Origin of the sequence: Acidipropionibacterium jensenii DSM 20535 (assembly GCF_000425285.1) — a bacterium.
In the GTDB taxonomy this organism is placed as follows: Bacteria; Actinomycetota; Actinomycetes; order Propionibacteriales; family Propionibacteriaceae; genus Acidipropionibacterium; species Acidipropionibacterium jensenii.
This window is the reverse complement of record NZ_AUDD01000004.1, coordinates 113,309-170,979: the sequence shown is the minus strand read 5'-3', so window position 1 is coordinate 170,979 and position 57,671 is coordinate 113,309. Positions and strand designations below refer to the sequence as shown.

Below are 57,671 nucleotides of genomic sequence, written 5' to 3'. Positions count from 1 at the left end.
CTGCCGGTTGCCTACGCTGTGCGCCATGACCAGCACCGCACGCAGGACCGGCGACCCGCAACGGGTCCCGTCGCGGCGCGGCCCCCGCGCACAGTCGGGCCAGGCCCGTGCGGCGATCCTGGCGGCCGCCCGCACCCTCTTCGTGGACAACGAGTTCAGCGCCGTCAGCCTGCGCGCCATCGCCCGGAAGGCCGGCGTCGACACTTCCCTGGTGAGCTACTACTTCGGCACCAAGCAGGACCTCTACAACGAGGCGATGGCGCTGCCCAGCGGCCCCCACCTCATCATCGCCAGGGTCTGCGCCGGGTGCGCTCCCGAGGATCTCGGGGAGGCGCTGATCCGCGCCTTCGTGCAGGCCTGGGACGGCCACGTGGGGGAGTTCACCGAGCGGGGCTCGGCCACCCTGCAGGGAGTCGTCCAGGCGATGGTCACCCAGCCCTACGCCTTCGAACTGGTCAACGACCTGTACCAGCACTCCCTCATCGACCCGATCGTCGCCCTGCTGGGGGACCGGTTCGACCCCGAGGAGGCCCAGCTGCGGGCCACCATCGGACTGGCCCGGCTGCTGGGACTGTTCACCACCCGCTACATCGTCGGCCTGGACGCGTTGGCCCAGATCCCCGGCGAGGAGCTGGTGGCCCGCGAGGGTGCCAGCCTCCAGCAGGTGCTCACCGGTCCCTCGCCGACCCGGGACTGAGGACGCCGGACCGCAACCCGGACATCCCCGCCATGGGGACAACCCCGGTGATCGGGACCCACTGGACCGGTTCTGTGGCTAGAGTGATCCCCAGGCGCAAGGACGCGTTCTGATCACAGCTCCACGGCTCACCGGTCGACACGGTGCGCAAGGCGGATGTGAGCTCCCGGACACGTGCACCGGCAACGGCCGGGGCACGGGGAGCAGCCAGTGCGCGGTCGCCAGCAGGGACACCAGATTCGCTGACAGCAGGGAGTTGGCCATGACGATTGCGATCAAGATCGGTTTCCTCGACGACGATCCGGTGGTCGACGAGAATGGCGGGTTCGCGGGCCGCGGTGCCGGCGGCGCGATCGCCGGACGACTCTTCACGATCTTCCCCGAGGCCGTCCTGGTGGGGCCACAGGACCGTCAGGTCGGTGCCATCACGATGCGCACCCTCCAGCACCTCGATCCCCGTCGCGACCTCATCATCAATCTCGACGTGCTCGACTCGATCGGGCTGTTCCAGAGGCTTCACCGCGGCGGGGCCGAGCCGAGGATCCTCAACATCCAGTGGCTGCCGCCCTCCCATTTCCACCACAAGGTGAACTTCGCTGCGATGGGGCTGTCCTTCGCGCTCTTCCCGACGCTGTGCTCCGGGGAGCGGACCGCCGGTGAGGTGAGCGAGATCGTGCGCCGCTGGACCATTCCGCCGCTGGCCCACCAGGCCAGGATCGGCTGGTTCCACCCCGGCATCCGCGACGACCTGCTGCGGCCCCACACCGACCCCGACGTCCCCGTGGTGCTGTACCCGGCGATCCACCTGGTGGACTCGAAGAAGCCCAAGATCTTCCTCAAGGTGGTGCGCGACGTCGCCAGCAGGATGCCGCTGAAGATGGAGGCCCGACTGGCCCAGCGCGACCTCGCCAGCGTGATGGCGATGAAGATGTCGAACCCCCGATGGGCGAAGGTCTCGCCACTGTTCGGTGAGAAGGAGGAGTACTGGGAGTCCCTCTCCCACGCCACCGCCTTCCTGGCCACCGCCCACGAGGAGGCCTACGGGATGGAGTATCTGGAGGCGCTGCTGGCCGGTGCGGTCGGCATCTTCCCCCACCAGCCGTGGGCCGCCCATCTGGTGCCGGCCTTCTACCCCTACCTGTACGCCACCGAGGACCAGGCGGCCGACATGCTCCAGGAGGTGCTCTCCGACCCGGCCGCCGCCCGCAAGGCGGTCGACGACTCGGCCGGCGGGTCCCTCAAGGACTGGATCCTGGCCAACCACACCCGCGCCGAGGGCAACGAGGCGCTGCGCGCCCAGATCGCCGACTGGTTCCCCGAGGTCGGCTGAGAACCGGGTTCATCGCACAGAGGTCGACCGCAGGGAGCCGTCCGAGCACCCTCCGGTCGACCGCTGTGCGCAGAGGGCGTTCTGGATCCGTCGGGGCCCGGAGCGATAGGCTCACGGGGAAGGCCCGCACCGTCTATGCGAGGCCCCGACAATGGAAGGATCACGTTCGTGCTGCGAACCCACGAGGCAGGCACCCTACGAGCCAGCGACATCGGCAAGGAGGTGACCCTGGCCGGCTGGGTAGGCCACCGACGCGACCACGGCGGTGTGGCCTTCATCGATCTGAGAGACGCCTCCGGACTGGCCCAGGTCGTCATCCGTGACGAGATCCTGGCATCCTCGGGAGCCCACGACTTGCGCAACGAGTTCTGCATCCGGGTCACCGGCGTCGTCGAGGCCCGCCCCGACGGCAACGCCAACCCGAATCTGCCCTCCGGGGAGATCGAGGTGGCCATCTCCGAGCTCGAGGTGCTCAACCGCTCGGCCGCGCTGCCCTTCCAGATCGACGAGCACGTCAGCGTCAACGAGGATGCCCGACTGCGGTTCCGCTACCTGGACCTGCGCCGTCCCCGCCAGCACCAGGCCCTGGTGCTGCGCTCCAAGGTGACCCACATTATCCGCGAGGCCCTCGACCGCCACGACTTCTACGACATCGAGACGCCGACCCTCACCCGCTCCACCCCCGAGGGCGCCCGCGACTTCCTGGTGCCGGCCCGGTTGGCGCCGGGCTCCTGGTACGCCCTCCCGCAGAGCCCCCAGCTGTTCAAGCAGCTGCTGATGGTGGCCGGGATGGAGCGCTACTACCAGATCGCGCGGTGCTACCGCGATGAGGACTTCCGCGCCGACCGCCAGCCCGAGTTCACCCAGCTCGACATCGAGATGAGCTTCGTCGACCAGAACGACGTCATCGCCCTGGGCGAGGAGGTGATGGCCGAGTGCTGGAAGCTGATCGGCGTCGACCTGCCCCGGCCGATGCCGCGCATCAGCTGGCACGACGCGATGAACCGCTACGGCTCCGACAAGCCGGACCTGCGGTTCGGCAATGAGATCACCGAGGTCACCGACTTCTTCGCCGGAACTCCCTTCCGGGTCTTCCAGGCGCCCTATGTGGGTGCTGTGGTGATGCCCGGCGGGGCCTCCCTGCCGCGGCGCCAGTTCGACGCCTGGCAGGAGTGGGCGCGGACCCGCGGCGCCAAGGGGCTGGCCTACATCACCGTCCAGGACGACGGCGCGCTGGCCGGCCCGGTGGCCAAGAACATCTCCGCCGACGAGAAGGCCGGGATCGCCGAGAAGGTCGGCGCCAAGCCCGGCGACGCGATCTTCTTCGCGGCCGGCTCCCGCACCGCGTCCCAGGAGCTGCTGGGTGCCGCCCGACTCGAGATCGGCCTGCGCTGCAAGCTCTACGATCCGGCCGACTGGGCGTTCTGCTGGGTGGTCGACGCCCCGATGTTCAAGCCCACCAAGGAGGCCGAGGCGGAGGGCGATGTCGCGGTCGGCGGTGGCGAGTGGACCGCTGTTCACCACGCCTTCACCAGCCCCAAGCCCGAGTGCATGGACACCTTCGACACCGATCCGGGGTCCGCGCTCAGCTACGGCTACGACTTCGTGTGCAACGGCAACGAGGTGGGTGGCGGATCGATCCGTGTCCATCGTCGCGACGTCCAGGAGCGGGTCTTCCAGGTGATGGGACTCAGCGCCGAGGAGGCCCAGCAGAAGTTCGGCTTCCTGCTCGACGCCTTCAAGTTCGGCGCCCCGCCGCACGGCGGCATCGCCTTCGGCCTGGACCGCCTGGTGATGCTGCTGGGCGGTTTCGAGTCGATCCGCGATGTCATCGCCTTCCCGAAGACCGGCAACGGGTACGACCCGCTGACCCAGGCTCCGGCGCCGATCACCCCGGCCCAGCGCCGCGAGGCGGGAGTGGACGCCAAGCCGGTCAAGAAGGGCGAGAAGAAGGACGCCGCCGAGAAGGCCGAGGAGGCCGACACCAAGGCGTGAGCCTGACGGGTCCAGCTGCCCGGACGACCTCGGTCGCCCGGGCAGTCCCGTACCCGGGGCCGGAGCGGGAGGAGGAGCGGGGATGGAGATGTCCCAGGAGGACTTCGAGGCGTGCATCGATGACGCCCTGGACCTGATACCGCGCGCTCTGTCGGAGGCCATCGACAATGTCGCCATCCAGGTCGCCGACGAGCCTTCCGAGGACCAGCCGCCGACCCTGCTGGGGTTGTACGAGGGAGTGCCGCTGACCAGTCGCGACTCCCACTGGGGGTTCGTGCCTCCAGATGTCATCACGATCTTCTCCGGACCGTTGACCCGGATGTGTGCCAGTCGAGCGCAGCTGGTCGAGCAGATCACGATCACCGTTATCCACGAGGTGGCACACCATTTCGGAATCAGTGACGAGCGTCTTCACGCACTGGGCTGGGGATGAGCCGTGAGTGGGTCAGGTAGCCGACTACTCCCTCAAGGACCAGCTACGGGGACGAAGGTTTACTGCAGGGAGGGCGAACACCATCGCGAGATCAAGGGCGCACGGGAGCGCGCTGAGTCGAGGGGCCGACGGGATCACCCGACGGGTGGAAAGGGACTCATGAGGCCGAACGCGAGTGTGCACGAAAGGGTCTGGATGGTGTCCCACTGGCCAGACGAGGATGATGCCAGAGTCAGGACTCTTGGCATATTCTCCTCGCTCGACACAGCCCATGCCGCTGTGAAATGCGTCCTGGGACAGCCTGGGTTCACAGGCTCGCCCAGATCGGACTTCTCCCTCGAGGAGCACGCGGTTGACGAACTCGGGTACTGCGGAGTGTTCTCCTCGCTGGATGGCGCGTGGACAGCGCGTGCAAGACTCGGCCGTGAACCTGGCTATGCGACGACCCATCTGGAGTTCGGCATCTCGGAGTATCTCCTGAACCGACTCCACTGGGCATCGGGATTCCGCACTGTCAGCGTGTCGAACACTGCGATTCCGACCACTGCATACAGGGCGATGTTGCTCCACAACAACTTCGGACCCGACACCAGGTTCATCTCGAACGACCACTACCTGGTGCCGCGCTACCACCAGATTCCCGGACACAATCGTTCGAGTACATACTGCGTCACCCGACCGACGACGACCGAGAATGCGCAGAAGGAGTTGCGATGAGGGCGCCAGGAGCTCCTTGCGCTGCCACGTTCTCAGTGACGGCGCTGCGGAAGGCAAGCACCTCTCTGAGGAGACCTCCAGTTGCACGCCTTACCCACCTGTGTCCGGCACGGTCTCGGGCCAGCTCATCCAGCTAACTAGGGTGGGGGCATGACCATCACCACCGCGATCACCTGGATCGACGTCGAGGGCGTCAACAACATGCGCGACCTGGTGGGCACCCCGGCCAAGGACGGCCGCAAGATCGCCGCCAACCGGCTGCTGCGGTCCGACAATCTGGACCGCCTGACCCCGGCCAGCATCGAGACCCTGGTGCACCAGCACGACCTCACCGATGTCATCGATCTGCGCACCCGCTACGAGCTGTCCCGGATCGGGGCCGGTCCGCTGCGCGATGACCCGCGGGTCCAGGTGACCACCGGATCGCTGTACCCCGAGGACGACCCGCGGGCCGTCATCCCGCCGTGGCGGGAGACGATGAGCGCCATCACCCCGACCACCCGCAATGAGGCGATGGCCGCGCACTACCTGGAGTACCTGGAGGCCCGGCCCGACACCGTGCTGGCCGGTCTGAGGGTGCTCGGCTCGGCGCGCGGGGCCACCGACATCCACTGCGCCGCCGGCAAGGACCGCACCGGCACCTTGATGGCGGTGGTCCTGACCGCCCTGGGCGTTCCCAGGGAGGCGATCGTCACCGACTACGAGGCGACCAACCAGCGTCTGGACCGGATCATGGCGAGCCTGGGGGAGGCTGCCGCCGCCGGATCGGCCACCCAGGGGGCCTACTCGGGACCGGAGCAGACCACCCCCGCCGAGATCATGACCAATCTGCTCGATCTGGTCGAGCAGCGTCACGGCGGGGTCGCCAACTACCTGGACCGGATCGGCTGGCAGGGTGAGGACCAGGCCCGCCTGGAGTCCCATCTGCTGACCGCCTGACGATGAGCGAGGACCTGTTCGGAAACCCGGTCGGCGGCGGTCCCGCCTCGCCGGCAACGGTGGGCGGCTCCCTGTCGGAGGCCGTCAACCCGTCGGCCCCGCTGGCGGTGCGGATGCGTCCGCGCAGCATCGACGAAATCGTCGGCCAGCAGCACCTGCTGGGGCCCGGCTCGCCGCTGCGACGGCTGGCCGAGGGCAGCGCCGCGATGAGCGTCTTCCTGTGGGGTCCCCCCGGGGTCGGCAAGACGACCATCGCCAGCGTCATCTCCCATGCCTCGGCCCGCCGGTTCGTGGAACTGTCGGCGGTCACCGCCGGGGTCAGGGATGTCCGCCGCGAGCTGGACACCGCCCGGCGCGAACTGGCCGCCGGACGGCCCACCGTGCTGTTCGTCGACGAGGTGCACCGGTTCAACAAGGCCCAGCAGGACGTCCTGCTGCCCGCCGTGGAGAACCGGATCGTCACCCTGGTCGCCGCGACCACCGAGAACCCGTCCTTCTCGGTGATCTCCCCGCTGCTGTCACGATCCCTGCTGCTCACCCTCCGACCGCTGAGCCCCGAGGACATCGCCACCCTCGTCGATCGTGCGCTCACCGATCCGAGGGGGCTTCGGACCCCCGAGGACGGCCACTACCGGCTCACCGATCAGGGTCGGGCCGATCTCCTGCAGATGGCGGGCGGTGACGCCCGACGGGTCCTCACCTACCTCGAGGAGGCGGCCGCCGGAGCCACCGCCTCGGGCACCGACGAGATCACCCCAGAGGTGGTCGCCACCGCGGTGGACCGTGCGGCGGTGCGCTACGACAAGGGCGGGGACCAGCACTACGACGTCATCAGCGCCTTCATCAAGTCGGTCCGGGGATCCGACGTCGACGCCGCCCTGCACTGGCTCGCCCGGATGATCGAGGCGGGGGAGGACGCCCGGTTCATCGCCCGGCGGCTCATCGTGCTGGCCTCCGAGGACATCGGGATGGCCGCCCCCAGCGTCCTGCAGACCTGTGTCGCGGCGGCCCAGGCGGTCCAGCTCATCGGGATGCCCGAGGCCCGGATCAACCTGGCCCAGGCGACCATCGCCGCGGCCACCGCCCCGAAGTCCAATGCCGTCATCACCGCCATCGACGCCGCTCTGGCCGATGTGCGGGCCGGCAGGGGAGGGGAGGTGCCGGCCCATCTGCGCGACGCCCACTACTCGGGCGCCGCCGGCCTGGGGCACGGCGCCGGCTACCGGTACGCCCACGACTTCCCGCACGGGGTGGCCGCCCAGCAGTACCTTCCCGACGATCTGGCCCGCACCCGCTACTACCGGCCCACCGACCACGGCAACGAGGAGACGATCGGCCACCGGTGGGAGCAGATCCGCACCCTGCTCGGTCGCGATCCCGACTAGAGTGTGGCGGTGTCGTCCACCCCCATCCTGGAGATCACCCCATGACAGTTGGCCAGATCGCGGGGCTCATCGCAGCCCTGGCCGTCGTCGCCTTGGTGGCGCTGCTCGCCGTCCCGCTGCTGAAACTGGGCGGCGTCCTCGACCAGCTTCGCACCGCGGTCCGCGATCTCGACGACTCCACGGTGCCGATCCTCGAGGAGCTCAAGGGGACGGTGACCGTCACCAACGATGAGATCGCCAAGATCGGCGACGTGACGACCGACGTGCACACCGTCTCCGAGCACGTCACCGAGATCTCGTCGCGGACCAATGAGCTGTCGAAGGTGTTCACCGAGACCGTCGGCACCCCGATGGTCAAGGTCGCCGGGCTGGCCCACGGGATCCGCCAGGCCGGTGCCGCACAGCGCGCCGGACGGCTGGGACGACGGGCCAGGAGGAACTCATGAGCGCCAGGGCGTGGATCCTTGCGGCGGCAGGGGCCGCCCTGGCCGTCTCGGCCGGGACCGTGGCGGTCCGCGCGAGCCGCCTCAAGGAGCTCCCGCCGTCGCGACTGCCCGCCGTCCGGGAGTCGCCGGACATCCGCCTGAGGTACCAGCGACTGACCGAGCAGATCGGCGATCTCGCCTCCCAGGCCGCGGACTTCGTCCGGGTGGTGCGCACCGAGTCAGCGTCCAAGGAGTCCGAGCTGCGCACCCGGCTGGGTTTGGACGAGCAGCACTGAGACCGGCCGCACACAGGCCGCGGGGCGGAACTGTCCGCCGACCGCGGTAGGCTTGCGCTCCGGTTCCGCTGTGTCGGCGGACAACCGGACCATCGACAAGGACGGGTATGAGAACTGCGGAGATCGGACAGCGATTCCTCGACTTCTTCGAGAGCAAGGGGCACGCCGTCGTGCCGAGCGCCTCGTTGCTGTACAACGACCCGACTCTGCTGTTCGTCAATGCCGGCATGGTGCCCTTCAAGCACTACCTGATGGGGGTGGAGCCCGCCCCCTGGAAGCGCGCCACCAGCATTCAGAAGTGCGTGCGGACCCTCGACATCGACGAGGTCGGCAAGACCACCCGGCACGGCACCTTCTTCCAGATGCTCGGCAACTTCTCCTTCGGCGACTACTTCAAGAAGGAGGCCATCGCCTTCGCCTGGGAGCTGGTCACCTCCCCGCAGTCCGAGGGCGGATTCGGCTTCGACCCGGCCTCCATCTGGGTGACGGTGCTCGGACCCGGGTTCCACCCCGACTACCCCCAGGGCGACACCGAGGCCCGCCAGACCTGGCTCAAGGTCGGCGTGCCCGCCGACCACATCCAGGGCCGCAGCCTCAACGACAACTACTGGCACATGGGCATCCCCGGCCCCGGCGGCCCCTGCTCGGAGATCTACATCGACCGCGGTCCCGAGTACGGCCGCGACGGCGGCCCCGAGGCCGACGAGGACCGCTACCTGGAGATCTGGAACCTGGTCTTCGAGACCGAGGACCTGTCCAAGGTCCGCGCCAAGGACGACTTCGACATCGCCGGCCCGCTCAAGAGCCTCAACATCGACACCGGCGCCGGCCTGGAGCGGATCGCCCTGCTCCTCCAGGGCGTCGACAACATGTACGAGATCGACCAGGTCTTCCCGGTCATCACCCGGGCCGCGGAACTGTCCGGCCGGCGCTACGGGGCCGACCACGAGGACGACGTGCGGATGCGGGTGGTCGCCGACCACGTCCGCTCGGCGCTGATGCTCATGACGGACGGCGTCACCCCCGGCAACGAGGCGCGCGGCTACGTGCTGCGCCGGCTGCTGCGCCGTGTCGTGCGCGCGATGAAGCTGCTGGGCGTCGACGAGCCGGTGCTGCCCACCCTGCTGCCGGTCTCCCGGGACCTGATGTGCCACACCTTCCCCGACATCCTGGTCCAGTGGGACCGGGTCATCGAGGCCGCCACCGCCGAGGAGGAGACCTTCCGGCGCACCCTGTCGGCCGGCACCACGATGCTCGACACCGCGGTCGCCCAGACCCGCGCCGCCGGCTCGACGACCCTGTCGGGTCAGAAGGCCTTCCAGCTCCACGACACCTACGGCTTCCCGATCGACCTCACCCTGGAGATGGCCGCCGAGCAGGGCCTGAGCGTCGACCGCGAGACCTTCACCACCCTGATGGCCGAGCAGCGCCAGCGCGCCAAGGCCGACGCCCGCGCGAAGAAGGGCCTCACCACCGACACCGAGGCCTACACCCAGCTGCGCAGCCAGGGCGAGACCCCATTCCTCGGGTACACCGAGCTGTCGGTGCCCACCACCGTCACCGGGATCGTCTCGGACGGCCGGTCGGTGACCAGCGCACCCAGCGGCTCGGTCGTCGAGGTGGTACTGGCCGAGACCCCGTTCTACGCCGAGATGGGCGGCCAGGACTCCGACACCGGGCTCATCCACGCCTCCGGCTTCGACCTGGAGGTGCTCGACGTCCAGCGTCCGGTTCCCGGCCTGGTGGTCCACAAGGTCCGTCTGGACGGCGACCTGGCGGTCGGAGACGCGGTGGACGCCGAGGTCGACGCCGCCAACCGGTTCGGGGCCTGCCAGGCCCACACCGCCACCCACGTGATCCACGCCGCGCTGCGCGAACTGGTCGGGCCCACCGCCACCCAGGCGGGCTCCTACAACAAGCCCGGCTACCTGCGCTTCGACTTCTCGTCGCGCGAGGCGATGTCGGCCGAGCTGCGCAAGGAGATCGAGGAGCGCTGCAACCAGGCGATCCACGACGACTTCGCCGTCACCGACACCCAGATGCCGCTCGACCAGGCCAAGGCGATGGGTGCGATGGCGATGTTCGGCGAGAAGTACCCGCCGATCGTGCGGATGGTCGAGCTCAACGGCCCGTGGTCGCGTGAGCTGTGCGGCGGCACCCATGTCGCCTCCACCGGACGGATCGGGCTGCTCAACCTGCTGGGGGAGCAGTCGATCGGTTCGGGGACCCGACGGGTCGAGGCCCTGGTGTCCACCGACGCCTTCCACCAGATGGCCGCCGAGCGGACCCTGGTCAACGAGCTCACCGGCATCCTCAAGGTCCAGCCCGATCAGCTCACCGACCGGGTCGCCAAGCTCGTCTCCGAACTCAAGGACGCCGACCGCAAACTGGCCGCCGCCCGGGCGCGCGAGGCGATGGGCAAGGCCGAGTCCCTGCTCGCCCAGGTCGCACCGGCCGGGTCCTTCGACCTGGTCGCCGGCCAGCTGCCCGGGATCGGTGGCGCCGACCTGCGCAACGTCGCCTCCGAGCTGCGCTCGCGGCTGGGCGACCGGCCCGGTGTGGTCGCCCTCATCGGCGGTCAGCCCGGCCACCCGGCGATCATCGTCGCCACCACGTCGACGGCCCGCGCCCAGGGGGCGAAGGCCGGAGCGCTGCTGCGCGCCGCGGTCGCCCCGATCTCGGGTCGTGGCGGTGGCAAGGACGACATGGCCCAGGGAGCCGGCACCGACTCGACCGGGGCCGACGCCGCGCTGGGTCTGGTGGCCTCCGAGCTGTCGTCCCTGGGCTGAACGGAGACCCACCGATGAGCCTGTTCGGCACCCGCGTCGCGATCGACTGGGGGAAGGCGCGGATCGGGGTCGCCGCCTGCGACCCGCGCGGCATCCTCGCCTACCCGGTGGAGACCGTGGCGACCAAGGACCGGCCGATCGCCCGACTCGCCCAGATCATCGCCGAGTACGAACCGGTCGAGGTCATCATGGGGCTGCCAGTGGCCCTGGACGGCACCGAGAAGATCGCTGCTCGCGACGTCCGGGCGGCCGCCGCCCGACTCGCCAGGGCGATCGCCCCGGTCCCGATCCGGATGGTCGATGAGAGAATGACCACCAGGACCGCGGCCAGGGCCCTTCACGACGCCGGCCGGGACGCCCGCCACCAGCGCTCGGTGATCGACCAGGCGGCCGCGGTGGCCATTCTCGAGCAGGTGTTGGAGCACGCCCGGACCGCGGGCGGGGAAGGAGACGGTTCGTGAGTGGACCGTTCAGAGACGATCCGGAGCAGGATCCCCGCAAGGAGTTCTGGTACCGGTTCCGGTCGGCCTTCGCCGTCGTGCTGTCGCTGGTGGTGCTGGTCGGTGGCGGACTGTTCGTCGCCGACCAGGTGCACGGCGCCTACCTCTCCTACAAGTCCACCGACGACTACCTCGGCGACGGCGACAAGCCCGTCCTGGTACGCATTCCCGAGGACGCATCGGTGACCGCGGCCGGCGACATCCTGCTCGATGCCGATGTCATCAAGTCCATGAAGGCCTTCCGGGCGGCGGTCCGCGATGCCAGCACCGACCCGACCATCCAGGCCGGCCAGTACAAGCTGTGGACCCACATGAGCGCCGAGAAGGCTCTGGCGATCCTGTCGGACCCGGCCAACATCCAGCACACCCGGGTCACCGTCACCGAGGGGCTGACGATCTCCGAACAGGCGGCCGTGCTGGCCAAGGGATCCAGTCTGCCGGTCTCCCAGTTCACCAAGGCGATCGCCAACACCGGCAAGCTCGGCCTGCCGGCCTGGGCCAAGGGCAACCCGGAGGGGTTCATGTTTCCCGACACCTACGAGGTGGCCGACAAGCCGACCGCCTTGGGGATCCTCCAGCAGCAGACCCGCCAGTTCACCAAGGTGACGAACACCCTCAACTTCACCGGCCAGGCCGGCACCATCAAGCGCACCCCCTACGAGGCCCTCACGGTCGCCTCCATCCTCGAGAAGGAGGGCAAGACCGCCAAGGACAAGAAGATCATCGCCGGCATCATCTACAACCGGCTGGCCAAGGGGATGCCGCTGCAGTCCGACGCCACGGTGCTGTTCGCCAACAACGCGACCTCCAAGCTCACCACCACCGACGCCCAGCGCAAGAAGCAGTCGCCGTACAACACCTATCTGGTCAAGGGGCTGCCCCCCACCCCGATCAACAATCCGGGTGCCGACTCGATGTCGGCGGCAGTGGCCCCCGCCAAGACCAACGATCTGTACTGGGTGGTGATCGATCCCGAGAAGGGCACCACCGCCTTCGCCGCCACGATCACCGACCACAACAAGAATGTCGCGAAGTTCCAGGCCTGGTGCCAGGCCCACAAGGGGAAGTGCTGACCCGGTGAGCACCCGCTGCGCGGTCGTCGGCCATCCGGTCGCCCACTCGCTGTCCCCGGCGATCCACCGCGCCGCCTACCGGGCGCTGGGTCTGGACTGGAGCTACCACGCCATCGACATCGCCCCCGGGGGGCTGCCGGAGTTCGTCGCGGGGCTGGACACCAGCTGGCGCGGCCTGTCGGTGACGATGCCCCACAAGGCCGACCTGGTGGGGCTGGGAACCCCCGACGAGACGGTCCGACGGCTCGGCGTGGCCAACACCTGGGTGCGCACCCCGGACGGCCCGCTGGTGGCCAACACCGATGTCGAGGGTCTGGAGCTGGCCTGCCGCAAGCATCGGGTGGACGCCGTCGACAGGGTGGCGGTGATCGGCGCCGGGGCCACCGCCCGCTCCGCCCTGGCCGGTGCGGCACGACTGGGGGCCGGCCGGGCGACCATCGTCTCGCGCAGCCTGGAACGCTCCGGCCAGACCCTGTCACTGGCCGTCGACCTGGGCATGGAGGTCCAGTGGACGCCGCTGGACGCCACCCTCGCCGACCAGCCGACAGCGGCCGATCTGCTCGTCTCCACCGTCCCGGCCGCTGCCCTGGAGACCCTCGCCGAACCCCTGGTGGCCGGTGTGCGGACCGTCTTCGACGTCGTCTACGACCCCTGGCCCACCCCCTTGGCGCAGGCCGGCCGGGCCCGCGGCTGCGAGGTCATCGACGGACTGGACCTGCTGGCCGGACAGGCCGTCGGGCAGGTCGCCCTGATGACAGGACGGCAGGTGCCGATGGAGGTGCTGTGGGCGGCGGCCCACCAGGAGAACCTGTCGCGCCACCGGTCCTGAGGTGCCCGCCGGCACCGTGACGGGCCGGCCCCGATTCTGAGAAGGTAGACACATGCTGCGTTACATCACCGCCGGGGAGTCCCACGGCGAGGCCCTGATCGCCACCATGGAGGGCATCCCCGCCCATGTGGAGGTCGGTGCCGCCGAGATCTCCGAGGAGCTGCGACGCCGCCGGCTGGGGGTGGGTCGCGGTGCTCGGATGGCCTTCGAGGCCGATGAACTGGCCCTGCTGGCCGGGTTCCGACACGGCGAGACCCTCGGCTCCCCGATCGCCGTGCGGATCGGCAACACCGAGTGGCCCAAGTGGCGCGAGGTGATGAACCCCGGGAAGGTCGATCCCCAGGTGCTCGCCGGCCAGGCCCGCGGCGAGGCTCTGACCCGTCCGCGTCCCGGCCATGCCGATCTGGCCGGGATGCAGAAGTACGACTTCGCCGAGGCCCGTCCGGTCCTGGAGCGCGCCTCGGCCCGGGAGACCGCCGCCAGGGTGACCCTCGGGACGATCGCCAAGGCCTTCCTGCGCCAGGCTCTGGGGGTCGAGATCCTCTCCCACGTCGTGCGGCTCGGGCCGGTCGTCGCACCGGCCGGGCTGCGACCGGGACCCGACGAGCTCGCGCGGATCGATGCCGATCCGGTGCGCTGCGCCGATCCGGAAACCTCCGCGCGGATGATCGAGGCGGTCGAGGAGTGCCGCAGGGACGGCGACACGATGGGCGGGATCGTCGAGGTGCTGGCCTGGGGACTGCCGGCCGGACTGGGATCCCACACCCAGGGGGACCGGCGGCTGGACTCCCGGCTCGCCGGGGCGCTGATGGGCATCCAGGCGATCAAGGGGGTCGAGCTGGGCGACGGGTTCGCCCTGGCCGGGGTACGCGGTTCGGCCGCCCACGACGAGATGGAGCCCACCTCTGCCGGGGTCCATCGACTCACCGACCACTCCGGTGGTACCGAGGGCGGGATCAGCACCGGCGAGCTGCTGAGGGTGCGCGCCGCCATGAAGCCGATCGCCACCGTGCCGCGGGCGCTGCGCACCCTCGACACCGCCACCGGGGAGCCGGCCCGCGCCAACCACCAGCGTTCCGACATCACCGCGGTGCCGGCCGCCGGGGTGGTCGCAGAGGCGATGGTCGCCCTGGTGCTGGCCGAGTGCGCCCTGGAGAAGTTCGGCGGCGACTCGGTCGCCGAGACCCGCCGCAACGCGCAGGCCTACCTGGCCCGTCTCGATGAGCGCCATCTGGAGATCGCACCCCATGAGTGAGCCGGGCGGACACCGCCTCGACCAGACCGGTTCCGGGCCGGCTCCGGTGATCGCGATCATCGGAGCTCCCGGATCGGGCAAGTCGACCGTCGGACCGCTGCTGGCCGCGCGTCTGGGCCTCGACTTCGTCGACGTCGACGAGGTGATCAGCCGGGTCGAGGGACGTCCCATCAGCGACATCTTCGCCACCGACGGGGAGCCCTACTTCCGCCGGGTCGAGGCCCGCGAGACCCTCGCGGCGTTGGCCGCCGGGGGAGTGGTCTCGCTCGGTGGGGGCGCCCCCCTCACCCCCAGCATCGGGCAGGCTCTGGACCGGGTCCGCACCGTCTGGCTGGAGGTCAGCGCCCGCACCGCCTCCGGACGGGTCGGGCTCAATGACGCCACCCGTCCCCTGCTGCTGGGCAACGTGCACTCCCGGATGGTGCGCCTGCTGGCCGAACGGCGTCCGGTCTACGCGGCCCCGGCCGACATCCATGTGGTCACCGACTCGCTGCACCCGGGACAGATCGTCGAACAGATCCTGGTGGAGCTGCAGGGTCTGCCCGAGGACACCGGGGTCATCGAGACATCAGCCAACGAGACGCGGGAGCAGTCATGAGTGTCGTGGAGGTCAACGGTCCGGAGCCCTACGAGGTGCGCATCGGACCCGGGGTGATCCAGGGACTGGAACAGCTGACGGTCGGATCGCGGGTGGCACTGGTCCATCCCGCCTCCGTGGAGTTCCTGGCCGCACCGCTGAGGGAGCGGCTCGGTCAGGTCATCGACATCGAGGTGCCCGACGCCGAGGCCGCCAAGACCGCCACCGTGCTGGCCGGCTGCTGGGACCGTCTGGCCGCCGCCGGGATGACCCGCGGCGACATCGTGGTGGGACTGGGAGGGGGAGCCACGACCGACCTGGCCGGCTTCGTGGCCGCCACCTGGATGCGCGGGGTCACCCTCATTCAGGTGCCCACCACCGTGCTCGGAATGGCTGACGCCGCCGTCGGGGGCAAGACCGGCATCAACATCACAGCCGGCAAGAACTTGGTCGGCGCCTTCCACGAACCCGCCGCCGTGCTGTGCGACACCGATGCCCTGACCCATCTGCCGATCCGCGAGATGCGCTCGGGAATGGCCGAGATCGTCAAGTGCGGATTCATCAACGACCCCCGGATCCTCAGCATCGTCGAGAGGGATCCGGCGGCGGTGCTGGATCCCGCCTCCGACGCCTTCCACGAGGTCCTCACCCGGGCGGTTCAGGTCAAGGCCTCGGTGGTCGCCGCGGACCTCACCGAGTCCACCTCGCGCGGCACCGATGTGGGCCGCGAAAGGCTGAACTACGGACACACCCTGGCCCACGCCATCGAGGCCCACCAGCACTTCACCTGGCGCCACGGCGAGGCTGATGCGGTCGGCATGATCTTCGCCGCCGAGCTGTCCGCCCGGGAACTCGGACTGGACCGCCAGGTCGTCGATCGGACCCGCGAGATCATGGCCGGGTTGGGGCTGCCCACCACCTTCGAGGGAACCGAGTGGGCGAAGCTGCGGGCCACCATGAACCTGGACAAGAAGACCCGCGGCACGATGCTGCGGTTCGTGGGGCTCAGCGCCCCGGGTCGTGTCGCGATGATCGAGGGTCCCTCCGAGGAGGTGCTCCAGGAGTGCTTCGCCACGCTGGCGCCGATTCCCGAGTGAGCTGAGGCGCTACCGGTCGGGCAGCTCCAGGAAGATCCCGGCGGCACCGGCCAGCAGAGCCCCCAGGATCTCGAGGTGGAGCGGATCGATCGCGGCCCCGCGCAGCTGGTCGGCGCCGGACAGCCCCTCGATCGAGCCCCCCGAGATCACCAGTCCGGGTCCCTGGCGCCGGTTCCCGGTGGTGCGCCTGCCCTGGATGCGCACCTGGTCGAAGACCGCCGAGTCCAGCACACAGTCATCAAGGACGACCTCCTCCAGGCGGGAGTCCGAGAAGTCCGCCCCGGTCAACCGGCAGCCGGTGAAGCGGACCCGCCGCAGGGTCGCGAACCGGAACCGGGCCATCTCCAGCACGCATCCCGAGAAGTCCACGTCCTCCAGGACACAGCTCGACAACTCGACGCCGGTCAGTCTGCAGTCGGTCAGACGGACCCGCCGCCAGCCCCCCTCCGGCCAGCTGCTGCCGGCCAGGTCGCAGGAGGCCAGCTCCAGATCGGCGCACTGAGAGCGCCGCCACACCGATCTGGGCGCCCGGACCGAGCGACCGGACACCGACATCAGGTCGGCCCCCTCCAGCTGCGCATCGGTCCAGTCCGCACCGCTGAGGTCGGCGTCCTCGACCAGAGCGTCGGGCTCGGGCACCTGGCCGAGGGCCGCGAGCGCACCGCTCAGCCGAGGAGGAGCAGGCGGGCGGGGACCCGGGCTGCGCTTCGTCGATCCGGGCTGCGTCGTCGATCCGGGCGGCGTCGATCTGGTCATGGATCCGACCCTACGGCGCAGGTCTGACAGCCCTGATGGCAGCCAGCAGCCGGCGCAGACCGCTCTGGTGGAGCCCCGGGGTTGCGCTGAGGTAGGATCGGGCAGTCTGGGCCGTTCCTCGGCCCGCGGGTTGACATATGAGTGTTGACATCAGAATCTCGAAAGGCAGCGACCTGTGGTCATCTCCACCAATGACATCAAGAACGGCACCGTGCTGGACCTCGACGGCCAGCTCTGGAACGTCATCTGGTTCCAGCACCACAAGCCGGGCAAGGGCAACACCGTGGTGCGCACCAAGCTGAAGCACGTCCTGTCGGGCAAGGTCGTCGACAAGACCTTCAACTCCGACACCAAGGTGGAGTCGGCCGAGGTGGACCGCCGCGACATGCAGTACCTGTACCAGGACGGCGACAACTACATCTTCATGGACGAGGGCACCTTCGAGCAGCTCCCGATCCCCGCCGAGACCGTCGGGGACGCCAAGGACTTCATGCTGGAGAACCAGACCGCCACCATCGCCCTTCACGAGGGCAACGCCCTCTACATCGATCTTCCGGCCTCGGTCGAGCTGAAGGTCACCTACACCGAGCCCGGCCTGCAGGGCGACCGTTCCACCGGCGGGACGAAGCCGGCCACCCTGGAGACCGGTCGCGAGATCCAGGTGCCGTTGTTCATCAGCGAGGGCGAGACCGTCAAGGTCGACACCCGCAATGGTGACTACCTCGGCCGCATCTCCGACAAGTGAGCCAACAGTCCGGCGCCGAGACGCCGCAGCAGGCCTCGTCGCACAAGACCGAGTGGATCGGTGAGCTGGAGGTCGAGAAGGTCTCCGGAGACGTCCAGAAGCACGCCGACCTGTCCACCCGGTCGAAGGCGCGCAAGCAGGCCCTCGACATCCTCTTCGAGGCCGACCTGATGTCGACCGACCCGATCGACGTGCTGGCGCTGCGTCCGACCGTCATCGATAACCCGGTGCGCGACTTCGCGGCCGACCTGGTGCGCGGGGTGAGCCAGAACCTGGCGACCCTCAACGCCGCCGTCTCGGCGCGCCTGGCCAGTGGATGGACGCTGGACCGGATGCCCCGGGTCGATCGGATCCTCGCCCAGATCGGGGCCTACGAGATCATCTTCACCGACGTCCCCGATCCCAGCGCGATCGCCGAGGCGGTCGAGCTGGGTGGGGAGTTCTCCACCGATGGCTCGGCCTCCTTCCTCAACGGACTGCTCACCGGCATCGCCGAGGGCAACCGGGCGGGCACCCTGGCCGGAGCGCCGACCGACTCCCAGGACGCGGCGGAGGAGGCACCCGGGGAGGCAGAGCTCGATACCGAACCGACCGCCACCGAACCCCCGGAAGGACAGGCAGCGCCGACCGACTGACATCAGTCCCTGCAATTGCCTCTGACCAGCAGCGGGACCGCTGCTGAGGGTCTACTGTGCAAACACGGGCCCGGGCCCGGGGCCAGTGCAGGTTCATCGATGTCAGATTGGAGCAGACGTGTCCATCCCCACCCTCTCTCCGGAACAACTCAGCGCCGCGCGCGAGGCGGCCACCCAGGCACGACGTGCCAGGGCCGAACTCAAGGCGCGGGTGCGCAACGGAAGTCTCAGTCTCGGAGAGGCCCTTGACGCGGCCGCACAGGACGACGTGCTGGCCCATGTCAAGGTGGTGGATCTGCTGAAGGCACTGCCCAGGGTGGGCGACAAGCGCGCCGCCGAGATCATGGCGCGACTCGACATCGCCGCGAACCGGCGGATCAGGGGACTGGGACGCCACCAGGCCGCCGGCCTGCGCGCCGAGTTCCCCGGCTGAGAGCCCTCCTGCGGCCCACGCTCGCCATGCTCTAGGGTGTCGGCCATGGAGATCGATCCCGACCCGGCACCCGAGATACCTCATGCCAGAGGGCACAGGCGACCGGAGTCGGTGAATGTGGCGGTCGTCTCCGGGCCCACGGCGGTCGGCAAGGGAACCGTGGTGGCCGCACTGCGCCGGGCCCATCCCGAGATCGTCGTCTCACGTTCGGCCACCACCCGACCACCGCGCCCCGGCGAGCGCGACGGAGTCGAGTACGACTTCGTCACCGACTCCCAGTTCGACCGGCTCATCGCCGACGGCGGACTGCTGGAGTGGGCCGTGGTCCACAACAGCCACCGCTACGGCACTCCCCGCCGTCTGGTCGACGAGGCGGTCGCGGCGGGACGCACCGTGGTGCTGGAGATCGACATGCAGGGGGCCCGCCAGGTGCGCGAGTCCTATCCTCGGGCCGAGCACATCTTCCTCACCCCGCCCTCCTGGGAGGAGCTCAAGCGCCGCCTCATCGGGCGCGGCACCGAGACTCCCGAGCAGCAGGCCAGGCGGCTGCGCACCGCCCGCAAGGAACTGGCGGCCGTCGACGAGTTCGACGCCGTGGTCGTCAACGACACCGTTGACCACGCTGTCGAGTCATTGGTAGACTTACTAGGTCTATGACGTGGTGTGTGTTGTCTCGCACACCGTCAGTACGCACTCCTTCAACACGTGAGGACATTCCTTGAGCGAGACCATCCCCGAGGGCATCGTCAACCCCCCGATCGATCAGCTTCTTGAGCACGTCGACTCCAAGTACCGGCTGGTGCTGTTCGCCGCCAAGCGCGCCCGTCAGATCAACGCCTACTACTCGCAGCTGGCCGAGGGCCTGCTGGAGAACGTCGGTCCCCTCGTCGAGGTCGCCAACCAGGAGAAGCCGCTGTCCATCGCGCTGCGCGAGATTCAGGCCGGGGTCATCGAGGCTCATCAGATGAACCCCGAGGAGGTCGCGGCCGAGGCCGCCGCCGCACAGCAGGCGCCCGCCGTCGAGCTCGACGACCCGTTCGCCGACCTCACCCCTCCGGCCTGATCCGTCGGTGTCCACGGTTGTCCTGGGGGTGGGCGGCGGCATCGCCGCCTACAAGGCCTGCTACCTAGTGCGGCGGCTGGCCGAGGCCGGTCACCGGGTGCACGTCATTCCCACCGAGGCGGCCCTTCAGTTCGTCGGGCGTCCGACCTGGGAGGCCCTGTCGGGCCATCCGGTCCACACCACCGTCTTCGACGACGTCCCCGGCGTCGAGCACGTCCGGCTGGGGGAGCAGGCCGATCTGGTGATCGTGGCCCCGGCCACCGCCGACCTGGTGTCCAGGATCGCCGCCGGAGCGGCCGATGACCTGCTCACCGCCACCGTTCTCGCCACCCGGGCCCCGGTCCTGGTGGCCCCGGCGATGCACACCGCGATGTGGCAGAACCCGGCCACCCGCGACAACGTGGCCACCCTGCGACGCCGCGGAGTCGTCGTCAAGGACCCCGCCGACGGTCGTCTCACCGGGCCCGACTCCGGACCCGGGCGCCTTCCCGAACCCGATGAACTGGCCGAGCTGGCCGCTCTGCTGCTGGCCGATCCCGGGGTCGTCGGCTCCCTGGCCGCCCAGGACCTGACCGGACGCCGGGTCGTCATCTCGGCCGGTGGGACCCGCGAGGCCCTGGACCCGGTGCGATACCTCGGCAACTCCTCCTCGGGGAGGATGGGCACCGCCCTGGCGATGCTGGCCGTCACCCGTGGGGCCGAGGTGACCCTGGTCAGCGCGCACCTGGAGGTGCCGGTGCCCTCCTGCCTCCATCAGATCCCGGTCTCCAGCACCGAGGACCTGTCCGAGGTGATGGGGACGCTGGCCCCGAGTGCCGATGTCATCGTGATGGCGGTCGCCGCCGCCGACTTCGCCCCGGTATCCAGCGCGCAGGTCAAGATCAAGAAGCACGAGGGATCGGACGCCGTCGGTGCCGGGACCAGGATCGACCTGGTCCAGACCCCCGATGTGCTGGCCGCCCTGGCCGCCTCGAGACGACCCGGCCAGGTCATCGTGGGGTTCGCCGCCGAGACCGCCCCCGATCGCGCCGAGTTGCTGGAGCTGGCCGCGGCGAAGCTGCGCCGCAAGGCCTGTGACCTGCTGGTCGTCAACGATGTGAGCGCCGGGAAGGTCTTCGGTAAGGTCGACACCGACGTCACCGTGGTCCGCCAGCAGGGACCCGGTCGACGCGTCCAGGGCCCCAAGATGATGGCCGCCCAGGCCATCCTCGACGAGGTCCGCTCGCTGCTGGCTCCCGCATCGGGCACCCCGGAACCTGTTCCGGCGTCCTGAGCGGGTACCCGTCCGGCCCCCGTCTCCACGGGGCCACAATGCGCGGCTCTTCGCCGCGCGGTCAGGAAGTACAGATGTCCGTCGACACCCCCAGACCCCTCGGCTCCACCCGACGACTGTTCAGCTCGGAATCGGTCACCGAGGGCCACCCCGACAAGATCGCCGACGCCGTCTCCGACTCGGTGCTCGACGCGATGCTGCGCGAGGACACGCTGTCCCACGTCGCGGTGGAGACCCTGGTCACCACCGGACAGGTGATGGTCTGCGGGGAGGTCACCACCGAGGCCTATGTCGACATCGCCGACATCGCCCGGACCAAGATCCTGGAGATCGGCTACGACTCCTCCCGCAAGGGGTTCGACGGCGCCTCCTGCGGCGTCTCGGTGGCCATCGACGCGCAGAGCCCCGACATCGCCCAGGGGGTCAACACGGCGTACGAGGCCCGGCACGGCTCGACCGACGCGATCGATGCCCAGGGTGCCGGGGATCAGGGCCTGATGTTCGGCTACGCCTGCACCGAGACCGACTCCCTGATGCCGCTGCCGATCGACATGGCCCATGCGTTGTCCCTCCAGCTCACCGCCGTCCGCAAGAACGGCACCCTGGACTACTTGTGGCCCGACGGCAAGACCCAGGTCACCATCGGCTACGACGCACAGGGCCGTCCGGCCGAGGTGCAGACCATCGTCATCTCCACCCAGCACCGCGACGGGGTGAGCATCGAGTCCACGATCACCCCGGATCTGCGGCGCCATGTCATCGCACCGGTGCTGGAGCGCTACGACCTGTCGACCGCCGGGCTGGAGGTGCTGGTCAACCCGACCGGCAAGTTCGTCATCGGCGGCCCGATGGGAGATGCCGGTCTCACCGGCCGCAAGATCATCGTCGACACCTACGGCGGGATGGCCCGGCACGGCGGTGGCGCCTTCTCCGGCAAGGATCCCTCGAAGGTCGACCGGTCGGCCTGCTACGCGATGCGCTGGGTCGCCAAGAATGTGGTGGCCGCCGGACTGGCCACGCGCTGCGAGTGCCAGGTCGCCTATGCCATCGGCAAGGCCCACCCGGTGAGCCTGCGGGTGGAGACCTTCGGCACCTCCACGGTTCCCGAGGAGGACATCGAGAGGGCGGTCGGCGAGGTCTTCGACCTGCGCCCCGCGGCGATCATCCGCGACCTGGACCTGCGTCACCCGATCTACGCCCAGCTGGTCGCCGGGGGACACTTCGGACGCACCCTGCCCGGGGTCCGGTGGGAACTCACCGACCGGGTGGACGCCCTGCTCGCGGCGATCGCCTGAGGCCTGCGCCCGGAACTGTCGGCGGCCCCGGCTAGCGTGGGCGCCATGATCGAGGGGATGGGCGCGTTCCGGGCGCCGGTGCGCCGCTGGTTCACCGACGTCTTCGCCGCGCCCACCCCCGTCCAGACGCAGACCTGGAAGGCGGTCGCCCGGGGCCAGCACGCCCTGGTGGTGGCCCCCACCGGCTCGGGCAAGACGCTGGCCGCCTTCCTGTGGGCCCTGGACCGGCTCACCGATCCCAACGACCTCACGCGCCAGGAACTCTCCGGACCCGGCCGCCAGGACCGGGCCCCGGGGGTCCGGGTGCTGTACATCTCCCCGCTGAAGGCCTTGGGCTCCGACATCGAGAAGAACCTGCGCGCCCCCCTCGCCGGGATCCGCAACACCGCCGAGCGACTCGGGGAGATCTGCGCACCGGTGAGGGTGGCGGTGCGCACCGGAGACACCAGCGCCGCCGAGCGGGCCCGGATCGTGCGGCATCCCCCCGACATCCTCATCACCACCCCCGAGACGCTGTATCTCATGCTCACCTCCCGGGCGCGCCGGGTGCTGGCCGGCGTCCGGACCGTCATCGTCGACGAGGTGCACGCCGTGGCGGGGTCCAAGCGGGGCTCCCACCTGGCACTGTCCCTGGAACGCCTCGACGCCCTGGTCGGCCGCGATGTCCAGCGGATCGGCCTGTCGGCGACGGTCCGCCCGCTCGACGAGGTGGCCTCCTTCCTGGCCGGCGACCGACCGGTCACCGTCGTCGCACCGGCGGCCCACAAGCGCTGGGACGTCCACGTGAGAGTTCCGGTCGACGACATGGCCGCACTGCCCGAGACCCCCTCCAGCGACCAGGATCTGCTCACCGATCCGCTGCTGAGCGGTGGCGGGACCGACACCCTCACCACCGACGTCTCGGACTCGGCGCTGCCCACCCAGGCCTCCCTGTGGCCGTGGATCGAGCGCGAGGTCTATGCCGAGGTGCTGGCGGGACGGTCCACCCTGGTCTTCGTCAACGCCCGGCGCACCGCCGAGCGGCTCACCAGCCGGCTCAACGAGCTGTGGGCCGCCGAGCACGACCCGGACTCCCTGGTGGCACCGGGCCGACGGATGCCGGCCGACATCATGGCGCCCTCCGACGAGGTGGGGCGGGCGCCGGCCGTGATCGCCCGGGCCCATCACGGATCGGTGTCCAGACTGGAGCGTCAGCGCACCGAGGAGGATCTGCGGTCCGGTGAGCTGCGATGCGTGGTGGCCACCTCCTCCCTGGAGCTGGGCATCGACATGGGGCTGGTCGACCGGGTCATCCAGATCCAGTCGCCGCCCAGCGTCTCCAGCGCCCTGCAGCGGATCGGGCGGGCCGGCCACGCCGTCGGGGCGGTCTCCCGCGGGTCGGTCTACCCGCGCACCCGGCTCGACCTGGTGCACGCCGCGGTGACCACCGGCCGGATGCTCGAGGGCCGCATCGAGGCTCTCCACATTCCCCGCAACCCTCTCGACGTGCTCGCCCAGCAGACCGTCGCGGCGGCGGTGAGCCGGCCCGACGGCCTGGTGGTGGAGGACTGGTACGACACCGTGCGCCGGTCCCGGCCCTTCGCCCAGCTGCCCGCCGAGGCCCTCGACCGGGTCATCGCGATGCTCACCGGCGGCTACGCCTCGGCCGACCTGGCCGATCTGCGAGCCCGGCTGGTGCTCTCCGACGGCGTCCTGACGGCCCGCCCCGGGGCCCTGCGGCTGGCCTCCACCTCGGGGGGCACGATCCCCGACCGCGGCATGTTCGGGGTCTTCCTGGTCGGCGAGGGGGAGGGCCGGCGGGTCGGCGAGCTGGATGAGGAGATGGTCTACGAGTCCCGGGTCGGCGACGTCTTCACCCTGGGCGCCTCCTCCTGGCGGATCGCCGAGATCACCCGCGACCAGGTGCGCGTCACCCCCGCCCCCGGCCACACCGGCCGGCTGCCCTTCTGGCACGGCGAGGGTGAGGGCCGCCCCGCCGAGCTGGGCCGGGCGATCGGGGCCTTCACCCGGGCGGTCCACGAGGACCCGGACCGGGTCGCCGAGATGGGATACCTCGACGAGCGGGCCCGCTCCAACATCGTGGCCCTGCTGGACGCCCAGGCCGAGGCCACCGGCGTCCTGCCCGACGACCGGCACATCGTGCTGGAACGGTTCCACGACGAACTGGGCGACTGGCGGCTGGTGGTGCACAGCCCCTGGGGCCAGCCGGTCAACGCCGCCTGGGCCCTGGCCATCGGCCAGCGTCTCACCGAGAGGCTGGGGGTCGACACCCAGCCGGTCGCCGGCGATGACGGCTTGGTGCTGAGACTGCCCGACACCGACTCCCCACCGAGGGCCGAACTGGTGGTCTTCGAGCCCGAGGAGATCGCCGACATCGTCACCGCCCACATCGGCGACACCGCCCTGTTCGCCGGCAGGTTCCGCGAGTGCGCCTCCCGGGCCCTCCTGCTGCCCCGGCACGACCCCGGACGCCGTGCCCCGCTGTGGCAGCAGAGGCTGCGCGCCGGCCAGCTGCTGGAGGCCGTCCGGGACCAGTCCGACTTCCCGATCGTGGTGGAGACCGCCAGGGAGTGCCTGGCCGATGTCTACGACCTGGCCGCCCTCAAGGCCCTGATGACCGACCTGTCGGCGCACCGGGTGCAGGTCGCCGAGGTGACCACCTCGGCCCCCAGCCCGCTGGCCTCCTCCCTGCTGTTCAACTACACCGGCGCGTTCATGTACAACGACGACACGCCGCTGGCGGAGCGGCGCGCCGCCGCCCTGTCGCTGGACCCGAGCCTGCTGGCCCAGCTGATGGGGACCCTGGACCTGCGCGACCTGCTGGACCCCGAGGTGATCGAGGAGGTGGTCGCCGAGCTCCAGCACACCCGGCCCGACCGTCGGGCCCGTGACGACGAGGGGCTGGTCGACCTGGTCGCCCGGCTCGGCCCGGTGCCGATGGCCGACCTGGCCGAACGCTGCAGCGCGGACCTGTCGGCCGACCTGCCGGGTGCCGTGGAGAGGCTGGGGGAGCGGGTCGCGGTGGTGCGGATCGCCGGCCGCCCGCAGCTGGCCTCGGGCCAGGACCTGGGACTGCTGCGGGACGGCCTGGGGATTCCGGTGCCCGCCGGCCATCCGGTCACCGGCGTCACCGGACGGGACCCGCTCACCCAGCTGATCTCCCGCTGGGCGCGCTGTCACGGGCCGTTCACCGTCGACCGGCTGGCCGGCTGCCTGGGGGTCGGTGCCGCCACCGCCGAGGGGGTGGTCGACCGGCTGGTCGGGCAGGGCGAGCTGGTCCGTGGCCGGTTCGTCGCCGGCGACCGCGCCCAGTACTGCCACTCCCGGGTGCTGTCGCGGATCCGCGGCCGCGCCCTGGCGCGGGCCCGCCAGGAGATCGAGCCGGTCTCCGCCAGCGCCCTGGCCCGATTCACCCTGGACTGGCACGGTGTCGCGCCGATCGGGGCCAGGCCGTCGCTGAGGGGTGCCGACGGGGTGCTGGAGGTCATCGAGACGATGGCGGGGGTGGCGCTGCCCGCCTCCGCCTGGGAGTCCGCGGTCCTGCCGGTCCGGGTGGCCGACTACTCCCCGGCGATGCTCGACGAGCTCACCTCGGCCGGCGATGTGCTGGTGGTCCCGACACCGACCGCCGGGGCGGCCGACCCCCTCATCCGGCTGGTGGCGGTCGCCGATCTGGGGCTCTGCTCGCCGCAGAGTCTGCCGGAGGCCGATGCCGGGGCGGGCCGCGAGCTGATCGAGGCCATCGGTGAGGGCTCGGTGATGCTGGCGCCGTTGGCCGCCGACCTGGGCCTGGCCGGTGCCCGGCTCCAGGAGCAGGTGTGGCGGCTGGTGAGTCAGGGACTGATCGCCCCCGACGGGTTCGGCCCGGTGCGCGCGCATCTGGCCGGGGGCAGCGTGGCCCACCGCCCCCGGCGCACCTCGACGCGTTCGAGGGCCCGGATGGCCCGGTACTCGTTGCGCTCGGCGAGCTCGGTGCCGGGGCAGGCCGCCGATCTGGCGGGCCGATGGCACCGCTGCCGCCCCGGCACCGGGACGCCGGCCCAGCGGGCGACCGGACAGGTGGAGCTGATGCTGGAGCGGTACGGCATCCTGGTGCGCACCGCGGTGGCCGATGAGGGCGTCGAGGGCGGCTTCGCCGCGGTCTACCAGGTGCTGCGATCGGCGGAGGAGGCCGGGAAGGTGATCCGCGGCTATCTGGTCGACGGGCTGGGCGGGGCCCAGTTCGCCGCACCGCCGGTGGTCGACCGGCTGCGCCAGTTCGCCGATGGACCCGACACCGCCGGCTGGCCCTCCGGGATCGCCGAACCGTCGGCCGCCGTGCTGGCCGCGGTGGATCCGGCCAACCCCTACGGAGCCGCCATGGAGTGGCCCGATCAGGAGGGTGCCTCACCCTCGCGGGCGGCCGGCGCCCTGGTGGTGATCGCCGACGGGGTGCTGCTGGCCCACCTGTCGCGGGGCGGGCGGCGTCTCAGCCTGTTCACCGACGGCCTGCCCGAGGGTGTGGACGCCGGCAGGGCTGCCACGATGGTGACCTCGGCCCTGCGCGGCTGGCTGGGGATCTCGGGGGGACGCCCGGTCACGGTGGAGAAGGTCAACGGGCAACCGGTGCACGGCCTGGAACTGGCCGGTGCGATGCGCGCCGCCGGGGCCGGGGTCACCCCCCGAGGACTGCGCCTGGAGGCCGAACCCCCGACGGGCCGGCGGGACGCGACGGCGCGCCGTGCCTGAGGGGGACTCCGTGCACCGTCTGGCCGAGCGCCTCCGGCCGGCAGCGGGCCGACTGGTCACCGGATGCCAGTTGAGGGTGCCCCGGCTGGCGGTGGCCGATCTCACCGGCGCCACCCTCACCGCGGTGCGGGCCCACGGCAAGCACCTGCTGATGACCCTCGCCCCCACCGCACCGGCCGGCCGCATCGCGGGAATGCCGACCGCGGGGGAGTGGATCCTGCACACCCACCTGCGGATGGAGGGCACCTGGCGGGTGCACCCCGCCGGTCAGCGATGGCGCGCCCCCGGACACACCGCCCGGGTGGTGCTCCGGCTGGAGGGCGCCCGGCCCGGCGGCCCGCAGGTCGAGCTGGTCGGCCACGATCTGGGCCTGGTCGAGCTGTGGCCGGCCGACGAGCTCGCCAGCCGGCTGGGATGGCTGGGGCCCGACCCGCTGGACGAGGACTGGGACCGGGCCGGTCGATGGCTGCCGAGCGGACGCGACGAGGCGGTCCGCCGGGCCGGGATGCACCCGGACAGGCCGATCGGCGTCACCCTGATGGACCAGTCGGTGCTGGCCGGGGTGGGCAACGAGTTCCGTGCCGAGGTGTGCTTCCTGACTGGCCTGGACCCGCGACGTCCCACCGGCGACACCGACCTGCCGACGGTCATCGACAGGGCCGCCACACTGATGCAGGCCAACCGGCACAACCGGTACCGCAGCAGCACCGGAGACAACCGCCCCGGTCACCGCTCCTTCGTCTTCGGACGCAACCACCAGCCATGTCTGCGCTGCGGCACCCTGATCCGCAACGGGTGGCTCGGCCCGGCCGACCTGCCCGACCAGGAGCGGGTCATCTGGTGGTGCCCGAGCTGTCAGCGATGAACAAGCCGGTGGTCGGGGTCGCCGCCGAGGGACCGGCTCCGGGCAGGAGGGCAGGATGGGTGCCATGAGGATCGCACTTGCACAGCTGACCAGCGGGAGAGACGTCGCCGCGAACCTGGATCTGGTGCGCGACTGGACACAGCGCGCCGCCGGCCAGGATGCCGAGCTGATCGTCTTCCCGGAGGCCACCATGAGGGCCTTCGGCAACAGTCTCACCGACATCGCCGAGCCCCTCGACGGGCCCTTCGCGACCGGGGTCCAGCAGATCGCCGGCCAGTGCGGCGTCACGATCGCGGTGGGCATGTTCACCCCCGGGGACCGGGGTCACGTCCGCAACACCCTGCTGGTCGCCGGACCGGCGGGCATCGTCTCCAGCTACGACAAGATCCACCTGTTCGACGCCTTCGGATTCGCCGAGTCCGACACCGTCACCGCCGGCACCAGCCCCACCGTGGCCGCTGTCGGCAAGACGACTGTCGGACTGGCGGTCTGCTACGACATCCGCTTCCCCGGGCTGTTCATCCAGCTGGCCGATCTCGGCGCCACCGTCACCATCGTGCCCGCCTCCTGGGGAGCCGGGGTCAGTGCCGCGGAACGGGCCGGGAAGCTCCGCCAGTGGCGGCTGCTGGCCCGCGCCCGGGCACTGGACTCCACCTGCTTCGTGGTGGCGGTCGGCCAGGCCGATCCGGCCTCGGCAGACCGGGACGCGGAGCACGCGCCGTCCAGCGCACCCACCGGAATCGGCCACAGCATGGTGGTGGCGCCCGACGGTCAGATCCTCTGCGAGCTCGCGGACTCCGCCGAGCTGCGCGTCGTCCAGATCGACCCGAAGGAGGTCGACGCCGTGCGCGCCAGCCTGCCGGTGCTGGCCAACCGCGCCAGAACTGTCAGACCCTCCCTCTAGCATCGGAGCATGACCGAGGCGCTGCTGGAACCCACCGAGTGGGTGGCCCACGTCTGCGTGCTGTCCGGGCTGGCCCACCTGGACCGGCCCTTCGACTACCTGGTGACCGAGGAGATGGTCGGCCAGGCCCGCCCCGGGATCCGGGTCAGGGTGCGGCTGGCCGGCCGGTTGCTGGACGGCATCATCCTGGCCGTCGACCACCACCGTCAGCCCGGGGTCACTCTGCAAGCCCTCCAGCGGGTGGTCTCCTCCGAGGTGGTGGTCACCGAGGACCAGCTCGCAATGGCCCGTCGGGTCGCCGACCGGTGGGCCGGCACCCTCGAGGAGGTCATTCGCTGGGCGCTGCCCGCCCGCCATGCCGCCACCGAGAGGGCAGAGCCGCGCCCCTGGCCGGTGCCCCGTCCGGCGCACATCCCCGGTGCCCTGGACGCCCTGGCCGAGGGCACCGCATTCCTCCGGCTGCTGGCCCAGGGGGGCCGCCCGCGGGCCTTCTGGAGGGTCGCCCCGGTCGCCGGGCCGGCCGACCGGGACCGGCTGGGGGACTGGCGGCTGGGCATCACCCAGGCCGTCTCGGCAGCCCTGGAGTCCGGCCGCCAGGCGCTGTGCTGCGTGCCCACCGTCGCCCAGGCCGAGGAACTGGCGGCCTGCCTCACCGAGCCCTTCGGCGCCGGAACGGTCGTCATGCTCCACGCCGACCAGAGTGCCGCCGACCGCTGGCGCAACTACCTGGCGGTGGTCCGCGGTCAGGCCTCCATCGTGGTGGGCATCCGCGGGGCGGTGCTCGCACCGCTGACCCGCCTGGGGGTGATCGTGGTGTGGGACGAGGCCGCCAGTCTCCACGACGAGCCGCGCGCCCCCTACCCGAACACCCGCGATGTGGCGGCCCTGCGCGCCCAGACCGACCGGTGCGCGCTGCTGCTGGCCGGTCACTCCTGCTCACCGCAGACCGCGGGGTGGTTGTCGACCGGCTGGCTGGCGCAGATCCAGACCCCCCGGGAGCAGCTCAGGGCGCTGTGCGCCACCGTCCGGGCTCCGGGGGACTCCGATCTCGCGCTGTCGCGCGACCCACTGGCCAACCGGGTCCGGCTTCCGGACCTGGCGATGCAGACCATCTCTCACGGACTCCTCTCCGGTCCGGTGCTGGTCTCGGTGCCCAGACCCGGGGACCTGGTGCGGCCCTGCTGCGCGAGCTGCCGGGCCCCGATCTCCTGCCCCCGCTGCAACGGCCCGGTACGGGGCCGCAGGCTGGCCGGGGGAGCCACCGAACTGGAGTGCACCTGGTGCGGCCAGCTGCTGGCCGGCTGGGCCTGCTCCAGCTGCGGTGGCACCGTGGTGCGCTCCGGGGTGGTCGGTGCCAGCACCACCGCGGCCGAGTTGGGCCGGGCCTTCCCCTCGGTCCAGGTCATCGACTCCTCGGGGGATCACATCCGAAGCTCGGTCGGGGACACCCCCGCCCTGGTGGTGGCGACCCCGATGGCCGAGCCGCGGGCCGAGTCCGGGTACGCCGCCGCCCTGCTTCTGGACGCAGGCCAGGCGCTCAACCGGCCGGGTCTGGACGCCGTCTGCCAGGCCCTGGAGCACTGGTTCCGGGTGGCCTCCCTGGTCCGCTCCGGGGTGGAGGACGGTCAGCTGGTGATCGTCGGCCCGCCCCAGGACCGGGCGGTCCAGGCGGTGATCCGCAACGACCCGGTCGGCTGGGCCGGCGTCGAGATGGCCGAGCGGGCCGAGGCCGGATTCCCGCCGGCGGCCTTCGCCGCTCTGGTGGACGGCAGCACCGAGGCTGTCGAGGCGGCCGCCGAAAGGCTGCGGAACGCCGTGGCCGAGGCCGATCTGGAGATCGGGATGGCTCCCGGCCAGGTCAACCTGCTGGGTCCGGTCGAGGTCGAGGGGCAGCGTCCCGGTGCCCCCCAGCAACGACTGGTGATCCGCGCCGAGCCGGCCCTGGCGTCCCGCCTGGTCCCGATGCTGCGCCATCTCCGCTCGGCCCACAGCATGCGCGGTGAGGGCGGGCCACTCCGGGTCCGGGTCAACCCGATCGGCCAGCTGTAGCCGCCCCTCACCCCGGGATCGGCACCCCGATAGGGTGGAGAGGTGAGAATCCTGTTCGCCGGTACCCCTGCACTCGCATGCCCCACCCTGGCGGTTCTGGACGACCACCCCGACCATGAGGTGGTGGCCGTGCTGACCCGCCCGGACGCCGCGCAGGGAAGGCACCGCACCCCGCACCCCTCGCCGGTCGCCGAGGAGGCCGCCCGGCGCACCATCCCGGTCCTCAAGGCCCGCACGCTGCGCTCGGGACAGACCCGCGAGGTGATCGAGGCGCTGGACTTCGACATCGCCGTCGTGGTCGCCTTCGGCGCCCTGGTCCCCGAGGAGCTGCTCGAGCGGCCGCGGCACGGCTGGATCAACCTGCACTTCTCGGTGCTGCCCCGCTGGCGCGGCGCCGCCCCGGTCCAGCGCGCCCTGATGGCCGGGGACGCCACCACCGGGGCCACCGTCTTCCGGCTCGTCGAGCAGCTCGACGCCGGCCCGGTCTACAACTCGCGCAGCTACCCGATCGCCGACACCGACACCGCGGGCACCCTGCTACGGCGCCTGGCCAACCAGACCCCGGACCTGGTCACCGCCGCCCTCACCGACATCGCCGAGGGCATCGCACCCACCCCCCAGCCCCTGGCAGGAGTCACCTCGGCCCCCAAGATCACCCCCGACGACGCCAGGCTGGACCCCTCCTGGTCGGCCGTCGACGTCGACCACCTGGTGCGCGGCACCTCACCGGCCCCCAGCGCATGGGGGGAACTGGAGGGAGAACGGTTCAAGGTCCTCCTCACCCGGGTCTGGGACCAGGCCGAGGAGCTGGCGCCCGGTGAGCTGAGCGCCTCCAAGAAGCACCTGCTGATGGGCACCGGCAGGGGCACCGTCGAACTGGTCACCGTCCAGGCCTTCGGCAAGAAGGCGATGGCCGGCGCCGACTGGGCCCGTGGCGCCCAGCTGGCACCGGGCACCGTCCTGGAGTGACCGTGCCCCATCCCCAGCGCCGCCGCTCCTCGCGTCCCGCCGACCCGGCCAGGACGGCAGCCTTCAGAGCCCTGATGGCGGTCGAGTCCGAGGGCGCCTACGCCAATCTGGCTCTCTCCCAGGCCTTGTCGCGTGCCCGTCTGAGCCCGCGCGACGCGGCCTTCGCCACGGTGCTCGTCGACGGGACCGCCCGCGGCCAGGGCACCTGGGACGCCGTCCTGACGGCGGCCTCCGGACATTCCCCCAGCAGTTGGCAGCCGGCGGTGCGGGTCGTGCTGAGGATGGCCTGCCAGCAGATCCTGGCCACCCGGGTGCCCCAGCGCGCCGCCGTCGACACCTCGGTGGTGCTCGCCCGCCACGAGATCGGCGAGCGGGTCACCGGCCTGGTCAACGCGGTGGCCCGCAAGATCGGCCGCCACGACCTGGACGGTTGGACCGAGGAGTTGTCGACCGGCGACGAACTGGCCGACCTGGCCCTGCGGACCTGCCACCCGCGGTGGATCGCCGCCGAGTTCGCCCAGCGTCTGGGCACCGAGGAGGGCGGCCAGGCCCTGGAGGCCGACAATCTGGCCCCGGTGCCCACCCTGGTGGTGCGCCCCGGACTGGCCGAGGTGGGTGAGCTGGTCGACGCCGGCGCCACCGCCTGCCTCTACTCCCCCTACGGGGCGACCCGACCGGGCAACCCCGCCGAGGTGCCCGCGGTCCAGCAGGGTCGGGCCGGGGTCCAGGACGAGGGCAGCCAGCTGGTCGCCCTGGCGCTGGCCCGCACCGCCCAGCTGGCCCGAACCCCGGGACCCTGGCTGGACCTGTGCGCCGGACCCGGCGGCAAGGCCGCCCTGCTGGCCGGACTGGCCGCCGTCGACGGCCGCGCCCTGGTTGCCGCCGAGCTCCACCCGCACCGCGCCCGGATGGTCGCCGAGGCGCTGGCCCCGATCCCGGGGGACCACCAGGTGGTGACCGCCGACGGCCGCCGCCCGCCCTGGCTGCCGGGCAGCTTCGCCGCCGTGATGGCCGATGTGCCCTGCTCGGGGCTGGGATCCCTGCGCCGACGCCCCGAGTCGCGGTGGCGACGCACCTCCTCGGAGATCGACCATCTGCAGACCCTCCAGAAGGAGCTGCTGGCCGCCGCCGTCTGCTCGGCACGACCGGGCGGGGGAGTGGTCGGCTATGTGACCTGTTCCCCCAGCGTCACCGAGACCCTCGACGTGGTCGACTGGGCCCTGGAGACCCTCGACGTCGAACTGCTCGACGCCCCCGCCGCGCTGCCCGAGGTGACCGGGGCGGCCACCGGGCCGCAGCTGCGGTGCGTCCAGCTGTGGCCGCACCGCCACGGTTGCGACGCGATGTTCTGCGCCCTCCTCCGGCGCCGCTGAGCGCTCCCGATAGGCTGAACCCCATGACTGCCCGCATCACCCCCAGCATCCTCAACGCCGACTTCTCGAGGATGGGTGATGAGGTCCGGGCGATCCCGTCGGCCGACGGGATCCACATCGACGTGATGGACTACCACTTCGTCCCCAACCTCACGATGGGGCTGCCGATGGTGGAGTCCCTGCGCCCGGTCACCGACACCCCCTTCGACATCCACCTGATGATCAGCGATCCCGACACCTGGGCGCCCAGCTATGTGGAGGCCGGCGCCGAGTCGGTGACCTTCCACCTGGAGGCCGCCAAGGCCCCGGTCCGGCTGGCCCGGGAGATCCGTGCGATGGGCGCCCGCGCGGCGGTCGCGCTGAAACCGGCCACCCCCGTCGAGCAGCTCGCCGACATCCTCACCGAGTTCGACCAGATCCTCATCATGACGGTGGAACCCGGCTTCGGCGGCCAGTCCTTCCTGGACGTCGTGCTGCCCAAGATCCGGCGCACCCGTCGGCTCATCGACGCCACCGGCGCCGACATCTGGCTCCAGATCGACGGCGGGGTCTCAGCCGAGACGATCGGTCGGGCCGCCGAGGCCGGCGCCGACACCTTCGTCGCGGGTTCGGCGGTCTACCGCTCGGAGGATCCTGACGCGATGGTGCGCAGACTGCGTCAGATCGCCGAGCGCCACCAGGGCTGAACGGTCCCGCCTCAGGAGCGGTGCCGCAGGTAGTGCTGGAACTCCATCGCCAGCACGTCGCCGGTGACCCCCTCGGGCAGCTCGGCATCGCGCTGGCGCTCCAGCGCGTGGACGTAGTCGCTCAGTGAGTCGTTGTCGGTGACCATCTTGTCGGCGTCGGTGACCCACTTCTGGCGACGCTCGACGAGCTCGTCCTGGGGAACCGTCACCCCGGTGAGCTCCTCGACCCGCACCAGCAGACTCTGGACGGCCGGCGGGCAGGGCGGCTCGTAAGCGTACTCGGGCACATTGGCCCACAGCCCCACGGCATTCATGCCCCGGTCGGCGGCCAGGCTGACCAGCACCCCGGGAATACCGGTCGGTCCGGAGTACTCGAGCCCCTCCAGACCGAGCTGCTCGGCGATCGAGGGGTCCGAGGCCGATCCGGAGACCGGCAGCTGACGGGTGTGGGGGACGTCGGCGACCATCCCGCCGAGCACGACGATCCCCTCGGGATCCAGCTTCATCAGGGTGTCCAGCAGCTCACGGCAGTAGGAGCGCCAGCGCAGGTCGGGCTCCGGTCCGGTGACCACCGCCACCGGGTGACCGTCGGCCTGCCCGCGCCACACGGTGGTCGAGGGCCAGGTGAGCAGTTCGACGCCCTCCATCGCCGCCACCACGGGACGGGTGTCCTGGAAGTTGTAGTAGTCCTCGGAGTCCAGGACCTTCCACTCGGTGGCATCGGTGTGGCGGATGATGCGGGCCGCCGTCTCGGAGGCTGCGCCTCCCGCGTCATTCCACCCTGTGTATCCGACGATCACCCAGGGATGATCACTACTGTGCCGGGCCATGCGGTAAGAGTAGTCCGTTCGGCGGCCGAATCTCCGATTCCGCGATCCCTACCCCTATGGTGGGGCCCATGACTTCGGCTCTTCGCTCCGCGCTGGGATCTCGACTTCTCATCCTGGACGGTGCGATGGGCACCATGTTGCAGGCCGCGGATCTGTCCCTCGACGACTTCGACGGCCTCGAGGGCTGCAACGAGATCCTCAACGTCACCCGGCCCGACGTCATTTCCGAGATCCATGACCGCTACCTGGCCGCCGGCGCCGATCTCATCGAGACCAACACCTTCGGTGCCAACCTGTCGGCGCTGGGGGAGTACGACATCGCCGAGCGGGCCGTCGAGCTCGCCGGGGCGGCCACCCGGCTCGCCCGCCGGGCCGCCGATGCCGCCAGCACCCCCGACCGGCCGCGATTCGTCGTCGGATCGGTGGGCCCGGGCACCAAGCTGCCCACCCTGGGCCACATCGCCTTCGCCGCGATCCGCGACGTCTACCAGCAGACCATCGAGGCGATGATCGACGAGGGGGCCGACGCCGTCCAGATCGAGACCTGCCAGGACCTCCTGCAGGCCAAGGCCGCGGTGATCGGAGCCCACCGGGCCGCCGCCGCCCGCGGCGTCGACCTTCCGGTGATGGTCGACATCACGGTGGAGACCACCGGCACCATGCTGCTGGGATCGGAGACCGGGGCCGCCCTCACCGTCCTGGAGCCCCTCGGCATCGACGCCATCGGGATGAACTGCGCCACCGGTCCCGCCGAGATGGCCGAGCATCTGCGCACCCTGTCGGGGGCCGCCCGGGTCCCGGTGACCTGCATGCCCAACGCCGGTCTTCCCGTCATCACCGGGGAGGGTGCCCGCTACCCGCTGGGCCCCGAAGATCTCACCGAGGCCCTCACCGACTACGCCCAGCGGTTCGGCCTGTCGGTGGTCGGCGGCTGCTGCGGCACCACCCCCGAACACATCGCGATGGTCTCGGCGGCCCTGGCCGGACGCCCGGTGGCGCCTCGTCACCCGGTGCACGTCGACGCCGTCGCCAGCCTGTACTCCGAGGTGCCGCTGTCCCAGGACACCGCCTACCTGGCGATCGGTGAGCGCACCAACGCCAACGGCTCCAAGGCCTTCCGCGAGGCGATGCTGGCGGAGAACTGGGACGAGTGCATCGACATCGCCAAGACCCAGACCCGCGACGGCGCCCACCTGCTGGACCTGTGCGTCGACTACGTCGGCCGCGACGGGACCGCCGACATGGCCACCCTGGCCGCCCGGATGTCGACCGCCGTCACCCTTCCGGTGGTCCTGGACTCCACCGAGCCGCAGGTGCTGCGAACCGGCCTGGAGCACCTGGCGGGACGCTGCATCATCAACTCGGTGAACTTCGAGGACGGCGACGGGCCCGAGTCCCGCTACCAGCGGGTGATGCCCCTGGTCCGCGAGCACGGCGCCGGGGTGGTGGCGCTGACCATCGACGAGGAGGGCCAGGCCCGCACCCGGGAGTGGAAGGTCCGGGTGGCCTCCCGTCTCATCGACGACCTGGTCCGCCGGTGGGGGATGGAGGTCGGCGACATCCTGGTGGACTGCCTCACCTTCCCGATCGCCACCGGCCAGCAGGAGACCCGTCGCGACGGGGTGGAGACCATCGAGGCGATCCGCGAGCTCAAGAGCCGGTACCCGGGGGTGCGCACCACCCTGGGGGTCTCCAACATCTCCTTCGGACTCAACCCGGCCGCCCGCATCGTGCTCAACTCGGTGTTCCTGCACGAGGCGGTGGAGGCCGGCCTGGACTCCGCCATCGTCCACGCCGCCAAGATCCTGCCGATCGACCGGATCCCCGAGGAGCAGCGGGAGGTGGCCCTGGACCTGGTCTGGGACCGCCGCGGCACCGACGCCCCGGCACCGCGCGGGGTGGAGGGCTACGACCCGCTGACCCGCTTCCTGGAACTCTTCGAGGGAGTGACGGCGGCCTCGATGAAGGCCGAGAGGGAGGCCGAGCTGGCCGCCATGCCGCTGCTGGAGCGGCTCAAGCAGCGCATCATCGACGGCAACGCGAAGGGGCTCATCGAGGACCTGGACGAGGCGCTGACCGTCAAGGGGGCCCTGGACATCGTCAACGAGGACCTGCTGGCCGGCATGCAGGTGGTCGGCGAGCTGTTCGGCTTGGGGCGGATGCAGCTGCCCTTCGTGCTGCAGTCGGCCGAGGTGATGAAGACCGCGGTCGCCCACCTGGAGCCGCACATGGAGAAGACCGATGCCGGCGGCAAGGGCACCCTGGTGCTCGCCACCGTCAAGGGGGACGTCCACGACATCGGCAAGAACCTCGTCGACATCATCGTCTCCAACAACGGCTACTCGGTGGTGAACCTGGGCATCAAGCAGCCGGTCCAGGCGATCATCCGGGCCGCCGAGGAGCACCACGCCGACGCCATCGGGATGTCGGGGCTGCTGGTGAAGTCCACCATGGTGATGCGCGACAACCTGCTGGAGCTCAACCGGGAGGGGCTGGCCCGCAACTACCCGGTGATGCTCGGCGGCGCCGCGCTCACCCGGTCCTACGTCGAGCACGACCTCAACGACCTGTTCGAGGGGGAGGTCCGCTACGCCAGGGACGCCTTCGAGGGACTGCGGCTGATGGACTCGGTGATGGCCGTCAAGCACGGCGTGCCCGGTTCCTCGCTGCCCGAGATCCGCGCCCGACGGGTCCCGGCCCGTCCCCGCGCCGGCTCTGTCGGTGGTGCCGAGGCCGCCACCTCCGGTGGGTCCGGGAAGTCGGGCGGGGCCGATCCGGCGCAGCCCGATGTCCGCTCCGATGTCGCCCGGCCCACCCCGGCCGGCGGTGTCGACGTCCCCACCCCGCCGTTCTGGGGGTCGCGGGTCACCAAGGGGATCGCCCTGGACGAGGTCACCCAGTGGCTCGACGAGAGGGCCACCTTCATGGGCCGGTGGGGGCTCAAGGGCAGTCGCACGGACGGCTCCTACGACCGGATGGTCCGTGACATCGGCCGGCCACGGCTGCGGATGCTGCTGGACAGGATCCGCGCCGAGAACCTGGCCCGGTTCGGGGTGGTGCACGGCTACTGGCCGGTGGTCGCCGAAGGCCGCCGACTCATCGTCCTGGACCCGGCCGACACCTCCCGGGAGCTCACCCGCTTCGAGTTCCCCCGCCAGCACGGCGGACGCCGGCTGTGCCTGGCGGACTTCTTCCGCGACGCCGCCGAGGCCGCCGAGCTGGGCCCCGATGTCATCGCCTTCCAGCTGGTGACGATGGGACAGCAGGTGTCGAGGGCCACCGCCGAGCTCTTCGAGGCCAACTCCTACCGGGAGTACCTGGAACTGCACGGCCTGTCGGTGCAGCTGGCCGAGGCGCTGGCCGAGATGTGGCACCACCGGGTCCGTCAGGAGCTCGGCATCGCCGCCCCCCACGAGGACATCGCCGCGGCCATCGATCACCAGACCTACCGGGGCTGCCGGTACAGTTTCGGCTACGCCGCATGCCCCAATCTTGAGGATCGCGCCAAGCTCGCGGGTCTGCTGGATCCCGGCCGCATCGGCGTCGAGCTGTCGGAGGAGTTCCAGCTGCACCCGGAACAGTCCACCGATGCATTCGTCGTCCATCACCCGGAGGCCAGCTACTTCAATGCCAAATGACACACTGTCCGCCGTCCTGTGGGATCTCGACGGCACCCTGGTCGACACCGAGCCGCGGTGGATGGAGGCCGAGACGGAGATCGTGACGGCTCGTGGCCACCAGTGGAGCGAGGAGCAGGCCAGGAGTCTGGTCTCCGCGCCGATGACCACCGTGTGCGCCGCCCTGAGCGAGGCCGTCGGCGGCGACCCGACCCCCGAGGGTGTCGCCGACCTGCTGGTGGCCACGGTGCGCCGCTACCACCGGGAACGGGAGGTGCCGTGGACACCGGGCGCCTACCCGCTGCTCCAGGAGGTGCGGGCGGCGGGAATCCCGTGCGCCCTGGTGACCGGTTCCCCGCGGACGGTGATGTCGCCCCTGCTGGACCACTTCGAGGACGGTCTGTTCGACGTCGTCATCACCTTCGACGAGATGCCCGAGGGCCGGGCGAAGCCGGCACCGGACCCCTATCTCATGGCGGCCTCTCGGTTGGGTGTGGACCCGGCCGACTGCCTGGTGATCGAGGACTCGGTCTCCGGCGCCCGGGCCGGCAATGAGGCCGGGGCCCGGGTGCTGGCCCTGGCCGGCGTCGCCACCGCGCCGCCGGCCCCCGACCGGGTCCGCCGGGCCAACCTGGACGGCGTCCACCTGGCCGATCTGGTGAAGCTGTGGCATCTGGCCGGCCAGCAGGCCGCCCCGATGTCGGCAGGCGGCGGGGGAGTGCTGAGGGCCGGGGAGCGGGTCACCCTCACCGACTCGAAGGGACGGCGCCACTCCATCGTGCTGTCCGAGGGGGGCGTCTTCCACACCACCAAGGGGATGGTCCGCCACGACGATCTGATCGGGGGACCCCAGGGGGTGGTGGTGACTTCCGCCGGGGGGATGGACTTCCTGGCGATGCGGCCCATCCTCAGCGAGTTCACGGTGACGATGCCCCGCGAGGCGGCGATCATCTACCCCAAGGAGTCGGCCCAGATCCTCATGATGGCCGACATCTTCCCGGGCGCCCGGGTGCTGGAGGCGGGGGTGGGTTCCGGCGGTCTCACGATCCCGCTGCTGCGGGCGATCGGCCCGCAGGGCCGGCTCACCTCCTACGAGCGGCGCCCCGAGTTCGCCGAGGTGGCCCGCTGCAATGTCATCACCTTCTACGGGCAGGAGCCCGGATCCTGGCAGCTCACGCTGGCCGATCTGGCCACCGAGATCTCACCGGAACCAGTGGACCGCGCCGTGCTGGACATGCTGGCCCCCTGGGAGTGCGTCCAGGCGGTGGGCGACGTCCTGGTCCCCGGCGGCGTCCTGTGCTGCTACGTCGCCACCACTACCCAGATGGGACGGGTGATGGACACCCTGCGGGCCGAGGGGGGCTGGACCGAGCCCTCCGCCACCGAGACGACGATCCGCGACTGGCATGCCGAGGGACTGTCGATCAGGCCCTCCCACGGATCCACCGGGCACACCGGATTCTTGGTGATCGCACGGCGACTGGCCCCCGGGGTGGTGGCCCCGATGCGCAAGCGCCGTCCGGCCCCGGGAGCCTACGGGCCCGACTACCACGGCCCCAGGCCGCGCAACATCACCGAGCACGACCAGTGGCGGGTGGCCAAGGAGGAGCGCTGAGTCCCCACTCGGTGGCTCAGGAGTGCCGTTTCACCAGTTTGGCGACCAGCCGCCAGCCGATCAGGAAGAGGGCCAGAAAGATCGCGGCGACGATGACGAAGGAGACCGCGACCCCCTGGTGGGTGAAGTGGCGGATCACCATGCCGACCACCAGAGTGGCGGCCCACACGACCACGCCGCCCCTCCAGCGCGCCGCCGACATCCGCAGCACCACGACGGCCGTCCAGCCGACCACCAGGCCGACGAAGAAGGGGACGATGGTCCTCAGCAGTCCGCCGGGGGTGAGGGTCTCGTGGTGGGAGAGCCGGCCGATGATGACGAAGACCGCCACCGAGAGGACGTCCATCACCACGGCCAGGCGCACCTGACCCGTCGCTGTGTCGTTGCTGTGGCTCATCGATGCCTCATCCTGAACGCGCCCTCGCGGTCAGGTAGCCGGACGGCACCCGAGGGCGGGCCCGTCGAGACGATGAGACTACCGGATCGGCCGCCCGGCGTGCCCTCTGGCGCAGGGTGACGCCTGGGACCGACCGGGTTGGCTAGTCTTGGGTCGGCACGCCGCGGCCCGAAGATCGCGACGGCATCCCTGTCACGCGGAGGAGGACCATGATCCAGCCCTGGGGAACGGTGCTCCCAGCCCCCTATCTCGCCGCCGGCAGCGACTCCTTCGCCGAGTTCACCCGTCAGGTGTCCCCGGATCTGCTGCCCCCCAACACGCTGGACACCAGCATGCCGGAGCTGCTGCGACACGGCACCACCATCGTGGCGCTGAAGTACACCTCGGGGGTGGTGGTGGCCGGGGACCGGCGGGCCACCATGGGCACCCTCATCGCCCAGCGCGACATCGAGAAGGTGGTCGGAGCCGACGACACCTCGGTGATCGGGGTGGCCGGGGCCGCCGGACTGGCCATCGAGATGGTGCGACTGTTCCAGACCGAGCTGGAGCACTACGAGAAGATCGAGGGTCGTCCGTTGAGTCTGGACGGCCGGGCCGCCCGACTGTCGATCCTGGTGCGGTCCAACATGGCGATGGCGGTCCAGGGGATCGCCGTCATCCCGGTCTTCGCCGGCTGGGACGTGGTCCGCCACCTCGGTCGGATCTTTTCCTACGACGGCACCGGCGGCCGCTACGAGGAGCACTCCTTCTGCACCACCGGGTCGGGGGGCATCTTCGCCAAGGCGACCCTCAAGAAGTTGCACCGGCTGGACATGGACCGCGACGAGGCCGTCCAGCTGGCGGTGCGCGCGATCTACGACGCCTCCGACGACGACGCCGCCACCGCCGGCCCGGACCTGGCCCGGGGCATCTATCCGGTGGTGATGGTCGCCGACGAGGACGGTGTGACGAAGATCTCCACGGAGAACGTTGCGCTGGTCGCCAAGCGGATCGTCGACGAGGTCACCCAGTCCAACGAGAGCTCCTGACCGGCCGGTCCCGCCGTCTCGTCACCATCGTCCGCCACCGTCACCACGTCTTCGCCATCATCGCGAGAGGAGCAGTCCAATGACCATGCCCGCATACGTCTCACCCGACCAGTGGATGAGCGACAGGGCGGACTATGCCCGGCGCGGGGTGTCTCGCGGCCGGGCGGTGGTGGTGGCCCGCTGCGCCGACGGGATCTGCATGGTGGCCCTCAACTCATCGAGGTCCCTGCGCAAGACCTCCGAGATCCATGACCGGATCGGATTCGCTGCGGTCGGTCGCTACGACGAGTTGGAGCAGCTGCGGGTGGCCGGGATCCGACTGGCCGACATCCGTGCCTACGCCTACGACCGCCTCGACGTCACCGGCCTGGCGCTGGCCACCACCTACGCCCAGGTGATCGGCGCGAACTTCGCGACGCTGTCCCAGAAGCCCTACGAGGTGGAACTGGCGGTCGCCGAACTGGGACTCAGCCGCGCCGAGGACAGGATCTTCAAGATCTCCTGGGACGGCTCGGTCGCTGACGGCAGTGCCCCGACGGTGCTGGGACCGATGGCCCAGGACCGCCGCGACACCCTCAACGAGTTCCTCACCGACTCCACCCCCCTCGACGACGCCGTGCGGTGCGCCGCCGCGGCGCTCACCGCCTCCTCCGAACCGACCCCCGAGCAGCTGGAGGTCTCGATCCTCGATCCACGCACCGGCGGCCGCCGAACCTTCCGCCGGCTCAGCGCCGAGCGGATCCGATCCTTCTGGGGTGCCAGGTGACGCCGCTTCCTCCCGCCGACCCGCGCGACATCGCCAGCCTGGAGCCGGTCCTCATCGTCGGCACCGGGCTGATCGGGGCCTCCATCGGGTGCGCCCTCACCAGCCAGGGGGTGGAGGTCCACCTGTGGGATCTCGACCCGGCCAATGCGATGGTGGCCGCCGGCCGTGGCGCCGGGATGCTCAGTCAGCTGGACCCGGGCGACTACCGGCTCGTCGTCGTCGCCACCCCTCCCGGGGCGGTGGCCGCCACCGTCGCCGAGCGGTTGAGATGGCACCCCTCCGCGGTGGTCACCGACACCGCCTCGGTGAAGTCGGCGGTCCTCAGCGCGCTGCGCGAGACCGAGCTCGACCTGTCCCGCTACGTCGGCTCACACCCGATGTCGGGGACCCAGTACACCGGCCCGCTGACCGCCGTCCCCGAGCTCTTCGTCGACCGCACCTGGGTGGTGACCCCTCGGCACGAGAACAGCGCCGAGTCGGTGGAGAGGGTCCGCCGGCTGGCCAGACTGTGCGGTGCCCGGACGGTCTCCCTGGACACCCGGGAGCACGACACCGCGGTCGCCGAGGTCTCCCACCTGCCGCAGCTGATGAGCATCCTCACCGCCGCGAACCTCAGGCACGCCCAGCGCTCTCACCTGCCGCTGGCCGGCGGCGGGATCCGCGACGTCACCCGGATCGCGCAGTCCCAGACCGGGATGTGGCGCCAGATCCTCACCGCCAACCGGCCCGCCGTGCGCGAGCAGCTCAGCCAGGTCCGCGAGGATCTGGACACCCTCATCGGAGTGCTGGACAACCCCGACGAGCTGGAGTCCTTCCTGGCGATGGGCCGGGCCGGCGCCCGCTCCCTGGGCGGCAAGCACGGCAAGGAGATGTCGGAGACGACCACCGTGGTGGTCGAGATCCCCGACCAGCCTGGAGCCCTGGCGCGGCTGTTCGCCGACATCGACCGCCTGGGGGTCAACATCGAGGACCTCTCGGTGGAGCATGACCAGGCCCGCGACGCCGGGTTCCTGTCCATCGAGGTCGATCGGACGCGAGCCGACGACCTGCGGGCCTGGATGCGCGAGCACCACTGGGGGCTGCGCTCCTGAGCCGCACCCGAGCCGTCCCGCACCACACCGTCCCTGCTGCCGACCCGATGCCGGTAGCGTGTCAGATCCACCCCGATTGGAGCCCCGCCATGAGCTGCGCCCAGCCCGCCGACCCACCCCAGACCACCGCACCCGCGGACCGGCGGGAGCTGGTCATCGCCGTCGACGGGCCCAGCGGCTCGGGCAAGTCGTCGACCTCGCGGGCCGTCGCGCAGCGGCTGGGACTGGCCTATCTGGACACCGGCTCGATGTACCGGGCGATCACCTGCGCGGTCGTCAACCACGGACTCGACCCGGCAGCCGACCCGCAGGCCGTCATCGACCTGGTGAGGGGGGGCCACCTGGAGCTGAGCACGGTTCCGGGGATCGAACGGGTGGTCATCGACGGGGACGACGTCACCGCCCAGATCCGAGAACCCGCCACCAGCGCGCACGTCTCATCGGTGGCGACCATCCAGCCGGTCCGCGATCTGCTCATCGACCGGATGCGCGCCATCGTGGCCGAGTGCGGGCACCGGATCGTGGTGGAGGGCCGCGACATCACGACGGTGGTGTGCCCCGATGCGCAGCTGAGGGTGCTGCTGGTCGCCGATCCGGCCGCCCGGGTGGCCAGGCGCAGCGCCGAGCTCAAGGGGTCGGTCGGGATGGACCAGGTCACCGACCAGGTGATCCGCCGCGACCACGACGACGCGGCGGTGTCCTCCTTCCAGGCCCCGGCTCCCGGGGTGGAGGTCATCGACTCCACCTTCCTGACTCTCCACCAGGTGGTTGATACCGTCATCTCGCTGGTTCCCGGACCGGACCCGGTTCCCACCAAGACCAACACGACCACCAGCACGAAGGAACGTCATGACTGAGACGACAGGACCACACCAGGGCGCCGAGGAGGCGCTGCCCAAGCCGGTGGTGGCGGTGGTGGGCCGGCCCAACGTCGGCAAGTCGACGCTGGTCAACCGGATCCTGGGGCGCCGCGCGGCGGTCGTCCAGGACATTCCCGGGGTGACCCGCGACCGGGTCTCCTACGATGCCGAGTGGACCGGCCACGACTTCGTCCTGGTCGACACCGGGGGCTGGGCCTCCGACGCCAAGGGGATGGCCGCCAGGATCGCCGAGCAGGCCGAACTGGCGATCTCCACGGCCGACGTCGTGCTGCTGGTGGTCGACGCCACCATCGGCACCACCGATGAGGACGAGGCGGTCGTGCGGGTGCTGCGGCGGGCCAACAAGCCGGTGGTGCTGGCGGCCAACAAGGTCGACGACCAGCGCACCGAGGCCAGCGCGGCGACGATGTGGGATCTGGGGCTGGGGGAGCCCTGGCCGGTCTCGGCGATGCACGGTCGCGGATCCGGGGATCTGCTGGACGCCCTGGTCGCGGTGCTCCCGGACCGGGCGCAGATCGCCGAGGAGCCCGGTGGACCCCGACGGGTGGCCATCGTCGGCAAGCCCAATGTCGGCAAGTCCTCCCTGCTGAACCGGATGGCCAGGGCCGACCGGTCGGTGGTCTCCGACGTCTCGGGCACCACCGTCGACCCGGTCGACGAGCTGGTGAGCGTGGGTCGCACCGTCTACCGGTTCATCGACACCGCCGGTCTGCGCAAGCGCGTCAACGAGGCCTCGGGCCACGAGTACTACGCCTCGCTGCGCACCCAGACCGCCATCGAGCGAGCCGAGGTGTGCGTCGTGGTGATCGACGCCGCCGAGACGATCAGCGACCAGGACCTGCGGATCCTGTCGATGGTAGAGGAGGCCGGACGGGCGATGGTGATCGCCTACAACAAGTGGGATCTCACCGACGAGGAGCGACGCCGCTACCTGGAGAGGGAGATCGAGAGGGATGTCCAGGCCTTCACCTGGGCGCCGCGGGTCAACATCTCCGCCCTGTCGGGACGCAACGTCGAGCGTCTCGGATCGGCGATCGAGGCCGCCCTGGAGGGCTGGGAGACGCGGGTGTCCACCGGCAAGCTCAACGCCTTCCTGGGCCGTCTGGCCGCGGCCCATCCGCACCCGGTGCGGGGCGGCAAGCAGCCGCGGATCCTGTTCGGCACCCAGGCCCACAACTGCCCGCCGACCTTCGTGCTGTTCACCTCGGGTCTGATGGACCAAGGCTATGTGCGGTTCATCGAGAGGCGGCTGCGCGAGGACTTCGGATTCGTCGGCACACCGGTGAAGGTGGAGGTCCGGCCCAGGGAGAAGCGCGGCAGAAAGCGCTGAGAACAGGCCTCTTTGCCAATTCCAACTTATACGGCACCGGGGGGCTTGCCGCAAGGCCCCGTCGGGGGCGCACAATTGCCGCTCCCGTCGCAACTGGAAGTGGTGCCGATGCCTCTCACAACCCCCGGAACTCCCCATGACAGCCTCTTCGAGCTGTCGGGGAGGGCCGCCGCCAAGGCGACTCCCGCACTGCTGGGTCCCGACCCGGATCGGCTGGCGGAGGTGGTGGCCCGGGTCCGCTCCCGTCGATCCCAGCTGCACCATGAGATCGAGACGCTGCGCCGGGCACCGGGCGGTCTGGGCCGCGGCGCCCTGGACCGCGACCAGTCGATCCACCGGCTGACCCGCCAGCTGGGGGTGCTGGAGCGGTTCGGGCCCGACATCGTGCTGGGCCGGATGTCCTTCTCCGACGGCCGCGAGCCGGTCTACGTGGGCCGTCTGGGACTGTCCGACGACCACGACCGACGGCTGCTGGTCGACTGGCGGGCACCTGCCGCCGAGCCGTTCTTCGCCGCCACCAGCGCCGATCCGATGGGACTGTCCAGCCGACGCCGCTACCAGTGGGTCGACGGGCGGGTACGCGACTACTGGGACGAGATCCTGGACGCGGACTCGGCGACCGCCGGCGCCGCCCTGGACGACCAGTCCTCCTTCATCGCCAGTCTCGGATCGGCCCGGACCCCGCAGATGCGCGACGTGCTGGCCACCATCGCAGCCGACCAGGACGCGGTCATCCGCGCCCGGTCCCGTGGCGCACTGGTGGTGGAGGGGGGACCGGGCACCGGCAAGACGGTGGTCGCCCTGCACCGCGCCGCCTACCTGCTCTACGCCGATCCGCGACTGGACGGACGCGCCGGGGCCGTCCTGCTGGTGGGGCCGCACGCCGGGTACCTGAACTACGTGGCGGGGGTGCTGCCGAGCCTGGGGGAGGACGGCGTGCGCGCCGCCACCCTGGCCGAGATGGTGCCCCAGGGCAGGGACGCCGTCCCCGAACCCGATCGGCGGGTCGCGGCGCTGAAGTCCGCCGCCGCGATGGTAGGCGCGGTGGATCCCGCCGTGGGGCTCTACGAGGAGGCTCCGACCGGTCGCACGGTGGTGGAGACGCCGTGGGTCGATCTGGACCTGGACCCCGAGGACTGGGCCGAGGCCTTCGACGCTCCGGCGCCGTCGACCCCGCACAACGAGGCCCGCGACCAGATCTGGGAGGCGCTGGTCGAGATCCTGGTCGACAAGGTCGATCCGCAGCAGGCACCGGTCGAGCTGGTGCGTCGCGCCCTGCTGGACAACGAGGAGCTGCGCCGGCTGTTCTCCAGGACCTGGCCGGTTCTGGACCCGGCCCAGACGGTCGCCGATCTGTGGAGCGTGCCGGCCTATCTGCGCCGCTGCGCCCCCTGGCTCTCGCAGGCCGAGGTGGCCGCCCTGCAGAGGCCCGAGTCGAGACCGTGGACCGATGCCGACCTGCCGCTGCTGGACGCCGCCCGCAGGCGGATCGGCGATCCCGCGGCGGCGGGCCGTCGACGTCGCCGGGAGAAGGTGATGGCCGAGCAGCGTCGCTACATGGACGATGTGGTCGACTACGTGCTGGCCAGCGACGACAACCCCGACAGCTCCCTGTCGATGCTGCGCGGCGAAGACCTCCGCGACGCCTTGATGGATCCCGACGCGGTCGAGGAGCCGGACCGCGACCCGCTGGCCGGGCCCTTCGCCCATGTCATCGTCGATGAGGCCCAGGAACTCACCGACGCCCAGTGGCAGATGCTGATGAGGCGCTGCCCCTCGCTCAGCTTCACCATCGTGGGGGATCGCGCCCAGGCGCGCAGCGGCTTCGAGGGGAGCTGGCGGGACCGGTTGACCGGCCTGGGGTTCAGCGACGTCACCACCCGGACCCTTCGGGTGAACTACCGCACCCCGGCCGAGGTGATGGCCGAGGCGGCCCCGGTGATCCTCGCGCAGGTGCCGGACGCCGTGGTGCCCAGCTCGATCCGCCGGGGCGGGGCGCCGCTGGTCCACGGCAGGATCGAGGACCTCGACGCCGTGCTGGACCGGTGGCTGGCCGATCATCCGGACGGGACGGCATGCGTGATCGCTGCCGAGACCGACGGGGTCAGCGGGGTCCGGGGGGTCGAGCGCCCCAGGGTGCAGGTGCTCAGCCCCACAACGGTCAAAGGTCTGGAGTTCGACCTGGTGGTGATCGTCGAACCGCTGGGCACCGAGCAGGGCCGGGCACTGGCGGTGGACCGCTACGTCTCGATGACCAGGACCACCGGCCAGCTGGTGATCCTGACGCGATGAGGGCGTCCTGCCCTCAAGGGGGCGACCCTCCGGGCGGGGGGTGAGCGTGCCGGGCCGCTTGTCCGACGGTCATGTCTGGGTAGCGTCGTGGGTGTCCGCGCAACGTCTGCACGAGGAGAAGAGGCAATCATGGCCCGACCCACTGTCAGCACCGCACACACCATCTGGAACGGGACCCTGTTCGAGGGTTCCGGCCAGACCAGCCTGGAGACGTCCGGGGTGGCCACCTTCGACGTCAACTGGGGCAAGCGCGCCGAGTCCGGCCAGGGCACCACCAACCCGGAGGAGCTGCTGGCGGCCTCCCTGGCCACCTGCTACACCATGGCGCTGAGCAATGCCCTGGCCCAGGACGGCCACGATCCCGCCACGATCGACACCAGGGCCGGTGTCACCTTCGTCCCGGGCGAGGGGGTCACCCAGATCAACCTCACCGTCACCGGGGAGGTTCCGGGACTGGACGCCGCAGGGTTCAAGGAGAAGGCCGAGTGGGCCAAGGACAACTGCCCGATCTCCATGGCCCTGAGGGCCGTGCCGAAGACCCTGACCATCGGGTGAGGCACCGGATCGTCACCCTGGCGTCATCGTGGGGTGGGAGGCTTGGCGCGTGAGAATTGATCCTCCCGCGCCGGGAGCCCCTCGTCGTCCCCACGGGCCCCGGGATCCCGGGGACGCCTGGGTCGTCACCGACTCCGGGGAGAAGTTCTGGGGCGTCTACGGCGCCGCCGGGCTGCTCGCGGTGGATCCGCAGCGCGGCGTCCTCCTACAGCACCGGGTGGGGTGGAGCCACTTCGGCGGGACCTGGGGCATCCCCGGTGGCGCCCGCCACAAGGGCGAGACGGGCCTCGAGGGTGCCCTGAGGGAGTCCGGTGAGGAGGCCGGGGTGCCCCGGGACGCGGTGCGGCCGAGGTGTCTGAGCGTCCTCGACCGGAAGGTATGGAGCTACCTGACCGTCCTGGCCGACGTGGTGAGACCCTTCGAACCCAGGATCAGCGACGCGGAGAGCCTGGAGCTGCGCTGGGTGCCACTCGACGATGTCGCCGGCTTCGACCTGCACCCCGGGTTCAAGCGCTCCTGGCCGGCGATGAGGCAGTTGCTGCAGATCAGGCCGGTGCTGGTCGTCAACTGCTCGAGCGTGACAGATCCCGGCCTGGTGGACGCCGTGGAGCAGCGCGGGGTCGGCGCCGCACAGCTCGGGCTTCCGGGGACCGCATGGTTCCCGGAGGTGGTGCGCGTCGGCGACCGTCGTGAGGCGGTCGCCAGGGCGCTGAGCCTGGCGGAGACCAGTCCCTACGTGACGATGGTCGGCGACGACGAGGTGTTCACCGGAGAGCTCGTCGGGGCCGGCGCCAGAGTGAGAACAGGTGACTGGCTTGCCGAGATCGTGGCGGAGCGCGAGGCGGGGACCGGCATCTGATGGCCCGCCGGGTTTGTGCCCGCCAGTCGCTATGGGCTAGTGTTCTTTCCCGGGTCACGGAGTGGTCCATCGGGCTGTAGCGCAGTTTGGTAGCGCACTTGACTGGGGGTCAAGGGGTCGCAGGTTCAAATCCTGTCAGCCCGACGATGTGATGTCTCAGGACATCGAGGACAGCCGGACCTACGTTTCCGTAGGTCCGGCTTTCTTGTTGCCCGGTTATGGGCCGGGTGGGTGTCCAGTGGGTTGATCGTTCCTGATCGGGTCGAGGATGAGCTCACGGAGGAGTCCGCCAGTGATGGTGCCGCGATGCGGATGTCAAGGTCCTGGATGTGGACCGTTCCCAGTGCGGTGGACACTCCGCACCGAGTGGCACGGCCTCGCACACAAGTGACGACAGGAGGAGAATTCGTGTCCGACGAGATTCTTCCATCCCTCACACTCTCGATCCTCCTCGCGTGTGCCATTGCGACCATAGTGTTGGTGATCTTCGACGCGGTTCGGCTGCGCGGCAGGAGGACTTGGCGTCCCAGAAGGATCAGTGCGGCAGTCTGTGTGACTCTGTCTGTGGTTACTCATGCGTTTCTGTACGTCCCAACCCGCGCACCATCGACCGACGCCGAATGCATGTTCGACCCCGCGACGGAAGTGCTGGGCTTCCAAGGCTCCGACGAGGCCGTCCGCGAGGTGCCCGATGAGATTGACCGAACCAGCACTCGAGAGTGCGACACGGCCGCGCGGGAGCACGTCGCCATCTCATCGATAACGCTCGCCGGCAGCCTGATCAGTTACATCGTCGTCCGTAGGCGCGACCACACGGAGTGATGGAAGATTGCACGGTCCGATGATGCTTCAGCATGTTAGCCAGCATCGTCCCTCGGTGTGGTCAAACATGGGTGCGGTTTCGCGCGGGCTCCCGAGACGACTGTTGCTGTCTGAGCGAAGCTCGGTCAGTACGCCCAGCCCCTGTACGTGTTCCGATCGATGAACTCCAGGAGCGACTCACGCTTCAGATAACGCCGGTTGCCCACCTTTACCTGCTCGATGCCGCCTTGGGCGGCCAGCTGGCCCAGTTGGCTATAGCCGATACCGGTCGCTCGAGCCGCGTCGGCCAATGAGATCAGCAATGGTCCCTCGCGGTCGATCCGGAGCGGAGTGACGGTGCGCTTCTCTTCGACGCGAGTGACCTCGATCTCGGTGCCCACCGTCTTGTAGTTTGCGTACATCCGGTACGGATCCTCCTCCATCTGTGCGCGGATCTTCTCGGCGGCAGCCTCCTGGTCCGTGGCCGTGACGTACCTGGTCGCCATTTGCACGCGGGTGATCTTGACCTCGAACTTCATGTCGACCTCCTGCTTGTAGACAACGTCCTTGTTGAGCTTGAGCTTCTTCTGGACTGAGGCAGGCACATTGAAGCGCGGGTCCGCCGCCAGGATCCTGCGGACCACATCGGCATCCAAAGCCCCGCCGTTGGCGCTCACAACCACGCGAGTCTCTCTGCTCGACCGCCCGCGCCGCTTCCCAAGAGTCGTCTCCTTCGGCGCGCCAAGGTCCAGCTCGACGGTGTCGTGCGGCGGCTCTGGGAGGGGATAGCGCCGCAGCCGGAGACACTCAGCGGCCTTCTCGGTCCTCATGCCGGTCGCCCGCAGTCGGCAAACGTAACAGATGCGCTCGACTTCCGGGTCACTGTACAAACACCTTCCGCCACTGGTGCGGAACACTGGATCGATCAGTCCCAGACGTTCGCAGTAGCGCAATGTGTCGATGCTGATACTGGTCTGTCTGGAGACCTCGCTCACCGACCATTCCGGCACCGTCCTGGCGAGCGGCACGTCAAGACGCCGGGCCATCTCCGTCAAGTGGCCAACCGCACTGTCACTCACGTCCACCACCTCGCCATCTCTACTCACAACCGGAGTGTATTTTCTGGAGTGCACTCCAGATCAAGCCGGCTCAGGAGTTCGAGGGACACGCCGCCCGACTCCGGGCTCTGCTGTTGTGGCACTGGCACCGGGCGAGAATCGTCGAGCTCTCCAAGCAATCAGCACGAGACGTTGGCAACCGGCAGTGCAACTCTCGGTCGATCGCCGCGCGATGGCCTGCCGGCCGGTCGGGCGGTGATCATCCAGCCATAGTTGGGGCACCGGCGCTCAGCGCACTCGAGAAGGTCAGGACGGCCAGTGCCGCGATGATCACAGAGCGTCGGTTCCAGCGGGAGGTCGCACTTACCAGCGGGAAGATCGTGACGACGATCGTTCCGGCCCAGATCGACACGAGCAGGCCTCCCTGTGCATCGCTGAGGCCAGTCCTTCGCTCAGTTGCGGAAGTATCGCGGTGGGCAGCATCTCTGTGGTGACCATCATGAAGGAGACGCCGGCGAGGACGATCAGCGATTTGGACCTGCAGGACGCGGCTGCCGCCGATCATCCAACCTGTCCCCGGACGGTCGCCGAGCTGTTGGCACGAGAGCTGAGCGGTCTTGAGGGCCGCATCCAGTGCCTGAGTCAGAGTCGTGACACGATCCGCGAGTTCCTCATCCGGACAGAGCAAGCGGCGTTGCTCTCGGAGGCTCGCGCGGGTGAGGGTGAGTCCGACGCGGGAACTCCGACCTTGCTCGAGTAGGGCACCGCACCTGCTCGAGAGTCGCGGGCGGCGTTCAGAACGCCACGGTTCCGCTGATGGCGACATGCGTGCGGCCGCCGACCCAGATGCCGCGCTCGTCCATATCAACCATGACTCGGCCCTGCCTGCCCAGAGCTGTGCCCTGCCGGGCGAGGTACGGCGCACAGAGGCGTCCAGCGTCCAGCAGCCACTGCGCCGCCGCCGCGTTGAGGCTTCCGGTGACCGGGTCCTCTCGAAGGGGGCTGTCCCCGTCGGTGAAGAACGCGCGCAGCTCGATCCGTGCCTCCTCGCCCGGGCGGGTAGGTCCGATCACCCCGATGTCCCACCGTCCCGGGTGGTGCGAGGAGTCGGGTTCGAGGGAGAGGACCGTCTCGGCGCTGTCGAGCAGCACGCCGACCCACCCCGGCCCTTTGTCCAGCCATTCGGCATCGACCACTGCGGCAGGGTCCACGCCGAGCACCTCGACCACTGCCTGCAGGAGTTCTGGGGCGACGGGTCCGGAACGCAGACGTGGCGGGGCTGCAAAAGCCAGCACCTCTCCGGTGACGCGGATCGGGACGAGACCAGCTCCGCACTGCTGAACGATCGTCTCGGGCCTGCGCGGAGTGCCGCCGACGTCGAGCCATGCTCGAGCCGTGCCCAGCGTGGGGTGCCCGGCGAAGGGCAGTTCAGTGCTGAGGCTGAAGATGCGAACCCGGTAGTCGGCCCCGGGGTCGGTGGGCGGGAGCACGAAGGTGCACTCGGAGAGATTCGACCAGACTGAGAACGCGCGCAACTGCTCGTCATCTAGTCCCTCAGCGCCCAGCACCACAGCGACAGGGTTTCCTGTGTACGGTCCCTCACCGAAGACGTCGATCTGACGGAAGATGGTGGCCACGTCCAGAGGTTAACAGGGCACTGTGCTGATCCTGATGTCCTTGGCGGAGCAACTCGTGGGGCATTGATCTGGTTGTTGCTGCGGAAACCTGTGCGGATAGAGTTCCAGCTGCGAGGACGAGGTGCGGAGAGCCTTCCTCGGACCGCAATGGGAGCACGCCAATGAGACGACACGCGGCACAAGAAGCAGCAGCGCCGACTTGGGCAGACGCCGCTGATCCGGGCCTCACCCTCACCCCTGAGTTCGTCTCCGGGCTCGAACTGCTCGACAGCGGCAGCAACATGTTTCTCACCGGCAAGGCCGGCACCGGCAAGTCGACGCTGATCCGGCTCTATCTGGAGCACACCGACCGGCGCACGGTCACCGTCGCCCCCACCGGAATCGCGGCGCTCAACGTCGACGGGTACACGATCCACCGGCTGTTCTCGTTCCCGAAGGATGTCAGCGAGCAGGATGTGCGTGGCAGCTCCTACTATCCGGGGCGGTTCGCGAAGACGCTGGGCGAGCTCGAGACACTCATCGTCGACGAGGCCTCCATGGTGCGCGCCGACCTGTTCGACGCCATGGTCGCGGCGCTGGAGCGTTTCGGCCCGCATCCGGGCGAGCCATTCGGTGGTGTGCAGCTGGTCCTGGTGGGCGATCTCTACCAGCTGCCTCCGGTGGTGACCGAGGCCGAGAGTGCTTTCATCGAACAGCGATTCGGCACGCCCTACTTCTTCTCCGGGCACTCCTTCAGCCGCGAGGCCTTCCCCACGGTCGAGCTGACCACGGTGTTCCGTCAGATCGGCGACGACCGGCTGGTCAGGCTGCTGAACGGGGTGCGCGAGGGCGCCCTGCTCGAGGGCGCCCGGGCCCAGCTCAACGACCGGGCCGACCCAGACTTCGAACCCGATCCGGGTGAGTTCTGGCTGACCCTGGCAACCACGAACCGCATCGTCGGTGCGCGCAATCGCAGAATGCTCGAGCTGCTGAGCAGTGAGCCGACCGTGTTCAGCGCGACGGTGACCGGTGACACGGACGGCTTCGAGCATCCCGCCGAGGACGTGCTGCGGCTGGCCGTCGGCGCACAGGTCATGCTGCTGAACAACGAACCCGCCGGCCGGTGGGTCAACGGCAGCATCGGCCGCATCGAGAGCATTCGGAAGGACCAGTCCGGCCCAGTCGTCGAGGTGCGGCTGCGCGACGGCGACCTGGTGGAGGTGCGCCGGCACGTCTGGGACATCACCCGGCCGGTGGTGCACGGCGACCGCCTGGTGCACCAGATCGTCGGCACGTTCGAGCAGCTGCCGATGAAGCTGGCCTGGGCGATCACCATTCACAAGAGCCAGGGCCAGACTCTCGATCACGTGGTCGTCGACCTCACCGGAGGGACATTCGCCAACGGTCAGCTCTATGTTGCGCTCAGCCGGTGCACCAGCCTGGATGGGCTCGTGCTGAAGCGTCCGGTGCTGCCGAAGGACCTGAAGACGGACGTGCGGGTGCGCCGGTTTCTCAATGCCGCATCCGATGCAGCTGACGTGCATGGTCGGGGCAGGGTCTATGTCGCGACCCTGTTCGTCGGCACCGAGGGCGACCGGTATCGGCCCCGCCCGGTGGAGATCGCCGTGGCCACCGCAGGCGGCGACGGCGAGGAGGAGACGACCGTCGTCAACCCGACGATGGATCTCTACTCCGCCAAGACCGAGTACGGCATCACCACGCGGGACGTGCAGCTGGCCCCCCTGCTCACCGAGGCCTGGGCGGCACTGTCGCCGCTGCTCGCCGGGCGGACCCCGGTGGGGGTCGACATCGATCGCACTCTCGGGCTGATCGACTCGGAGCTCAAGCGCAACGGCATCGTGCAGAAGATGCCGCTCGGTGCGGAGCTGCCCGCAGATGCCCTCGCGGGTCCTGCTCGCGGCGGCGCGGATGGCTGCGCCGGGGCGACAGCGCTGACACTGGCCCGCCGGATGCGGGACGCGGGGGAGCGTCTGCTGCAGGAGCATCCCGATGCGCTCGCAGCGGCTGGTGTCTCGGCCTTTCCGGTCCCTGCCTGGGGGAGCGGCTATCTGCTCGCCCGCACGACCGGTGCCGGCGGATGCCGGGACGCGACGGGATTCACGGTGGGGGGCAACCTCTCGGCGCAGGACGATCCGGCCCAGGTGCTGGCGGATGCTCTGGCCGGCGCGTGGACGCGCGTCGTCGACCGGGACGCCGAGGTCGTCTCACGACTGCGTGACGCCGAACGCCACTTCGGCGTGCAGATTCTTCCCGACGGGTTCGAGGCGACCGGCCCGTTGGAGGCACGGGCGGTGCTTGTGCCGGGTGCCAGGGTCTGCTTCACCGGCGAGGTGGTCTCGCAACGCTACGGGGCGTTCGATCGTGGTGAGATGCAGCAGCTGGCGCTTGATCATGGGCTTGCCGTCTCGGAGAACATGACGAAGACCAAGACCGATGTCCTGGTGGTCGCCCAGCGCGGCACGCAGTCGGGCAAGGCGAAAAAGGCGGCTCAGTGGGGCAAACCGGTGCTTCCGGCAGATGCGTTTCTTGAGTGGGCTCGAGGGCAGTGATGGTGCGGTGGCGGGTGAGGCTCCGGAGGGCCATGTGCACCAGATGGTTCCAGGGTTGGGACTCCATCTCCCAGACGAGGCAGAGGACCGTGTTGGCGTCCTCGGGGTCGGTGTCATCCAGTACAGCGGGAACTCCGGCACCTGGTAGGTCCATCCCCGCGCCCATGCGTGGGTTCTCGCGGTCTCGACTCCTCTCGTGGCGGCTCGCCGTGGAAAGACGAGGTCAGGCCGTGTGGTCCGGGCTGGTGACGACGGTCCTGCCACGCATGCCGCTCGTGCTCAGCGTCGCGAGTGCCGTCGCGGTCCGGTCGAAGGGGAAGGTCGCGCCGACCGTGGTGCGGATCACGCCGGCGTCGACCAGCTCCGCTATCCGGCGCAGCTGGTCTCCCGAGGCGTGCATGAGCAGGAACTCGTAGGAGACGCCGAGTCTTGCGGCCACAGCTCGGGTCCTGTAACTCATAGCCGAGATGGCAAGACGCACCACCGGGTTCAGTCCGGCAGCCCTGGCGAACGCAGGGGTGGGCGGCCCGGAGATCCCGACAGCCACTCCGCCGCGCTTCAGGACCCTGAATGACCTGGTGAGGTTCTCCCCTCCCAGGGAGTCCAGCACGAAGTCGTAGCCGGAGAGCTCGCGCACGAAGTCCTGGCTGCGGTAGTCGACGACCACATCGGCGCCGAGGCCCCGGACGACGTCCGCATTCCTGCCCGACACGGTGGTCGCCACCTCGGCACCGAGGTGCTTGGCGAGCTGGATCGCGATCGCACCCACTCCGCCCGCACCGGCATGGATGAGCACCTTCTTCCCGGCCGTCACACCACCCCTCTCCGTCAGGGCCTGCCACGCGGTGAGCGCGACCAGCGGCAGTGAGGCCGCCTCCACGGTGCTGACGGAGCGCGGAGAGGGGGCGAGGTCGGCCTCATCGACCGCGATCCTTTCAGCGAGGGTGCCGATGTGCAGGTCCCGAGGACGGCCGAAGACCCGGTCCCCGACGCTGAATCCGGTGACCTGCGGGCCGGTGCCGATGACGGTCCCGGCGAGCTCATGACCCAGGATGACCGGCGTCCTGTAGGGCAGGATCGCCTTGAACTCTCCTGCCCGGAGCCGTTCATCGATGTGGTTGAGACCCGCCGCCTCCACCTGGACCAGGACGTCCCGGTCCCCGACCACGGGCTCCGGGACATCGGCCTCGTGGACAGGCTGCCTGTAGCCGTCGAACACAAACGCTCTCATGGTGCTTCTCTCTCCTTGAATCCACTCGCGTGCTCCGGAGCCCGCAAGAAACGGCGGTTCCATCACGAGGGTCGCCCTCCCCGACCCCGGGCGACTCCCGACAAGGGTCGATGAACAGACTGCCCATCAATAACGGGGATCAACTAGTCAAAAACTCAGACAGGCCGGGCTCGTCCCGGCTGGGGGAAGGGACCACCATATGTTCTGCTACCAGTGCGAGCAGGCCGACCGATCCGGCCCGATTCCGGGCCGCCCTGTTCCATGGCCGGTTCGCGCGGGGGGCCTGAGAGGCGGCACCGTCCTCGGCGCCGCGACCTGGCCGTCCCGGTCCAGAACCTTGGGTGTAGCCTCCATCTGCTTCGGTTTCTCCCGATACCGAGGGTATTGAGTCTCGATCACGGCGTCGATGTTGACGGACACGTCGAAGAATGGGTTCTGAGTGGTCATGTCGCTTCCTGAAGCATCCATCACGATCATTGTGGTGCTCGCTCTCCTCCCGATCATCTACTACGGAACCCTGCCGATCCGCGCCTACTCATACTTCCGGGGAAAGACCTTCCTGGACCGCCGGTCAAAAGTGGCGAAGCTGGTGTCCGAGTACAACGACACCGCCAAGTACGTCGTCTCCGTGAGACGCAGACAGACATTCGAGATCGGCGAGACGACGAAGGACACCTACTCCTACCCCACCCGCGACGAGTGCCAGGTGTTCCGGGTGGATCCTCCCCGCGACGGTGCCCTCGGATACGGCATGAAGCAGATGGTGAACTGTTCGCGCAGCATCGTGGACGGCGTCGCCCACGACCCGGTGAAGTACCTCACGAAGTACAAGTACTCCGGTTTCAGAGCCGACCGGATGGGACTGTTCACGCTCAGCAGGCTGCGCGACGACCTCGGCGTCCTCGAGTATGCAACACATATCCTCGCGCGCGACGAGGAGAAGATCCTGACGTCGATGGGCGTTCCCCGCTACATCATGAAGCACTTCACACCGACCCTCGTCGGCAAACTGGGAATCGTCCC

General features: G+C 70.2%; 49 protein-coding genes, 1 tRNA gene and 1 pseudogene (1 of these 51 cut by a window edge). 45 read left to right on the top strand and 6 right to left on the bottom strand.

Annotated features, from left to right (window positions below; all coding sequences use genetic code 11):
• Nucleotides 1–25 precede the first annotated feature (25 nt).
• The 16 genes from H590_RS0103895 (at nt 26) to aroB (ending at nt 16,337) form a co-directional block, all read left to right on the top strand.
• Entirely contained in the window at nt 26–697 is a 672-nt protein-coding gene (locus tag H590_RS0103895) for a TetR/AcrR family transcriptional regulator (RefSeq protein WP_084149250.1), read from the top strand.
• Nucleotides 698–959: 262 nt separating this feature from the next.
• Nucleotides 960–2,027, top strand: a complete 1,068-nt coding sequence (locus tag H590_RS0103890) for a hypothetical protein (protein ID WP_028702530.1) — start codon at nt 960–962, stop codon at nt 2,025–2,027.
• Between the two features lie 168 nt (nt 2,028–2,195).
• Nucleotides 2,196–4,022, top strand: coding sequence for an aspartate--tRNA ligase (aspS, locus tag H590_RS0103885; RefSeq protein WP_028702529.1), 1,827 nt, complete (start codon nt 2,196–2,198; stop codon nt 4,020–4,022).
• A gap of 82 nt (nt 4,023–4,104) precedes the next feature.
• The gene (locus H590_RS0103880; RefSeq protein ID WP_036980924.1) at nt 4,105–4,455 is read left to right on the top strand and encodes a metallopeptidase family protein; all 351 of its coding nucleotides are present in this window, start codon (nt 4,105–4,107) and stop codon (nt 4,453–4,455) included.
• A 195-nt stretch (nt 4,456–4,650) separates the two neighbouring features.
• Nucleotides 4,651–5,172, top strand: coding sequence for a hypothetical protein (locus H590_RS17165; protein ID WP_126412596.1), 522 nt, complete (start codon nt 4,651–4,653; stop codon nt 5,170–5,172).
• Between the two features lie 150 nt (nt 5,173–5,322).
• Entirely contained in the window at nt 5,323–6,111 is a 789-nt protein-coding gene (locus tag H590_RS14765) for a tyrosine-protein phosphatase (RefSeq protein WP_051238147.1), read from the top strand.
• Nucleotides 6,112–6,113: 2 nt separating this feature from the next.
• Nucleotides 6,114–7,496 carry a replication-associated recombination protein A gene (locus H590_RS0103860; RefSeq protein ID WP_028702527.1) on the top strand — a complete coding sequence of 461 codons (1,383 nt, stop codon included), beginning with the start codon at nt 6,114–6,116 and terminating at the stop codon, nt 7,494–7,496.
• A 41-nt stretch (nt 7,497–7,537) separates the two neighbouring features.
• A complete protein-coding gene (locus H590_RS14760) occupies nt 7,538–7,942 on the top strand; it encodes a DUF948 domain-containing protein (protein ID WP_036980917.1) in 405 nt (134 codons plus the stop codon).
• Nucleotides 7,939–8,217 carry a hypothetical protein gene (locus H590_RS0103850; RefSeq protein ID WP_028702526.1) on the top strand — a complete coding sequence of 93 codons (279 nt, stop codon included), beginning with the start codon at nt 7,939–7,941 and terminating at the stop codon, nt 8,215–8,217. Before H590_RS14760 ends, H590_RS0103850 begins: the two co-directional genes overlap by 4 nt.
• Nucleotides 8,218–8,324: 107 nt before the next feature.
• Entirely contained in the window at nt 8,325–11,006 is a 2,682-nt protein-coding gene (alaS, locus tag H590_RS0103845) for an alanine--tRNA ligase (protein ID WP_028702525.1), read from the top strand.
• Nucleotides 11,007–11,020: 14 nt separating this feature from the next.
• A complete protein-coding gene (ruvX, locus tag H590_RS0103840; RefSeq protein ID WP_028702524.1) occupies nt 11,021–11,467 on the top strand; it encodes a Holliday junction resolvase RuvX in 447 nt (148 codons plus the stop codon).
• A complete protein-coding gene (mltG, locus tag H590_RS0103835; RefSeq protein ID WP_028702523.1) occupies nt 11,464–12,579 on the top strand; it encodes an endolytic transglycosylase MltG in 1,116 nt (371 codons plus the stop codon). Before ruvX ends, mltG begins: the two co-directional genes overlap by 4 nt.
• A gap of 4 nt (nt 12,580–12,583) precedes the next feature.
• Complete coding sequence (locus H590_RS0103830) at nt 12,584–13,408, top strand: shikimate dehydrogenase (RefSeq protein ID WP_028702522.1); 825 nt, start codon at nt 12,584–12,586, stop codon at nt 13,406–13,408.
• A 52-nt stretch (nt 13,409–13,460) separates the two neighbouring features.
• Nucleotides 13,461–14,663, top strand: a complete 1,203-nt coding sequence (aroC, locus tag H590_RS0103825; protein WP_028702521.1) for a chorismate synthase — start codon at nt 13,461–13,463, stop codon at nt 14,661–14,663.
• Nucleotides 14,664–14,709: 46 nt separating this feature from the next.
• A complete protein-coding gene (locus H590_RS14755; RefSeq protein WP_051238157.1) occupies nt 14,710–15,261 on the top strand; it encodes a shikimate kinase in 552 nt (183 codons plus the stop codon).
• The gene (gene aroB, locus H590_RS0103815; protein WP_028702520.1) at nt 15,258–16,337 is read left to right on the top strand and encodes a 3-dehydroquinate synthase; all 1,080 of its coding nucleotides are present in this window, start codon (nt 15,258–15,260) and stop codon (nt 16,335–16,337) included. Before H590_RS14755 ends, aroB begins: the two co-directional genes overlap by 4 nt.
• A gap of 9 nt (nt 16,338–16,346) precedes the next feature.
• Here aroB and H590_RS0103810 read toward each other — a convergent pair whose 3' ends face one another.
• The gene (locus H590_RS0103810; RefSeq protein WP_084149248.1) at nt 16,347–17,093 is read right to left on the bottom strand and encodes a pentapeptide repeat-containing protein; all 747 of its coding nucleotides are present in this window, start codon (nt 17,091–17,093) and stop codon (nt 16,347–16,349) included.
• Nucleotides 17,094–17,268: 175 nt separating this feature from the next.
• Between H590_RS0103810 and efp the strand changes: the two genes are divergently transcribed.
• The 14 genes and pseudogenes from efp to rpe all read left to right on the top strand — a co-directional run bounded on the left by efp (nt 17,269) and on the right by rpe (nt 34,111).
• A complete protein-coding gene (efp, locus tag H590_RS0103805; protein ID WP_028702518.1) occupies nt 17,269–17,838 on the top strand; it encodes an elongation factor P in 570 nt (189 codons plus the stop codon).
• Nucleotides 17,835–18,329 (top strand): annotated as a pseudogene (gene nusB / locus H590_RS0103800) (transcription antitermination factor NusB); the annotation flags it as partial. The gene efp and the pseudogene nusB, both read left to right, overlap by 4 nt.
• Nucleotides 18,330–18,591: 262 nt before the next feature.
• Entirely contained in the window at nt 18,592–18,906 is a 315-nt protein-coding gene (gene mihF, locus H590_RS0103795; RefSeq protein WP_028702516.1) for an integration host factor, actinobacterial type, read from the top strand.
• 45 nt (nt 18,907–18,951) lie between these two features.
• Nucleotides 18,952–19,563 carry a guanylate kinase gene (gene gmk / locus H590_RS0103790; RefSeq protein ID WP_028702515.1) on the top strand — a complete coding sequence of 204 codons (612 nt, stop codon included), beginning with the start codon at nt 18,952–18,954 and terminating at the stop codon, nt 19,561–19,563.
• A gap of 61 nt (nt 19,564–19,624) precedes the next feature.
• Nucleotides 19,625–19,969 carry a DNA-directed RNA polymerase subunit omega gene (gene rpoZ / locus H590_RS0103785; RefSeq protein ID WP_028702514.1) on the top strand — a complete coding sequence of 115 codons (345 nt, stop codon included), beginning with the start codon at nt 19,625–19,627 and terminating at the stop codon, nt 19,967–19,969.
• Nucleotides 19,970–19,976: 7 nt separating this feature from the next.
• Nucleotides 19,977–21,242, top strand: a complete 1,266-nt coding sequence (gene coaBC / locus H590_RS0103780) for a bifunctional phosphopantothenoylcysteine decarboxylase/phosphopantothenate--cysteine ligase CoaBC (protein ID WP_028702513.1) — start codon at nt 19,977–19,979, stop codon at nt 21,240–21,242.
• Between the two features lie 74 nt (nt 21,243–21,316).
• Complete coding sequence (metK, locus tag H590_RS0103775) at nt 21,317–22,537, top strand: methionine adenosyltransferase (protein WP_036980910.1); 1,221 nt, start codon at nt 21,317–21,319, stop codon at nt 22,535–22,537.
• Nucleotides 22,538–22,582: 45 nt separating this feature from the next.
• Nucleotides 22,583–27,265: an ATP-dependent helicase gene (locus H590_RS0103770; protein WP_028702511.1), complete on the top strand. Its 4,683-nt coding sequence runs from the start codon at nt 22,583–22,585 to the stop codon at nt 27,263–27,265.
• A gap of 10 nt (nt 27,266–27,275) precedes the next feature.
• Nucleotides 27,276–28,130 carry a DNA-formamidopyrimidine glycosylase family protein gene (locus H590_RS0103765; protein ID WP_232020956.1) on the top strand — a complete coding sequence of 285 codons (855 nt, stop codon included), beginning with the start codon at nt 27,276–27,278 and terminating at the stop codon, nt 28,128–28,130.
• A 64-nt stretch (nt 28,131–28,194) separates the two neighbouring features.
• Nucleotides 28,195–29,034, top strand: a complete 840-nt coding sequence (locus H590_RS0103760; protein ID WP_028702509.1) for a carbon-nitrogen hydrolase family protein — start codon at nt 28,195–28,197, stop codon at nt 29,032–29,034.
• A 9-nt stretch (nt 29,035–29,043) separates the two neighbouring features.
• A complete protein-coding gene (locus H590_RS0103755) occupies nt 29,044–31,083 on the top strand; it encodes a primosomal protein N' family DNA-binding protein (protein ID WP_028702508.1) in 2,040 nt (679 codons plus the stop codon).
• 42 nt (nt 31,084–31,125) lie between these two features.
• Nucleotides 31,126–32,052: a methionyl-tRNA formyltransferase gene (gene fmt, locus H590_RS0103750; protein ID WP_028702507.1), complete on the top strand. Its 927-nt coding sequence runs from the start codon at nt 31,126–31,128 to the stop codon at nt 32,050–32,052.
• Complete coding sequence (locus H590_RS0103745; protein WP_425393483.1) at nt 32,049–33,425, top strand: RsmB/NOP family class I SAM-dependent RNA methyltransferase; 1,377 nt, start codon at nt 32,049–32,051, stop codon at nt 33,423–33,425. The genes fmt and H590_RS0103745 overlap by 4 nt, the downstream gene beginning before the upstream one ends.
• A 23-nt stretch (nt 33,426–33,448) precedes the next feature.
• The gene (rpe, locus tag H590_RS0103740) at nt 33,449–34,111 is read left to right on the top strand and encodes a ribulose-phosphate 3-epimerase (protein ID WP_028702505.1); all 663 of its coding nucleotides are present in this window, start codon (nt 33,449–33,451) and stop codon (nt 34,109–34,111) included.
• 11 nt (nt 34,112–34,122) lie between these two features.
• On the opposite strand, the gene H590_RS0103735 is transcribed toward rpe, so the two are convergent.
• On the bottom strand, nt 34,123–34,941 hold the full coding sequence (locus tag H590_RS0103735; protein ID WP_028702504.1) for a proteasome assembly chaperone family protein: 819 nt from the start codon (nt 34,939–34,941) through the stop codon (nt 34,123–34,125).
• Nucleotides 34,942–35,009: 68 nt separating this feature from the next.
• Between H590_RS0103735 and metH the strand changes: the two genes are divergently transcribed.
• Both metH and H590_RS0103725 read left to right on the top strand, forming a co-directional pair.
• Nucleotides 35,010–38,579 (top strand): methionine synthase, encoded by a 3,570-nt coding sequence (metH, locus tag H590_RS0103730; RefSeq protein WP_028702503.1) that lies wholly within the window; start codon nt 35,010–35,012, stop codon nt 38,577–38,579.
• Nucleotides 38,569–40,173, top strand: coding sequence for an HAD-IA family hydrolase (locus H590_RS0103725; protein ID WP_028702502.1), 1,605 nt, complete (start codon nt 38,569–38,571; stop codon nt 40,171–40,173). The genes metH and H590_RS0103725 overlap by 11 nt, the downstream gene beginning before the upstream one ends.
• 16 nt (nt 40,174–40,189) lie before the next feature.
• Here H590_RS0103725 and H590_RS0103720 read toward each other — a convergent pair whose 3' ends face one another.
• Complete coding sequence (locus H590_RS0103720) at nt 40,190–40,570, bottom strand: DUF3054 domain-containing protein (RefSeq protein ID WP_028702501.1); 381 nt, start codon at nt 40,568–40,570, stop codon at nt 40,190–40,192.
• A 209-nt stretch (nt 40,571–40,779) separates the two neighbouring features.
• On the opposite strand from H590_RS0103720, the gene prcB reads away from it, so the two are divergent.
• The 10 genes from prcB (at nt 40,780) to H590_RS0103670 (ending at nt 50,194) form a co-directional block, all read left to right on the top strand.
• Nucleotides 40,780–41,598 (top strand): proteasome subunit beta, encoded by an 819-nt coding sequence (gene prcB, locus H590_RS0103715; RefSeq protein WP_036980906.1) that lies wholly within the window; start codon nt 40,780–40,782, stop codon nt 41,596–41,598.
• A 79-nt stretch (nt 41,599–41,677) separates the two neighbouring features.
• Nucleotides 41,678–42,364 carry a proteasome subunit alpha gene (gene prcA / locus H590_RS0103710; protein WP_028702499.1) on the top strand — a complete coding sequence of 229 codons (687 nt, stop codon included), beginning with the start codon at nt 41,678–41,680 and terminating at the stop codon, nt 42,362–42,364.
• Complete coding sequence (locus H590_RS0103705; protein WP_051238145.1) at nt 42,361–43,455, top strand: prephenate dehydrogenase; 1,095 nt, start codon at nt 42,361–42,363, stop codon at nt 43,453–43,455. Before prcA ends, H590_RS0103705 begins: the two co-directional genes overlap by 4 nt.
• An 89-nt stretch (nt 43,456–43,544) precedes the next feature.
• The gene (gene cmk, locus H590_RS14750) at nt 43,545–44,312 is read left to right on the top strand and encodes a (d)CMP kinase (RefSeq protein ID WP_051238144.1); all 768 of its coding nucleotides are present in this window, start codon (nt 43,545–43,547) and stop codon (nt 44,310–44,312) included.
• On the top strand, nt 44,305–45,666 hold the full coding sequence (der, locus tag H590_RS0103695) for a ribosome biogenesis GTPase Der (protein WP_028702497.1): 1,362 nt from the start codon (nt 44,305–44,307) through the stop codon (nt 45,664–45,666). Before cmk ends, der begins: the two co-directional genes overlap by 8 nt.
• Nucleotides 45,667–45,774: 108 nt before the next feature.
• Nucleotides 45,775–47,958 carry an RNA polymerase recycling motor ATPase HelR gene (helR, locus tag H590_RS0103690; RefSeq protein WP_051238143.1) on the top strand — a complete coding sequence of 728 codons (2,184 nt, stop codon included), beginning with the start codon at nt 45,775–45,777 and terminating at the stop codon, nt 47,956–47,958.
• Between the two features lie 129 nt (nt 47,959–48,087).
• Nucleotides 48,088–48,513: an OsmC family peroxiredoxin gene (locus H590_RS0103685; protein ID WP_028702495.1), complete on the top strand. Its 426-nt coding sequence runs from the start codon at nt 48,088–48,090 to the stop codon at nt 48,511–48,513.
• A 49-nt stretch (nt 48,514–48,562) separates the two neighbouring features.
• Complete coding sequence (locus H590_RS14745) at nt 48,563–49,372, top strand: NUDIX domain-containing protein (protein WP_051238142.1); 810 nt, start codon at nt 48,563–48,565, stop codon at nt 49,370–49,372.
• A 70-nt stretch (nt 49,373–49,442) separates the two neighbouring features.
• Nucleotides 49,443–49,516, top strand: a tRNA-Pro gene (locus tag H590_RS0103675).
• Between the two features lie 264 nt (nt 49,517–49,780).
• The gene (locus H590_RS0103670) at nt 49,781–50,194 is read left to right on the top strand and encodes a hypothetical protein (protein WP_028702494.1); all 414 of its coding nucleotides are present in this window, start codon (nt 49,781–49,783) and stop codon (nt 50,192–50,194) included.
• Nucleotides 50,195–50,319: 125 nt separating this feature from the next.
• Here H590_RS0103670 and H590_RS17160 read toward each other — a convergent pair whose 3' ends face one another.
• Nucleotides 50,320–51,279 carry a helix-turn-helix domain-containing protein gene (locus H590_RS17160; protein ID WP_051238141.1) on the bottom strand — a complete coding sequence of 320 codons (960 nt, stop codon included), beginning with the start codon at nt 51,277–51,279 and terminating at the stop codon, nt 50,320–50,322.
• Between the two features lie 442 nt (nt 51,280–51,721).
• Here H590_RS17160 and H590_RS17155 point away from each other — a divergent pair, with 442 nt between their 5' ends.
• Nucleotides 51,722–51,991 carry a hypothetical protein gene (locus H590_RS17155; protein WP_126412595.1) on the top strand — a complete coding sequence of 90 codons (270 nt, stop codon included), beginning with the start codon at nt 51,722–51,724 and terminating at the stop codon, nt 51,989–51,991.
• A 34-nt stretch (nt 51,992–52,025) separates the two neighbouring features.
• On the opposite strand, the gene H590_RS0103650 is transcribed toward H590_RS17155, so the two are convergent.
• Nucleotides 52,026–52,868, bottom strand: a complete 843-nt coding sequence (locus H590_RS0103650) for a PhzF family phenazine biosynthesis protein (protein WP_028702493.1) — start codon at nt 52,866–52,868, stop codon at nt 52,026–52,028.
• Nucleotides 52,869–53,029: 161 nt separating this feature from the next.
• On the opposite strand from H590_RS0103650, the gene H590_RS19285 reads away from it, so the two are divergent.
• Complete coding sequence (locus H590_RS19285; protein ID WP_028702492.1) at nt 53,030–55,417, top strand: AAA family ATPase; 2,388 nt, start codon at nt 53,030–53,032, stop codon at nt 55,415–55,417.
• A gap of 223 nt (nt 55,418–55,640) precedes the next feature.
• Here H590_RS19285 and H590_RS0103640 read toward each other — a convergent pair whose 3' ends face one another.
• Nucleotides 55,641–56,648, bottom strand: a complete 1,008-nt coding sequence (locus tag H590_RS0103640; RefSeq protein WP_028702491.1) for an NADP-dependent oxidoreductase — start codon at nt 56,646–56,648, stop codon at nt 55,641–55,643.
• Between the two features lie 481 nt (nt 56,649–57,129).
• On the opposite strand from H590_RS0103640, the gene H590_RS0103635 reads away from it, so the two are divergent.
• A protein-coding gene (locus tag H590_RS0103635) for an HNH endonuclease (protein WP_161625997.1) crosses the window boundary here: on the top strand, nt 57,130–57,671 show its 5' portion. The gene runs 388 nt beyond the window's last position; 542 of the gene's 930 nt are visible here — the first part of the coding sequence; it begins with the start codon at nt 57,130–57,132; the stop codon falls past the right edge of the window.

Bases quoted from the DNA above. Each gene is read 5' to 3' on its own strand.
- H590_RS0103895 (WP_084149250.1), top strand. From the start codon at position 26: ATGACCAGCACCGCACGCAGGACCGGCGACCCGCAACGGGTCCCGTCG.
- H590_RS0103890 (WP_028702530.1), top strand. From the start codon at position 960: ATGACGATTGCGATCAAGATCGGTTTCCTCGACGACGATCCGGTGGTC.
- H590_RS0103880 (WP_036980924.1), top strand. From the start codon at position 4,105: ATGGAGATGTCCCAGGAGGACTTCGAGGCGTGCATCGATGACGCCCTG.
- H590_RS17165 (WP_126412596.1), top strand. From the start codon at position 4,651: ATGGTGTCCCACTGGCCAGACGAGGATGATGCCAGAGTCAGGACTCTT.
- H590_RS14765 (WP_051238147.1), top strand. From the start codon at position 5,323: ATGACCATCACCACCGCGATCACCTGGATCGACGTCGAGGGCGTCAAC.
- H590_RS0103860 (WP_028702527.1), top strand. From the start codon at position 6,114: ATGAGCGAGGACCTGTTCGGAAACCCGGTCGGCGGCGGTCCCGCCTCG.
- H590_RS14760 (WP_036980917.1), top strand. From the start codon at position 7,538: ATGACAGTTGGCCAGATCGCGGGGCTCATCGCAGCCCTGGCCGTCGTC.
- H590_RS0103850 (WP_028702526.1), top strand. From the start codon at position 7,939: ATGAGCGCCAGGGCGTGGATCCTTGCGGCGGCAGGGGCCGCCCTGGCC.
- alaS (WP_028702525.1), top strand. From the start codon at position 8,325: ATGAGAACTGCGGAGATCGGACAGCGATTCCTCGACTTCTTCGAGAGC.
- ruvX (WP_028702524.1), top strand. From the start codon at position 11,021: ATGAGCCTGTTCGGCACCCGCGTCGCGATCGACTGGGGGAAGGCGCGG.
- aroC (WP_028702521.1), top strand. From the start codon at position 13,461: ATGCTGCGTTACATCACCGCCGGGGAGTCCCACGGCGAGGCCCTGATC.
- aroB (WP_028702520.1), top strand. From the start codon at position 15,258: ATGAGTGTCGTGGAGGTCAACGGTCCGGAGCCCTACGAGGTGCGCATC.
- H590_RS0103810 (WP_084149248.1), bottom strand. From the start codon at position 17,093: ATGACCAGATCGACGCCGCCCGGATCGACGACGCAGCCCGGATCGACG.
- gmk (WP_028702515.1), top strand. From the start codon at position 18,952: ATGGAGATCGATCCCGACCCGGCACCCGAGATACCTCATGCCAGAGGG.
- metK (WP_036980910.1), top strand. From the start codon at position 21,317: ATGTCCGTCGACACCCCCAGACCCCTCGGCTCCACCCGACGACTGTTC.
- H590_RS0103770 (WP_028702511.1), top strand. From the start codon at position 22,583: ATGATCGAGGGGATGGGCGCGTTCCGGGCGCCGGTGCGCCGCTGGTTC.
- H590_RS0103760 (WP_028702509.1), top strand. From the start codon at position 28,195: ATGAGGATCGCACTTGCACAGCTGACCAGCGGGAGAGACGTCGCCGCG.
- H590_RS0103755 (WP_028702508.1), top strand. From the start codon at position 29,044: ATGACCGAGGCGCTGCTGGAACCCACCGAGTGGGTGGCCCACGTCTGC.
- rpe (WP_028702505.1), top strand. From the start codon at position 33,449: ATGACTGCCCGCATCACCCCCAGCATCCTCAACGCCGACTTCTCGAGG.
- H590_RS0103735 (WP_028702504.1), bottom strand. From the start codon at position 34,941: ATGGCCCGGCACAGTAGTGATCATCCCTGGGTGATCGTCGGATACACA.
- metH (WP_028702503.1), top strand. From the start codon at position 35,010: ATGACTTCGGCTCTTCGCTCCGCGCTGGGATCTCGACTTCTCATCCTG.
- H590_RS0103725 (WP_028702502.1), top strand. From the start codon at position 38,569: ATGCCAAATGACACACTGTCCGCCGTCCTGTGGGATCTCGACGGCACC.
- H590_RS0103720 (WP_028702501.1), bottom strand. From the start codon at position 40,570: ATGAGCCACAGCAACGACACAGCGACGGGTCAGGTGCGCCTGGCCGTG.
- prcB (WP_036980906.1), top strand. From the start codon at position 40,780: ATGATCCAGCCCTGGGGAACGGTGCTCCCAGCCCCCTATCTCGCCGCC.
- prcA (WP_028702499.1), top strand. From the start codon at position 41,678: ATGACCATGCCCGCATACGTCTCACCCGACCAGTGGATGAGCGACAGG.
- cmk (WP_051238144.1), top strand. From the start codon at position 43,545: ATGAGCTGCGCCCAGCCCGCCGACCCACCCCAGACCACCGCACCCGCG.
- der (WP_028702497.1), top strand. From the start codon at position 44,305: ATGACTGAGACGACAGGACCACACCAGGGCGCCGAGGAGGCGCTGCCC.
- helR (WP_051238143.1), top strand. From the start codon at position 45,775: ATGCCTCTCACAACCCCCGGAACTCCCCATGACAGCCTCTTCGAGCTG.
- H590_RS0103685 (WP_028702495.1), top strand. From the start codon at position 48,088: ATGGCCCGACCCACTGTCAGCACCGCACACACCATCTGGAACGGGACC.
- H590_RS19285 (WP_028702492.1), top strand. From the start codon at position 53,030: ATGAGACGACACGCGGCACAAGAAGCAGCAGCGCCGACTTGGGCAGAC.
- H590_RS0103640 (WP_028702491.1), bottom strand. From the start codon at position 56,648: ATGAGAGCGTTTGTGTTCGACGGCTACAGGCAGCCTGTCCACGAGGCC.